The organism is Methylobacter sp. (genome assembly GCF_023227905.1).
Classification (GTDB): Bacteria; Pseudomonadota; Gammaproteobacteria; order Methylococcales; family Methylomonadaceae; genus Methylobacter_A.
The window spans coordinates 1-56,121 of record NZ_JALOCF010000024.1 but is presented as its reverse complement, the minus strand read 5'-3'; the positions used below and the strand labels follow the sequence as shown (position 1 = coordinate 56,121).

At 49.0% G+C, this 56,121-nt stretch carries 48 protein-coding genes; 34 read left to right on the top strand and 14 right to left on the bottom strand.

Translation table 11 applies throughout. The features are described 5' to 3' along the window. Positions 1-14: 14 nt before the first annotated feature. Positions 15-1,292: a dihydroorotase gene (locus M0R47_RS11255; RefSeq protein WP_292554559.1), complete on the top strand. Its 1,278-nt coding sequence runs from the start codon at positions 15-17 to the stop codon at positions 1,290-1,292. 140 nt (positions 1,293-1,432) lie between these two features. Further along, positions 1,433-2,320, top strand: coding sequence for an acetylglutamate kinase (gene argB, locus M0R47_RS11250; protein ID WP_292554549.1), 888 nt, complete (start codon positions 1,433-1,435; stop codon positions 2,318-2,320). 656 nt (positions 2,321-2,976) lie between these two features. Here argB and M0R47_RS11245 read toward each other — a convergent pair. From M0R47_RS11245 to proC, 4 genes are all read right to left on the bottom strand, one after another. Beyond that, positions 2,977-3,969, bottom strand: coding sequence for a DUF4124 domain-containing protein (locus M0R47_RS11245; RefSeq protein WP_292554546.1), 993 nt, complete (start codon positions 3,967-3,969; stop codon positions 2,977-2,979). 74 nt (positions 3,970-4,043) lie between these two features. Next, the gene (locus tag M0R47_RS11240) at positions 4,044-4,346 is read right to left on the bottom strand and encodes a DUF167 family protein (protein ID WP_292554543.1); all 303 of its coding nucleotides are present in this window, start codon (positions 4,344-4,346) and stop codon (positions 4,044-4,046) included. Further along, positions 4,343-4,918, bottom strand: a complete 576-nt coding sequence (locus M0R47_RS11235; RefSeq protein WP_292554540.1) for a YggT family protein — start codon at positions 4,916-4,918, stop codon at positions 4,343-4,345. The genes M0R47_RS11240 and M0R47_RS11235 overlap by 4 nt, the downstream gene beginning before the upstream one ends. Continuing rightward, entirely contained in the window at positions 4,918-5,745 is an 828-nt protein-coding gene (gene proC / locus M0R47_RS11230; protein ID WP_292554537.1) for a pyrroline-5-carboxylate reductase, read from the bottom strand. Before proC ends, M0R47_RS11235 begins: the two co-directional genes overlap by 1 nt. 268 nt (positions 5,746-6,013) lie before the next feature. Here proC and M0R47_RS11225 point away from each other — a divergent pair, with 268 nt between their 5' ends. Both M0R47_RS11225 and M0R47_RS11220 read left to right on the top strand, forming a co-directional pair. Beyond that, entirely contained in the window at positions 6,014-7,003 is a 990-nt protein-coding gene (locus tag M0R47_RS11225) for a spore photoproduct lyase family protein (RefSeq protein WP_292554534.1), read from the top strand. A 172-nt stretch (positions 7,004-7,175) separates the two neighbouring features. Continuing rightward, positions 7,176-7,892 (top strand): SDR family oxidoreductase, encoded by a 717-nt coding sequence (locus M0R47_RS11220; RefSeq protein ID WP_292554531.1) that lies wholly within the window; start codon positions 7,176-7,178, stop codon positions 7,890-7,892. A 94-nt stretch (positions 7,893-7,986) separates the two neighbouring features. Here the strand turns inward: M0R47_RS11220 and M0R47_RS11215 are convergent, their stop codons facing one another. Beyond that, entirely contained in the window at positions 7,987-9,483 is a 1,497-nt protein-coding gene (locus M0R47_RS11215; RefSeq protein ID WP_292554528.1) for an FAD-dependent oxidoreductase, read from the bottom strand. A 564-nt stretch (positions 9,484-10,047) separates the two neighbouring features. Between M0R47_RS11215 and M0R47_RS11210 the strand changes: the two genes are divergently transcribed. The 6 genes from M0R47_RS11210 to M0R47_RS11185 are packed head-to-tail and all read left to right on the top strand — an operon-like array spanning position 10,048 to position 20,109. Further along, on the top strand, positions 10,048-12,195 hold the full coding sequence (locus M0R47_RS11210; RefSeq protein ID WP_292554525.1) for an N-6 DNA methylase: 2,148 nt from the start codon (positions 10,048-10,050) through the stop codon (positions 12,193-12,195). A gap of 2 nt (positions 12,196-12,197) precedes the next feature. After that, positions 12,198-13,208, top strand: coding sequence for a PDDEXK nuclease domain-containing protein (locus tag M0R47_RS11205; RefSeq protein ID WP_292554522.1), 1,011 nt, complete (start codon positions 12,198-12,200; stop codon positions 13,206-13,208). After that, positions 13,205-14,215, top strand: coding sequence for a PDDEXK nuclease domain-containing protein (locus M0R47_RS11200; protein WP_292554519.1), 1,011 nt, complete (start codon positions 13,205-13,207; stop codon positions 14,213-14,215). Before M0R47_RS11205 ends, M0R47_RS11200 begins: the two co-directional genes overlap by 4 nt. Next, positions 14,212-15,543 carry a restriction endonuclease subunit S gene (locus tag M0R47_RS11195; protein WP_292554516.1) on the top strand — a complete coding sequence of 444 codons (1,332 nt, stop codon included), beginning with the start codon at positions 14,212-14,214 and terminating at the stop codon, positions 15,541-15,543. Before M0R47_RS11200 ends, M0R47_RS11195 begins: the two co-directional genes overlap by 4 nt. After that, positions 15,543-16,901 carry an RNA-binding domain-containing protein gene (locus M0R47_RS11190; protein WP_292554513.1) on the top strand — a complete coding sequence of 453 codons (1,359 nt, stop codon included), beginning with the start codon at positions 15,543-15,545 and terminating at the stop codon, positions 16,899-16,901. The genes M0R47_RS11195 and M0R47_RS11190 overlap by 1 nt, the downstream gene beginning before the upstream one ends. Further along, on the top strand, positions 16,894-20,109 hold the full coding sequence (locus tag M0R47_RS11185) for a DEAD/DEAH box helicase family protein (RefSeq protein WP_292554511.1): 3,216 nt from the start codon (positions 16,894-16,896) through the stop codon (positions 20,107-20,109). The genes M0R47_RS11190 and M0R47_RS11185 overlap by 8 nt, the downstream gene beginning before the upstream one ends. A gap of 242 nt (positions 20,110-20,351) precedes the next feature. On the opposite strand, the gene M0R47_RS11180 is transcribed toward M0R47_RS11185, so the two are convergent. Then, positions 20,352-20,723, bottom strand: coding sequence for a hypothetical protein (locus tag M0R47_RS11180; protein WP_292554508.1), 372 nt, complete (start codon positions 20,721-20,723; stop codon positions 20,352-20,354). 217 nt (positions 20,724-20,940) lie between these two features. Between M0R47_RS11180 and M0R47_RS11175 the strand changes: the two genes are divergently transcribed. The 11 genes from M0R47_RS11175 (at position 20,941) to M0R47_RS11125 (ending at position 34,570) form a co-directional block, all read left to right on the top strand. Beyond that, positions 20,941-21,669: a DUF1538 domain-containing protein gene (locus M0R47_RS11175; RefSeq protein WP_292554505.1), complete on the top strand. Its 729-nt coding sequence runs from the start codon at positions 20,941-20,943 to the stop codon at positions 21,667-21,669. Positions 21,670-21,740: 71 nt separating this feature from the next. Beyond that, entirely contained in the window at positions 21,741-22,520 is a 780-nt protein-coding gene (locus M0R47_RS11170) for a DUF1538 domain-containing protein (RefSeq protein ID WP_292554557.1), read from the top strand. Positions 22,521-22,528: 8 nt separating this feature from the next. Then, positions 22,529-22,879, top strand: coding sequence for a P-II family nitrogen regulator (locus M0R47_RS11165; protein WP_292554502.1), 351 nt, complete (start codon positions 22,529-22,531; stop codon positions 22,877-22,879). Beyond that, entirely contained in the window at positions 22,876-23,292 is a 417-nt protein-coding gene (locus M0R47_RS11160) for a CBS domain-containing protein (RefSeq protein WP_292554500.1), read from the top strand. The genes M0R47_RS11165 and M0R47_RS11160 overlap by 4 nt, the downstream gene beginning before the upstream one ends. Before the next feature lie 593 nt (positions 23,293-23,885). Next, on the top strand, positions 23,886-24,389 hold the full coding sequence (locus M0R47_RS11155) for a disulfide bond formation protein B (RefSeq protein ID WP_292554554.1): 504 nt from the start codon (positions 23,886-23,888) through the stop codon (positions 24,387-24,389). Between the two features lie 88 nt (positions 24,390-24,477). After that, positions 24,478-27,177 carry a PAS domain S-box protein gene (locus M0R47_RS11150; protein ID WP_292554498.1) on the top strand — a complete coding sequence of 900 codons (2,700 nt, stop codon included), beginning with the start codon at positions 24,478-24,480 and terminating at the stop codon, positions 27,175-27,177. A gap of 4 nt (positions 27,178-27,181) precedes the next feature. Next, positions 27,182-29,317 carry a CHASE domain-containing protein gene (locus tag M0R47_RS11145; RefSeq protein ID WP_292554495.1) on the top strand — a complete coding sequence of 712 codons (2,136 nt, stop codon included), beginning with the start codon at positions 27,182-27,184 and terminating at the stop codon, positions 29,315-29,317. 63 nt (positions 29,318-29,380) lie between these two features. Beyond that, positions 29,381-29,836 (top strand): response regulator, encoded by a 456-nt coding sequence (locus tag M0R47_RS11140; RefSeq protein WP_292554492.1) that lies wholly within the window; start codon positions 29,381-29,383, stop codon positions 29,834-29,836. Further along, on the top strand, positions 29,833-31,113 hold the full coding sequence (locus M0R47_RS11135; RefSeq protein WP_292554488.1) for a diguanylate cyclase: 1,281 nt from the start codon (positions 29,833-29,835) through the stop codon (positions 31,111-31,113). The genes M0R47_RS11140 and M0R47_RS11135 overlap by 4 nt, the downstream gene beginning before the upstream one ends. A gap of 101 nt (positions 31,114-31,214) precedes the next feature. Next, positions 31,215-32,021 (top strand): methyltransferase, encoded by an 807-nt coding sequence (locus M0R47_RS11130; protein ID WP_292554486.1) that lies wholly within the window; start codon positions 31,215-31,217, stop codon positions 32,019-32,021. A 320-nt stretch (positions 32,022-32,341) separates the two neighbouring features. Further along, complete coding sequence (locus M0R47_RS11125) at positions 32,342-34,570, top strand: primosomal protein N' (protein WP_292554483.1); 2,229 nt, start codon at positions 32,342-32,344, stop codon at positions 34,568-34,570. Positions 34,571-34,667: 97 nt separating this feature from the next. Here the strand turns inward: M0R47_RS11125 and M0R47_RS11120 are convergent, their stop codons facing one another. Next, positions 34,668-35,516, bottom strand: a complete 849-nt coding sequence (locus M0R47_RS11120; RefSeq protein ID WP_292554480.1) for an outer membrane protein assembly factor BamD — start codon at positions 35,514-35,516, stop codon at positions 34,668-34,670. A gap of 119 nt (positions 35,517-35,635) precedes the next feature. On the opposite strand from M0R47_RS11120, the gene rluD reads away from it, so the two are divergent. From rluD to M0R47_RS11105, 3 genes are read left to right on the top strand one after another with little or no spacing between them, the layout of a single operon-like run. Next, entirely contained in the window at positions 35,636-36,580 is a 945-nt protein-coding gene (gene rluD, locus M0R47_RS11115) for a 23S rRNA pseudouridine(1911/1915/1917) synthase RluD (protein WP_292554477.1), read from the top strand. 37 nt (positions 36,581-36,617) lie between these two features. Continuing rightward, positions 36,618-37,355: a peptidoglycan editing factor PgeF gene (gene pgeF, locus M0R47_RS11110; RefSeq protein ID WP_292554474.1), complete on the top strand. Its 738-nt coding sequence runs from the start codon at positions 36,618-36,620 to the stop codon at positions 37,353-37,355. A gap of 4 nt (positions 37,356-37,359) precedes the next feature. Then, positions 37,360-38,184 (top strand): ZIP family metal transporter, encoded by an 825-nt coding sequence (locus M0R47_RS11105; RefSeq protein ID WP_292554472.1) that lies wholly within the window; start codon positions 37,360-37,362, stop codon positions 38,182-38,184. 118 nt (positions 38,185-38,302) lie between these two features. On the opposite strand, the gene M0R47_RS11100 is transcribed toward M0R47_RS11105, so the two are convergent. Continuing rightward, entirely contained in the window at positions 38,303-39,937 is a 1,635-nt protein-coding gene (locus M0R47_RS11100; RefSeq protein ID WP_292554469.1) for an alpha-D-glucose phosphate-specific phosphoglucomutase, read from the bottom strand. A gap of 70 nt (positions 39,938-40,007) precedes the next feature. Between M0R47_RS11100 and M0R47_RS11095 the strand changes: the two genes are divergently transcribed. The 5 genes from M0R47_RS11095 to lspA all read left to right on the top strand — a co-directional run bounded on the left by M0R47_RS11095 (position 40,008) and on the right by lspA (position 45,402). Further along, on the top strand, positions 40,008-40,550 hold the full coding sequence (locus M0R47_RS11095) for a L,D-transpeptidase (RefSeq protein ID WP_292554468.1): 543 nt from the start codon (positions 40,008-40,010) through the stop codon (positions 40,548-40,550). A gap of 83 nt (positions 40,551-40,633) precedes the next feature. Continuing rightward, on the top strand, positions 40,634-40,912 hold the full coding sequence (locus tag M0R47_RS11090) for an Lpp/OprI family alanine-zipper lipoprotein (RefSeq protein ID WP_292554465.1): 279 nt from the start codon (positions 40,634-40,636) through the stop codon (positions 40,910-40,912). A gap of 140 nt (positions 40,913-41,052) precedes the next feature. Then, positions 41,053-42,030 (top strand): bifunctional riboflavin kinase/FAD synthetase, encoded by a 978-nt coding sequence (gene ribF, locus M0R47_RS11085; protein WP_292554462.1) that lies wholly within the window; start codon positions 41,053-41,055, stop codon positions 42,028-42,030. Positions 42,031-42,089: 59 nt separating this feature from the next. Next, complete coding sequence (ileS, locus tag M0R47_RS11080; RefSeq protein WP_292554459.1) at positions 42,090-44,921, top strand: isoleucine--tRNA ligase; 2,832 nt, start codon at positions 42,090-42,092, stop codon at positions 44,919-44,921. Positions 44,922-44,928: 7 nt separating this feature from the next. Continuing rightward, positions 44,929-45,402 (top strand): signal peptidase II, encoded by a 474-nt coding sequence (gene lspA, locus M0R47_RS11075; protein WP_292554552.1) that lies wholly within the window; start codon positions 44,929-44,931, stop codon positions 45,400-45,402. A gap of 85 nt (positions 45,403-45,487) precedes the next feature. Here lspA and ampD read toward each other — a convergent pair whose 3' ends face one another. Then, a complete protein-coding gene (gene ampD, locus M0R47_RS11070; protein WP_292554457.1) occupies positions 45,488-46,030 on the bottom strand; it encodes a 1,6-anhydro-N-acetylmuramyl-L-alanine amidase AmpD in 543 nt (180 codons plus the stop codon). 91 nt (positions 46,031-46,121) lie between these two features. On the opposite strand from ampD, the gene M0R47_RS11065 reads away from it, so the two are divergent. From M0R47_RS11065 to M0R47_RS11055, 3 genes are read left to right on the top strand one after another with little or no spacing between them, the layout of a single operon-like run. Beyond that, positions 46,122-48,230, top strand: coding sequence for a DUF1631 family protein (locus tag M0R47_RS11065; RefSeq protein ID WP_292554454.1), 2,109 nt, complete (start codon positions 46,122-46,124; stop codon positions 48,228-48,230). Beyond that, the gene (gene nadC, locus M0R47_RS11060) at positions 48,227-49,054 is read left to right on the top strand and encodes a carboxylating nicotinate-nucleotide diphosphorylase (RefSeq protein WP_292554451.1); all 828 of its coding nucleotides are present in this window, start codon (positions 48,227-48,229) and stop codon (positions 49,052-49,054) included. Before M0R47_RS11065 ends, nadC begins: the two co-directional genes overlap by 4 nt. A 1-nt stretch (position 49,055) precedes the next feature. Next, the gene (locus M0R47_RS11055; RefSeq protein WP_292554448.1) at positions 49,056-49,535 is read left to right on the top strand and encodes a flavin reductase family protein; all 480 of its coding nucleotides are present in this window, start codon (positions 49,056-49,058) and stop codon (positions 49,533-49,535) included. 70 nt (positions 49,536-49,605) lie between these two features. Here M0R47_RS11055 and M0R47_RS11050 read toward each other — a convergent pair whose 3' ends face one another. From M0R47_RS11050 to M0R47_RS11040, 3 genes are read right to left on the bottom strand one after another with little or no spacing between them, the layout of a single operon-like run. Then, on the bottom strand, positions 49,606-51,003 hold the full coding sequence (locus M0R47_RS11050) for an FAD-linked oxidase C-terminal domain-containing protein (protein WP_292554446.1): 1,398 nt from the start codon (positions 51,001-51,003) through the stop codon (positions 49,606-49,608). Then, the gene (locus M0R47_RS11045; RefSeq protein ID WP_292554444.1) at positions 50,996-51,568 is read right to left on the bottom strand and encodes a BON domain-containing protein; all 573 of its coding nucleotides are present in this window, start codon (positions 51,566-51,568) and stop codon (positions 50,996-50,998) included. Before M0R47_RS11045 ends, M0R47_RS11050 begins: the two co-directional genes overlap by 8 nt. A 3-nt stretch (positions 51,569-51,571) precedes the next feature. Continuing rightward, positions 51,572-52,159 carry an SIS domain-containing protein gene (locus M0R47_RS11040; RefSeq protein ID WP_292554442.1) on the bottom strand — a complete coding sequence of 196 codons (588 nt, stop codon included), beginning with the start codon at positions 52,157-52,159 and terminating at the stop codon, positions 51,572-51,574. A 459-nt stretch (positions 52,160-52,618) separates the two neighbouring features. Here M0R47_RS11040 and M0R47_RS21925 point away from each other — a divergent pair, with 459 nt between their 5' ends. Then, on the top strand, positions 52,619-52,711 hold the full coding sequence (locus M0R47_RS21925; RefSeq protein ID WP_366513201.1) for a hypothetical protein: 93 nt from the start codon (positions 52,619-52,621) through the stop codon (positions 52,709-52,711). Between the two features lie 104 nt (positions 52,712-52,815). Here M0R47_RS21925 and M0R47_RS11035 read toward each other — a convergent pair whose 3' ends face one another. Beyond that, positions 52,816-53,181: a YraN family protein gene (locus tag M0R47_RS11035; protein WP_292554439.1), complete on the bottom strand. Its 366-nt coding sequence runs from the start codon at positions 53,179-53,181 to the stop codon at positions 52,816-52,818. After that, positions 53,168-55,030, bottom strand: coding sequence for a penicillin-binding protein activator (locus M0R47_RS11030; RefSeq protein WP_292554437.1), 1,863 nt, complete (start codon positions 55,028-55,030; stop codon positions 53,168-53,170). The genes M0R47_RS11035 and M0R47_RS11030 overlap by 14 nt, the downstream gene beginning before the upstream one ends. Before the next feature lie 30 nt (positions 55,031-55,060). Here M0R47_RS11030 and rsmI point away from each other — a divergent pair, with 30 nt between their 5' ends. After that, entirely contained in the window at positions 55,061-55,921 is an 861-nt protein-coding gene (rsmI, locus tag M0R47_RS11025) for a 16S rRNA (cytidine(1402)-2'-O)-methyltransferase (protein WP_292554434.1), read from the top strand. The last annotated feature ends 200 nt before the right edge of the window (positions 55,922-56,121 follow it).

Sequence of the window (56,121 nt, the reverse complement as noted above, 5' to 3'; positions counted from 1 at the left end):
AAAGGAGCGATGCAATGAGCCGGATACGCATAGACCACGGCAGAGTCATTGACCCGGCCAACAACGTAGACCGAGTCGGTTCCGTTTATATCGAAGGCGGCAAGATCGTTTCAGTGACTGACGAACCGCCCGGATTCAAGCCGGATACCGTCATCAATGCCGAAAATCAAGTCGTCTGCCCCGGTTTTATCGATTTAAGCACCCGCTTGCGGGATATGGGGCACAGCCGCAAAGCAACATTTAAAAGCGAAGTAATTGCCGCTGCTGCCGCAGGTATCACTACCCTGTGCCTGCAACCGGATACCGCACCGGTTATCGATACGCCCGCCGTTGCCGAACTGATCAAGGATCTGGCGGAAAAAGCCGATTATCCGCAAATCTACGCGGTGGGTGCACTCACCCAGAAACTGGAAGGCATGGAACTGAGTTCCATGCTGTCGCTTAAACAGGCCGGATGCATCGCCGTCGGTAATGCCAATCAGCCGGTGAAAAATCTGTTGATATTAAGACGGGCTATGGAATATGCGGCCAGTCATGACTTATTGATGATGTTCCGCCCCAATGATTTCTGGCTGAGCAATAACGGTTGCGCTCATGAAGGCGTCGTCGCCACTCGCTACGGCTTGCCCAGCACGCCGGAAGCGGCCGAAACCATAGCCCTGGCGCAATGCCTGGAACTGGCCGAGCTGACCGGCTGCCGGGTGCATTTTGGCCAGTTAAGCTGCAAGCGTTCGGTGATTAAGATACATCAGGCCAAAAAATACGGCTTGAAGGTCAGCGCCGATGTCGCGATTCATCAGCTGCATTTGACTGAAGATGACATGACGCCTTTTGACAGTGCCTACCATGTCATGCCGCCGTTGCGCACCGAAGCCGATAAACAGTATTTAAGAAAAGGCTTGTCCGCCAGCACCCTGAACAGCATCTGTTCCGATCATCAGCCGCATGACCTGGATGCCAAATTGGGCGCGTTTCCTGAGACGGAACCAGGGATGTCATCGATGGAAACCCTGTTGCCGCTAATGCTCAGACTGGTCACGGAAGACGTCATCACATTGGAGCAGGGCATTGCTTGCTTAAGCGCAAATCCGGCGCGAGTTCTGCGTTTAAAGAGCGGCGCATTAACGACGGGCTTTTCAGCCGATATCTGTATTTTCGACCCGGAACTCGACTGGCAGGTGAATTCGGAAAACTGGAAAAGCCAGGGCGTTAACACGCCGTTTTGGGGACAAACCCTGAAAGGGCGGGTAACCCATACCTTGCAGGCTGGGAAAGTTATTCATCGGTTATAAAATTCAGCGCCACCTCTTATTACAACTAAGCGATAACAATCTTTTATTCACCACGAAGGCACGAAGGACACGAAGATATAACTTCGTGTCCTTCGTGGTGATAATCTTTTGATTTTTTAAAATAACGGAAAGACCGCAACATGATGCAAAAAAGAACAGCTCACCAGATCGCCGATGTGCTGATTGAGGCTCTGCCCTATATCCAGCGCTTTAAAGGCAAAACCATTGTGGTTAAATTCGGCGGCAACGCCATGGTCGATGAAGAGCTCAAACACAGTTTCGCACGGGACATCGTGTTGATGAAACTGGTCGGTTTGAATCCGATAGTGGTTCACGGCGGCGGCCCGCAAATCGGCCGGCTGCTGGAGAAGCTCGGCAAAACCACCGGCTTTATCGACGGCATGCGCATCACCGACAGCGAAACCATGGACGTGGTTGAGATGGTGCTGGGCGGACTGGTCAACAAGGAGATTGTCAATTTAATCAACATGCACGGCGGCAAAGCGGTCGGCTTGACCGGCAAGGACGGTAATTTCATCCGCGCCAAAAAACTCCATCTTCCTCCGCGCGACAATCTACCTTCAGAGATCATCGATCTGGGCCATGTCGGTGAAGTGGACAGCATAGACCCGTCGGTGCTCGATATGCTTGGCGGCAGCGATTTTATCCCGGTTATTGCGCCGATCGGAGTCGGCGAGGACGGGCATTCCTACAACATCAATGCCGATCTGGTCGCCGGAAAAATTGCCGAACAGTTGAAAGCCGAGAAGTTGATTTTGCTGACCAACATACCGGGCATACTGGACAAGCAGGGCGAGCTGCTGACCGGCTTATCGATCAAAAAGACCGAGGAGCTTATCGCTGACGGCACCATTTCCGGCGGCATGATCCCCAAAACCCGCTGCGCGACCGATGCGATCAAAGGCGGAGTCACCAGCGTGCATATTATCGACGGTCGTGTCGATCATGCAGTGCTGCTGGAACTGTTTACCGACCAGGGTGTAGGTACTTTGCTGCTTAAGGGGTAGTTGAAAGAGGTTTTCACCACGAAGGCACGAAGAGCACGAAGGAAAAAGCAAAAGTAAAACTTCGTGTTTTTAATGCCTCAGTGAAGCGCATCAATACCACGGTTTACCAGGCGAGCGATGCGCTTCGTTTCGCACCTTAGTGCATCTACGGCTCTGTTTAAATCTATGCGGCTTGGCTTTATTTTCCTGCACACAGAATACATTCACGATATTCGGCGTCTGATCTTTTTTTAAGTGCCCATGATCGAAGATCAGCTACGCTTCGGGCATATACTTTAATATACTGTCTTGTAAATCCTCCCGGCTGCGCGTTCCCTGAGAGTACTTTAATTTTGTCACATGTTGCACGATGAATAACGGTATGACGTGGAGTTAAACTCTTGTTAGATGTGAGGATATAACCTTCTGGATGTGTGTTTACCCAGGCGAGGTATATGTCATCGTCATCAAAAACTAAAGTTTCATCTCTTTCTGTACAAGTCTTAGTCATTTTTATCTCATATATTCATAGCCAATAAGTAAATAGATTACGCATTGCAGACCTTTATTGAGCTTTGGGCGATGTCTGGGAAGTGGTACTCGATGCGAACCCTACATAACTTCGTGCTCTTCGTGTCTTCGTGGTTAAAATTTATACGATGTGAGCCTAACGCTCGTTACTTACCCACCGCAGCCTCAATAAACGGCCTGAACGCCGACCTTATATCGCGCACTTTCTGGCTGTCGCAGAGTTCGGTGCCCAGCGAAGATTCCCGGCAGTGAATATCGAGGAAAAGCTGATGCTTTTTGTTTTCATCGTCCAGTTTTGAAACCGACAAACTCAGGTCGCTGTCGGTTGCGGGCGCGCGGCCCATGATCAGTTTGTCGGTATCGGTATCAATCGGCGTTGTGGCATTGGCTTTGATAAACTCATGTGCGCTTGCCCAAGCCTTGGCGCAAAGCGCATCGGTTTCGCAGGCGTACAGGCCGATCTCACCGGCGGCTTTGGCTTGTGCGGCCGGGTCGGACGCTTTTGATGGGTCTGCGTTTTGTTGAGTTAAAAACTTAAAGCGCTCAATGTTGGCTTCAAACTCGGATTTGGCGCGATTCTTTTTTTCGATCTGTTTATTTATTTCGGCATAAGCGACCTGGATCTGCGCTTCTGTTTGGTTGATTTCGTCCAGCAAGGGTTGCGGAACTTTTTTGCCGTTACGTTCGAGTTCTGCGGCCTTTTTTTGTTGGGATGCCAATTGATCTTCCACGCGCTTTAAATTGCCTTGGGCTACATTGCGCTGGGCATCGAGCGATTGCAAGGTTGCGTAAAGGCTCGCTTCCATGTCTTTGGCATTGCGGAAAGTGCTGAGCAGCACTTTGTCGTTAGCCGCTTGCTGGGCGATGATTTTTTCCTGGGCTTTTTTTAGTGCATTCAACTTGGCGTCAACAGCTTGCTGTTCTTTGGTTTTAGCTTCTTCGGTGACTTCAACAACCCGGCCTTTTTCGTTCAGCGATTCCCGGCGGTATTGGGAATGTTCCGGTGGCACTTGATCGGAAAAAATGGTTTCGCCATTCTCGTTGACCCACTTGTACATCTTTTTGGCTAATGCAGGCTGGCTGCTAAGGCAAAGTAAACAAACTAGAAGAAAACTGGCTGAAAAAGGTCGTGTTTGCATGGCGATATGTGATTCTTTCAAGAAAAATAAATTATAAAGATAGCAAAGATGAAATTTTTCGCCTTGCAACCCGATTACAAGACAATATCAAAATGCACTGCATCCGGCAGGGTCGGAAGCTTTTTGGGCGAACTGATGGCGATACGCTTTTCCCGTCCGGATTCGCCCGAGATGAGCTTGCAGGCCGACTTGCTGACCCCAAACTCATCGGCTATAAATGCAATCAAATGCTGATTGGCTTTGCCGTCGATCGGCGCGGCCTTGATTCGCAGCTTCAAGCGGTCGCCGTGCAATCCCGCCCATTCATCCTTGCTGGCCTTGGGTTGAACATGGAGATTCAGCGTCAAAACCCCACGTTCCCATTGGTACCAGCTCAACCGATCAAACTGGCTAATTGATGCAACGGCGGCAGTAGCACCATTTTTGCCAGTTGCAGCAGCATTAACGCGGCCAAGGGTGACAAGTCTATGCCGCCCAGGTCGGGAATGAATTTGCGGCAGGTGTCGAGCAAAGGCTCGGTCAGGCTGTGCAGGATAGACGATGCGGAATTAAACGTGCCGGGATTGATCCAGCTGAGTATGGCTCTGGCGAATACGGCGTAGATGAAAATATTGATCAGCAACGAAACCAGCTGGGTCAGCGATAAAATAGTCAATGCGCCGATGCTGATAGCGACGCCTTTGAGCAGCAGTATCGAAAAATCGGCCAGCATTTGCAGGGCGAGTACCAGCACCAGCGAAGAAGTATCGATCTTGCCGATAGACGGCACAAAGCGGCGCAGCAGTTTTAACGGCGGATGCGTCGCCTTGACCAGGAATTGGGAGATGGGGTTGTAAAAGTCGGCGCCGCACCATTGCAATAAAAAGCGCAGCATCACCGCCAGAATATACAGTGAAAACAGCGAGTCGATGATAAAAATAGCCGGGTCGGTCATGTAGCTGGAATCCATTATGAATTCTCCATTTGTTTAGACATTTCAATTGAGCGGTCTCGTGCCGCGTGTAAGGCTTTTGAAACCAGCTCGGTAAAACCGCCTTGCTCAAAAGTTTCTATAGCCTGTTGCGTGGTGCCGCCGGGCGAGGTCACGCGCTTGCGCAGCTGTTCCGGCGATTCGGCCGATTCCAGCGCTATCTTGGCAGCGCCCAACGCCGTTTGCTGCACCAGTAAACGCGCGGTTTCCCTGCCCAAGCCCAGTTCCAGGGCGGCTTTTTCCATGGCTTCCATCAGCAGGAAAAAATAGGCGGGGCCGCTGCCGGAAACCGCGGTCACCGCGTCCAGCTCGGCTTCATCGTCAACCCACAGTGCAATGCCGACCGCGCGTAAAATATTTTCCGCCAGATCGCATTGCTCAGCGGACACCTTGGCGTTGGCATGCAGAGCGGTAGCGCCGGTCAACACCAGCGCCGGGGTGTTGGGCATGCAGCGTACGATGGCGGTATCCGTGCCTAGCCAACGGCTTAAACTGTTTTGATTAATGCCGGCGGCGATCGATACCACCAGCGGTTTCTTTTGCTGAACCAGTGCGGCAATGCTTTGCGCCACAGTGTGTAGTGTCTGGGGCTTGACGGCCAAGACCACGACATCGGCGGCATTGACGACGTCCTCATTGCTTAAAGACGTGTTCACGTTGAGCTGTTTTTTCAGATCGGCCAACGTGTCCGGGTTAATATCCGACACCCAAATTTGCTCAGGAGCATGGCCGCTGGCAATCAATCCGCTGATCAGGCTGGACGCCATATTGCCGCCGCCGATAAAACCTATTTTATTTGTTTTCATGGTTGTTGAAGTATTTGTTGAGTTGAAAGTATTTTACCCTATATAGGGTCAGTGTGATAAATCACAAGCCTTTTGAGCGGGCAAGCTGTGCTACATTAGGCCCGCTAAACGATAACCAGACGGTACAAAAAGAAAACCACGAAGAACACAGAGAACACGAAGTTTTCATTGCATTGAACGACAAATATTGTTTTCTTCGTGACCTTCGTGTTCTCTGTGGTAAATAATCTTTACAACTTGATTTAGAATAATACTTTCACAATCTCTTATGATTGAAACCATTTATATAGAAGAAGCCATCCTGCAACACCCGCGTGTTTTGGACATCGTGGCGCGATTCCCGCAAGCCAGGAAAATAACCTGCGGCCGTTACGGCGAAGTGTTTAACCCCAAAGCGCAAAACTTTCGCCTGCAAAAGCAACAGCCCGCCCTGATACTGGCCGAAAAATATAAAAACTTTGCGCTGCCTGCGCCTGCGGGTTACGGCATCGGTGCGGCAAGAAACTACTATTTCTCGCACATGCTTAACTGCCTGTACGATTGCCGGTACTGTTTTTTGCAGGGTATGTACCAGTCGGCCAATTATGTGCTGTTTGTCAATTACGAAGATTTTCAGCAAGACATCCGGCAACTGTGCGATGAGTCACCTGATGAAAACCTGCATTTTTTTTCCGGTTACGATTGCGACAGCCTGGCCTTGGAGCCGGTCACCGGTTTTGCCGAGCAGTTTCTGCCGTTTTTTGCAACGCTGCCCAATGCCTGGCTGGAGCTAAGAACCAAAAGCACCCAGGTCAGAAGTTTGCTAAACCGCGAACCGCTGCCTCGCTGCATCGTGGCGTTCAGCTTGTCGCCTGACCAAATAGCCGCCAAAGTCGAAGCCAAGGCACCGTCGGTCGAGCGGCGTCTGGATGCCTTGGTCAAATTGCAGCAACAGGGCTGGCAAATCGGCCTGCGCTTCGATCCGCTGATTTATCAATCCGGCTACCAACAGCAGTACCGGGAATTGTTTGAGCAGGTTTTTTCCCGTATCAACCTAAACCGGCTGCATTCGGTCAGCCTCGGCGTGTTCAGGTTGCCGGAGAGTTTTTTTAAAAAAGTCCATAAACTTTATCCGGACGAAAAACTCTTCGCCAGTCCCTTAGTCAGTCAGCAGGGCATGATGTCTTACCAGCAGGAACTCGAGCAGGAGATGATGCACTACTGCACCGAACAGCTCTTAACTTATATTCCAGCCGACAAATTTTTTCCATGCACGTAATTTCACTCGAAATGTTGGGAAATAGGCGATTAAAGCTTTTATTCACCACGAAGACACGAAGGACACGAAGTTTTATTTCTTCGTGTCTCGGCAACGCAGGAGCAGTTGCCGAGGAGCAAATATCTGTCTTTGCAGTCGTTCGTGGTGAATATTTTTTAATGAGAAGCAAATTATGAATGCTATTAGACGCACCGTTGTGGTGACCGGAGCCAGCTCAGGCATAGGCCGCGCCATCGCCAGAAACCTGTTGCAACAAGGCCATCATGTCATCGGCATGTCCCGTGATAGCGGCAAGTTTATCCGGCAACTGGATAACTTCAGTCCCGTGCAGCTGGATTTAAGCCGGCTAAGCGATATACCGCAAAAAATCCGCGAGCTGGAGCAAGCCTTTCCAAAAATCGATGCCGTGGTTTTTTGTGCAGGCATGGGCCAGTTTGGCTCGGTGGAAGAGTTTTCCTATGCGCAAATCGAAGACCTGATGACCCTGAACTTTACCAGTCAGGCCTTTTTGGTCAAGGCGCTGCTGCCTGCGTTAAAGCGTAAGAATCACGGTGATCTTATTTTTATCGGCTCCGAAGCGGCATTGAAAGGCAGTCGCAAAGGCGCGATATATTGTGCGGCCAAGTTTGCGGTGCGCGGCTTTACCCAGGCCCTGCGCGAAGAGTGCGGCAAAAGCAACGTGCGAGTTTGCCTGATTAATCCCGGCATGGTCAAAACGGCATTTTTTGAACAGTTGTCTTTTGAGCCGGGCGATGATGACAGCAATTTCATAGAACCGGAAGATGTCGCCGAGGCGGTGTCCTACGTGCTTAATTCACGGGCGCAGATAGTGATCGATGAAATCAACTTGAGCCCTTTGAACAAGGTGGTGAAGTTTAAAAAACCTTGATTGAAAAATGGGCTCAACGTGAAGATGTTACGCACGCACATGATAGAAAAAGCGTGGTCCACGAAAGGCAACATCGGCTATGGATGAATATTCGTTATGTGGTTATTACCGGCAGATCAGCTACTGCCGGGCCTTCGATGACTTGGCCATTGGTTTTAAATCGGCTGCCATGACAAGGGCAATCCCATGATTTTTCTGAAGGGTTCCAATTAACCGTACATTTCAAGTGCGTGCAAACCGCCGAACAAACATGATTGACTCCGTTCTCATCTTTATAGACCGCCAGCTTTTCTCCCTCTTTTTCAATGACCTTTCCTTCACCTGGCGGTACTTCTTCCATTGAATCGGCCTCCGCATCCGAAGGGGCGCCTTTCAAGTATTGGACGAGATTATCGGCGTTCTCTTTGAAGAACTCGGTAAAAGATTTTACAGGCGTGAACCGGCTTAACTTATAAATATCTTGCCATTTGTTTGCCTTGCCGATGATCATGTCACTAACAATCATCGATGCAAGCGTACCGTAAACAAGCCCATCACTAGCAAAGCCGGTCAGGAAATACATAAAGTCGCCATGCTTTCCAATATAAGGGAGATTATCTGCCGGACGGTATTGTTGTCCTGCCCAAACATGAGTAACCGGGCCAATGTTGAAGTGCGATGTTAAATAACTTTCGAGCCTTTGGATATATTCAGAGGTATCGTCTCCGTGCCCGGTCTTGTACTTATCGCCGATCACCAGCACATAGTCTTTGTCTCCGTCTTTAAAACACCTTACCGAACGTTTCGGTTGATTCAGGCTCCAGAAAATTCCCCTCGGCATTTCACCGGATAGCAACTCGGCTGCCACGCCATATTCTCTGTACGGGCCGAGAACAGTGTGCACCCCATAAACACCTTTGGGGGTGTGCGTAGCCATGATCACATGCGCGGCTTTTACCGATCCGTCCTTGGTTTTAACGATGCCTTCGTCTTCATCAAAGTCAATGACCTGGCTGTTCTCATGAATCTCGCAAGTATCTTTTACTATCTCTGCAAGCCCGCGTACGTATTTGAGCGGATGGAATTGTGCCTGCCCTTCAACGGTGAGTGATTTTGCAACTTCAAAAGGAAGCCCCGGATTGCCTCCTATGCTTACCGCGGCTCCCGCTTCTGTTAACGCTTGGAGTTCTTCTTCGATAAATTCTTCAATATCCTTATCAAGGTCTTCAGCAAAAAGATTAAACGAGGTCCTGTAAAAATCGCAGTCAAGATTGTACTTAGTGATGTTTGCCTCAATCAGGTTGATCGCTTCTTTCCGCGAGTGGGCCACGGCTTTCATAACCTCGGGGCCCCATTTATTTTTGATGACTGATAGATATTCGTCGACTGTTATATAAAGGTTCCCGGTTGAATTCCCGGTAGTGCCCAGGCCGATCTGCAACGCTTCCAGCACAATGACCTTTTTGCCCGCCTCGCTTAATAGCATTGCCGAGGTTAGTCCGGTAATGCCACCGCCGATGATCACTACGTCAGCCTCTTTGTGGCCTGTGAGAGAAGAAAATGTGCCGCCTTGTTTAGCGGTGCCTTCCCAAATAGAAATTGTCTTTTCCATATTTAATTCCTAAGGTGATTATTTGCTTTTCGGAAAATAATAACTTAGCACCAGTGGCGGCAAGTGATCCATAAGTAGCAATGCATAAGTATTTTATCCTTATGGCGTAGCGGCATTGGTCTCGCTGGATGCAGACTTTTAACCTGTTGATGAGAGCTCGCCGGATAGGGCAAAACGCTACATTTTTAACACTGAAATTGCGTGCCCCCAAACCGTTACCGCGGCTGTAGTACAGAAAAATAACCGCATTTTTGTTTACAAACATTCAGAGGAACTTGCTTCGGTGAAGAGCAACGCTAATATCGAGAAGAGTTTGTGCCGCATGAGATTCGTCTTACCCTATTGGGCGCTGTAAAATGCGCTGCGAGTTTCAGGAATACATTGTCTATAAAGTACGGTTATGGCATACGCACCAAGATCGATAGTCATGCCGTGCGATAATCTGTATAACTTCACCAAAAAATTATTCCTTTCCTACACCAGCCGGCAATAGGGAGATGGTGAGCGGCTGGTTGAGCATTAAAATTTCAGGAAAAATAGAACCAAGGACAGATAAACCCAATAATGAATAACAATATCCTTCAATACGAATCAAAAATCTGGGCAACTGCCGATCTACTACGTGGTTGCGGCATTAAAGAATCCGAATGGCCGTCATTCATGATGCCGTTCTTTGCTTTAGCAATGATTGAAAGCCGCCTGATCCGCATGTTCGATAAGCTCAAGGCCGACATTGGCGAACAAGCTTTTGCCAATATTGCCAAAGACGATCTTTACAACATGATTAAAGACGAAGGCCAAGGCTATAACATTTTCATTTTCGAAAAGAACCAGTCGTTAACCGACATCTGTAAAAACGACAAATCGTTCGAGATTGATTTTGATGCCTACCTCAAAGGCTTCGATGGCGAGACCAAAGACCTGCTCGGCGTGGATGCTTCCGACGGCGAAAAATTTCTCGACATTAAAGGCGTAATCAACAAGCTCAAAGCCAAAAAAGTCTTGTTGGGCTACACCAAATTATGGGCGGAGATTGACCTTAAACCGTTCAACAACTCCGAAATTACCACACTGGAAGAGCACATCAAACGCAAATGGGCGGACATCTCGGCTGAAACCGCCGGGGAGCAATACACGCCCGACGATGTGATCGCGCTGATTGCCGAAATCATCGCCTCCAAGATTGAAGAATCCGACACCCTGCTCAAAATCTACGATTGCAGCTGCGGCGGCGGCAACCTGTTGTTCGGAGTCGAAGATCGCATTAACCAAAAATTCAAACGCCTGACCCAAACCTTCGGCCAAGACTGGAACGACGCGCTCTACGCGCTCGCCAAAATTGAAAGCCGCTTTCGTCCCGATTCCAAAATCGAGCACGGTAATACCTTAGTAGAAGACAAGTTTTATAACGACGAATTTGATGTAGTCATCGCCAATCCGCCGTATGGCGTCAGCTGGAAAGGCTACGATAAAGACATCATCAACGATAAAACCGGGCGTTTTAAATTCATACCGTCGATTTCTGACGGACAACTGCTGTTTATGCAGCACCTTATTTCCAAGCTCGACAGCGTCGGCATGGGCGTCGTGGTACACAACGGCTCGACGCTGTTTAGCGGCGATGCAGGCTCGAGCGAGAGCAATATCCGCAAATGGATGCTGGACAGCGATGTGGTCGAAGCGGTGATACAACTGCCGACCGATGAATTTTTCAACACCGGCATTTACACCTATTTGTGGGTGTTGAATAAAAACAAGCAGCTGCACCACAAAGACAAAGTGATGCTGATTAACGCCAGCGACAAATTCAAACCCCTGAAAAAGAGCAAAGGCTCCAAGCGCAAGGAAGTCGATGAGGCCAACCGCCTTGAGATCGTCGCCACGCTCACAGCATTCCAGGATAACGATTACGCCAAAGTGTTTGATAAAGAGTTTTTCTACTTCAACAAACAAGCCATCTTGCTCACTAACGTCGATGAGCACGGCAACAGCTTTGCAGCGAAACTAAAAGAAGGCAAAACCAGCGAAAAACTGACGCCTTTAAGTCTGAGTAACGGTGAGCGTGAAATGACTGAATTTGTTATAACCCACGTCGAGAGCGATAACTATCGCAAGGTAGGCGAGCGGCACGGCTACATAAAGGTCTGCGAACAAAATGCCGAGTACGCAAGCCCTTTGATGTCCATCAACGCGGGCACTGCCAATCCTATGTCACTTACCGAATACTTTGAGCAAGACATCAAGCCCTTCATTGCCAGCCTGAATTACAAAGAACAACCGTTGGTTATAACTACCAGCCAAGGGCGATATTATTTTGATGTAAGCCAAGAAACCTTGATTAAGGAAAGCGCCGGAAAAAAAGAAGCCTTGGGTTGCGGCAAAATCGTCGTGAAATCCGCCCTGAAAAAAGCAAGCAAAACCCAAGCCGAGCGCATTGAAATCAGTGTTGAACTTACACCCGATTACCAAAAAGATTACGAGATCATTCCTTTCCATAAAGACCAAGCCATCAATCGAGCGGCCATCGAAGCCTTTATGGCGAAATACATCAGCAAGCCGTTTGAATATCTGGAAAGCGTCGTCGGCGTGGAAATCAACTTCAACAAGATTTTCTACAAGCCGGAAAAGCTGCGCGAAGTGGGCGAGATTCTGGACGAAATCGCCGCGCTGGATAATGAGTTAAAGGCGCTGGAAGCGGGGTTGGTGCTATGACGATGACAAACGCATCAACGGCATTGATTGAAGAAATAAAAACCATACTCACGGTTGCCAGGCAAAAGGCAGCAACGGCGATTAATTTCGCCATGGTTGAAGCTTATTGGCTTATCGGAAAACGTATTGTCGAAGAAGAGCAACACGGGAAAGGAAGAGCAGGTTACGGACAATTTTTATTAAAAGAATTGTCACAAAAATTGATTGTCGATGTAGGTAAAGGATTTGATGAAAGAGAACTACGACGGATTAGGCAGTTTTATCAATGTTTTCCAATATGGGACGCAGTGTGTCCCGAATTGTCTTGGTCACATTATCGGTTATTGATTAGGATTGAAAACATAGAAACAAGACGGTTTTATATGACCGAAACAATACAGCAGCACTGGAGTACACGAAAATTGGATAGAAACATTAGCACCCAATATTTTCAACGTATTTTAGCCAATCAATCGTCAAAAGAAATAGGCGCAGTGACAAACGCAAATTTAGATTTTATTAAAAATCCCTATGTGCTCGAGTTTTTAAATCTGCCTGCTAACTTTACCTATAAAGAAAAAGATTTAGAAGCAGCGATTATTAAGCATCTGCAACAATTTTTATTAGAGTTAGGTAAGGGATTTGCCTTTGTGGCACAGCAAAAACTTATTCGCACCGAAACCTCGGATTTTTTTATAGACCTTGTTTTTTATAATTATCTGCTCAAATGCTTTGTAGTCATTGATATAAAAGCAGGTAAATTAGCGCATAAAGATATTGGGCAATTGGATATGTATGTACGAATGTTTGACGACCTTGAAAAACAGGCGACCGACAATCCTACTATCGGCATTTTGCTGTGTGCTGATACAGACGATGTCGTGGCTAAATACTCTGTACTTAACGACAAAAACAATCTCTTTGCCTCAAAATACCAACTCTATTTACCAAGCGAAACCGAGTTAAAACAATTGCTGGAAAGTGACCGCATTGCGTTTGCATTAAATCAAGCGGATCAGGGAAATCAGCCATGAATAAAATTGCATATGCTCAAGATTTTGCCCGTGTATTAACGCATATCCAACAAGCGCGGCAAAAAGCCTACACCCAAGTCAACACCACACTGATTGAGTTGTATTGGCACATTGGCGGCATCATCAGTCAAAAGGTGGGCGAGCAAGCATGGGGCAAAAGTGTGGTGAGTGAGTTGGCTCAGTTTATTGCCAATAATGACCCGACCGCCAAGGGTTTTAGCGATAAAAACTTATGGCGCATGAAGCAGCTTTATGAAACGTATCAAGGTGATGAAAAACTCTCATCACTGGTGAGAGAATTGCCATGGACGCACAATACAATTATCTTTTCGCGCTGTAAAACCGCCGAAGCACGCGCGTTTTACTTACATTTAACCATCCAAGACAAGTATTCATCACGTGAGCTTGAAAGGCAAATTGACGCTTGCATGTTTGAGCGCACTACCATCGGCAATCAAAAACTCTCAGCAGTGCTGAGAGAATTGCACCCCCGCATAGATAGCACTTTTAAAGATAACTACGTTTTAGAATTCTTGGGGCTACCGCAAACACACAGCGAAACGCACTTGCAAGCCGCGCTCGTGCAAAACATGAAACAATTTATTTTAGAGCTTGGGCGCGATTTTATATTTATCGGCGAAGAATATCGTTTGCAAGTGGGCAACCAAGATTTTTATATTGATTTATTGTTCTTTCATCGCGGCTTATCGGCGTTAGTGGCGATTGAACTCAAAATTGGCAAATTTGAACCTGAGCATATCGGACAGCTTAACTTTTATTTAGAAGCATTAGACCGCGACGTAAAAAAACCGCACGAAAACCCCAGTATAGGCGTACTGCTGTGCAGTGATAAAGATGATGAAGTGGTGGAGTACGCGCTCAGTCGGACACTGTCCCCCACGCTGATTGCCCAATATCAAACCCAATTACCCGATAAAAAGCTGATACAAGCCAAGCTGCATGAGCTTTATGCCCTGAGCATAGAAGCACAGGAAATGCAGTCATGAAGTTGCAGAGTATAAATCGCTATGAGGCTTATAAAGACAGCGGGGTTGAGTGGATTAGCGCGACACCAAGTTGTTGGCCTAATTTGAGATTAAAAGATGTTATTGCGAAATTGGAATCAGGCGTCAGTGTAAATGCCTCTGATGAGCCAGTTGAAGGCGACAATATTGGTGTACTGAAGACTAGCTGCGTCGGTAAAGGCACATTTCTTCCCAATCAAAATAAAAGTGTCTGGCCTACAGAAATAGAGAGGGTATGTGTATCTGTTCGTGTTGGAAGAATTATTATCAGTAGAATGAATACACCACAGCTCGTTGGTGCAAGTGCATACATTCCCAAAGATTACCCGAATCTCTTTTTGCCAGATAGGCTGTGGCAGACTGTTTTCTTGACAAATGTAAAGCTGGATTCTAAATGGTTGAGCTTGCTAATAGGCTGTAGTGCATTCCGTTTTTTGCTCTCGACACTTGCTACGGGTACGAGTCCAAGCATGAAAAATCTTGGTCAAGAAAAGCTGTTGAGCATAAGCTTTCCATTTCCTTCACTATCCGAGCAACAAACCATTGCAGCCTACCTCGACACCAAAACCGCGCAGATTGACCGCCAAATAGACCTGCTCAGCCAAAAGGCGGAACAGTACGGCAAGCTCAAACAATCCCTGATCAACGAAACCGTCATCCGTGGGCTGGATAAAACCGTGCCGATGAAAGACAGCGGGGTTGAGTGGATAGGTGAAGTACCAGCACATTGGGAGGTGAAGCGACTGAAGGATTACTCTGCACAGAGCAAGGAAAAAAATGGCCTTAATCCTGTAGGAGAAATGCTTTCCGTATCAGGCTACCGTGGTATCGAAGTTAAGGTTTATGAGAATGAAATACAGATGCGAACAAAAGAAGAGTTGGCAGATTATCGTGTCGTTCACCCAGGTCAGCTTGTAGTAAATACCATGTGGCTCAATTACCGTGGTATTGGCGTTTCACAGCATAGAGGCTATGTAAGTCCAGCTTATCGTGCATACCATCTTAATCATACTATTGTTGGCCCCTTTCTTCATTACCTGATGCGGTCAGACCTTTATGTCTTTGGTTATTCAAAGTATCTCCAAGGTATTCGTCCAAATTCTCTTCAAATGAAGACAATTGATTTTGAATGCTTACCTATCGTAATGCCGGATAAAAAAGAGCAAAAAGCCATCGCCAATTACCTCGACGAAAAAACCGCCCACATCGACCGCATAATCTCTACCATCAACAGTCAAATCGACAAGCTCAAGGAACTGCGCCTTACCCTGATTAACGATGTGGTGACCGGGAAAATCAAGGTGGCCTGATGCAAAAAGAATGGCAAGAATCCAACCGCATCGAACTCAAACGCGAACTGACCGATACGCTCGAAAAAGAGGTGATTGCTTTTCTTAATTATCGCGACGGCGGCGTGATTTATATCGGCATTGACGACAAAATACAGAAAGTCATAGGCGTTACCGATGCCGATACTTTGCAACTGAAAATCAAGGATCGCATTAAAAATAACATCAGCCCTTCAACGATGGGCTTGTTTGACGTGATCGCCGAAACCCGCGATGAAAAAAAGATCGTCAAAATTACCGTAGCCGGCGGTTCCGAAAAACCGTATTACTTGTCCAAAATGGGCATGTCGGCCAAGGGTTGCTATATCCGGATCGGCAGCGCCTCGGAACCTATGCCGGTCAGGATGATCGAGGATTTGTTTGCAGGCAGGATTCGCAATTCCATCGGCACCATAAAATCGCGCAAGCAAGCGCTGAGCTTCGAACAGCTGAAAATTTATTACAGCGAAACGCCGTTAAAACTGAATGACCGGTTCGCGCGTAATCTGGAACTGCTGACCGAAGATGGCGCTTACAACTATGCCGCTTACTTGCTTTCGGACGTTAACGGCTTGTCGATTAAGGTTGCCAAGTACGCAGGTACTGATAGGGTGAATCTGATCGAAAATGAAGAGTACGGCTATTGCTCGTTGGTGAAGGCTACCAAAGCGGTGCTGGAAAAGCTCAAGGTCGAGAATAAAACCTTTGCCCGCATTACGCCGAACCTGCGTGAAGAACGCAAGTTATTGAATCCCGTCGCACTGCGCGAGGCGGTTATCAACGCGATCATCCACAATAATTACAGCAATGAAGTGCCGCCCAAATTCGAGCTTTTTGCGGATCGTTTGGAGATTACTTCTGCCGGAGGCCTGCCTTCCGGATTCGATGAAGAAGAGTTTTTTATGGGTTATTCGGTGCCGCAAAATAAAGAGCTGATGCGGGTTTTTCGGGACTTGGACATGGTCGAGCAGCTGGGCTCCGGCGTGCCGCGCATTCTTGAGTATTATCCCCGTAGCGTTTACCGTTTTACCGCCAATTTTATTCGGCTGGTGTTGCCTTATGCCGAAGGTTTCGAACAAGCTACCGGACAGGCTACCGGACAGGTTACCGGACAGGTTACCGATCAAGCTGACGAGCTGTTACAGTTTTGCGCAGTTCCCCGTTCAACGAAAGAAATGATGCAGCATCTCGGCTTAAGCCATCGTGAGCATTTTCGCGATACCTTTTTACTGCCCCTTATTGCCTCCGGCAAACTGGTACCAACCATTCCCGACAAGCCTTCCAGCCCCAATCAACGTTACATTACCGTCAAGCCAGAGGTCAGTAAGCCTAATGAATGAACTCCATCTGCAAGATAAGTTTTTAATCCCATTCTTTCGGGAGGGCTTGGGCTATAAGGAAGTCAAAGCCAATACCGTCACTCAAGCGCTGATTATTGAAGAGGATTTGCAGGCGTTTATTTCCGGCACCGAGTTGAACAAAAAGCCCTATGAAACCCTGCTGAAAAAATACCGGGGCAATGAAAAGCTATTGCTGCAAGAGTTGATTGTACTGATCCAGGAGCGTATCGCCAGCAGCCGAAATATGGCTTTGTTTATCAATGCCAATAAGTCCATCAGCTTGCAGGGCATCAAGCTGCATCTGTTTTACACCGGCGACAGCGTGATTCACGACAATGCGCTGTTCGATGAGAACATTTTTTCCGTGGTGCAGGAACTGCCCTATAAATACAGCTACCAGGGCAAGCAGGTGTTCTCTTTCCGCCCGGATATTGTGTTGTTTGTGAACGGCATTTATTTGGCTTACAGCGAATTAAAAAACAACTACACCAACCAGAACGCCACTAAAAATGGCCGTGGTAAGGTGATTAAAGATTACTTCGACGCGATAAAAGTTTATCACCAGCATATCGACAGCAATACGATGTTGAGCGATTATGAAAAGCAGGTTGAGCGCAAAGACTTCCTGAAGATTTTTGAAAAAGCCATTCACATCACCACCACTGACGTTGGCGAGACCTTTGCCATCCGCACGATTGCGGATTATTTTGACGAAATTTTAGCGACCTGCCGCGAAGGAAAATATGATCGCGAAGAGCTTGAGAAAAAAGCCCGCGGAGTATTTAAGCCTTATCCGCTGCTGAGGCCGGACGCCGAGAAGAAAGACAAGTTGAAAGAGTTGTTTACCGCGCTGTATGGCAAATTCTTTATCGAGAAAGAAATCTTGTATTACAACTTTATTGAGCGCGATGTGTACGTTAACAAGGGCGTGAAAGAAGTTAAAAACGAAACGGGGCATTTAATTTCGCCACGGCCCAAGCAGAAATTCGGCACCGATAAAATCATGGCCAAGATTGATGAGTTTTTGGCGCACGAGCAAGAGCCCGATTATTTTGAAAAACTGCTGGAAAAACAGTTGGCGGGCGTAGGCGAAGCCAAGAAAAAAGAGCTGCTGGAAAAGCGCAAAGCCTATTCGAATAACAAAAACGTGTATTCCTTGCTGATGCAATACGCGGCAGGGTTCGGCAAATCCAATATCATCGGCTGGTCTGCATTGCAGCTGAAAGATTTGCGCCGGGATGGCGAATACGTCTACGACAAAATTATGATCGTGGTGGACAGGCTGCAACTGCGTAGCCAGATTGATTCGCTGATGTTGAATATGAACATCGATAATCGCATGTACGTGGAAGCTACCAATAAAAAAACCTTTCAACAGGCGCTGGCATCGGATACCCGCCTGGTGATTGTGAATTTGCAAAAATTCGGTTCGGTGCGCGAGATGCTGGATGCCGATGTACTGCAAAAACTTGCCACGCTGCGTATTGTGTTTTTGATTGACGAGATTCACCGCTCCAACAGCGGCGACCAGCATGAAGAAATGGTCAGTATTTTCGACGAACTGCAAAGGCCGTTCGATAATGCCGCGTATGCCGAGGTCAGTACCAAAAAGAACCTGATTATCGGCTTTACCGCCACTCCCGATGACCATACGCTGGCGCGATTCGGCGAATTCAGCGGTTATGCCGAAAGCGAAAAACTTTGGCGTCCTTTCGATAGTTACACGATGAAAGAGGCGATTGAGGATGGTTTTATCCTGAATCCGCTGAAAAACATTGTGCCGGTGGCGTCCAAAATGTTGTTCGATTTGCCAGGCAATCTGCTGGAAGGTTTCACCGAAAAAGAATACAAAGACGCTCAGAAAAAACAGGTCTATGAAAACCGTGAACGCATCGATGCCATCGCCAAGTATGTGGCGGACTTATTGGTGAAAGATGTGTATCGCCAAATTCGCGGCACGGGCAAGGCTATGCTGGCGGTGCATTCCATTAAAGCAGCGATTGCTTATCAGCAGGCAGTGACCAGGTATTTTAAGGAGTTGGTGAAACGCCCTAAATATGCAAAGTATGCTGATGCTCCGATTCATGTGGTGTATTCGAATAATCAGGACGAGCAAAGCGCTACCGGGCTGAATGGCGGCTTATCCGAAGAAAAGGTTTTGGAAAGCTTTGCGCTGAATAAAAACGGATTGGTGATTGTGGTGGCAAAACTGCAAACCGGCTTTGATGAGAAAAGATTACATACCTTGTTTCTGGATAAAGAGATTAAAGGCATCAGCGCCATTCAAACCATTTCCCGCGTCAATCGCACCGCTAAATATAAGAACGATTGCAAGATTGTCGATTTCTCCTACAACAATGTAAATGTGCAAAACATCAAAGACGCGTTCGAACATTTTTCCGATGTGGTGGTGAGCGATTTTGACCCGTTTGGCGACAAGAAGGTATTGGATATTCTGCTGATAGAGCTGAAAAAATCGGATACCTTTACTAAGTTTTTTACAGTATTTATGGCGATTTACAAAGACCAAGCCAAGCGTGAAGCCCCGGAAAGCTACCTGGACTTTGAAAGCGGCTTGAAAGAATACATCGACGCTAACCCTCAACACACTGCGGACATCAAAGCCAAGGCGGCGCAGTATTTCACTATTCTCAATCGCATTGAATATGTGATCGAGCTTGAGGCCAAATATAGCGAGCCGGGCTTTTTGTTTTTCTGGCGCAAGTTTAATACGCTCTATAACATGATGCACCGGTCTGACGATGTGAAAGACCCGATTGAAGTGTATTTTGACAATCAGATTGGGATTATCGAAGTCGTCACTTATGAGCCGACAGAAAAGAAAAAGAAGCCGCTGAAGGTGGCTGAGGGGGCCGAGTATGGCGGTGGTTCTCAGTTTGATATTCTAAAGATCATTGCCGCACGCAATGAGCAAGAGGCTTTGGTTGGGTCGATGATTCTGGATTTTGACTCAAAGATTAAAGATTTTTTTGGCTATGTCCAGACCGCCAATGAGGGCGAGCGATTAATCGTCAAAATTAAGTCGCAAGCATCGGAAGCGGAAATCTACGATGACTTTGCCAAGCTATATCGTCGCTACAGAGCGCTAAACCGCCAGAAAGTGGGAGATTATTTTTTCAAGGAAATGGATGACTTGGTTGATAAGCTGTGTGACGATTTTGAGGCGACAATATGTTTAGACAACTGATTGTTAAGTACGCCAAGGTATTATCGACGGAATGCTTTGCCGATTGCTGCGATTATCGTCGGCTTTCAGTTGCTGGTTATTCGCAGACTGTTAGCGCATCTCAAAAGAAATGCTGATCGGTATTGCATGCTTTCCAAAAAGCCTGGAAATGGCGTTGTTCCCGTTGGGTCGGCTGATTAAGCCAGAGTTTTTAGATATAAATCCCGGTCAGATTCAAATTGAAAAGGCGCGCACGGCGCTCCCTACCAGCCGCTTTCCCTGATCAATATCGCCATCGCCGAACGCACCAGGCGCCCGGCCAGACTTTCCGGCGGCGTGCTCAACGCCAGTCGGCCGCGCACGGTAATGGGCTGCGCGGATACGGTATTTGCGGCTTGCAACAGCAGGCGGTAAACGCCTTGTTCAGGAATCAACCGGTGCTGCTCATCTTCGCGGACCGCGATGGCTCCCCCATAACGGGAGGCGAGTTCCACCAGCGTCAGTTGCCGGGCGCCGGCCCGGTCAATGCTGAGCACCCGCACCGGGAATGCCGGCAGGTCAGCCCCGTCCGGGTAAAACAGGCCTTCCGCGCCCGGCTGCAAGCGGCTCAAGTCGGCTTCTTCGGCATAAGCCACGGCCAGATTGGCGGCGCCGACAACACTGAGCAGGGCATTGGTTTTGTATTTACCGCGGAATGTCGGGTACAGTAAGAATTGAATTACCGGAAAATATGATTAAATAAGCGCCTGAGTATAAGTTTCCGGTTCGGAGCTTGCATTTCAAAGCGCCTGAAAATTGTTGCGATACCGGATTTGCAGCAAAAACCCTTAAAAAACCAGATAAAGAGATTGAATGTCTAACAACCCATTTATTAAGCAACTGTTCAGCGGTTTTTTAGACCTGGCGCCTATTCTTGCGGTTGTCTTGGTATTCCAGGTGTTGATTATCCGGCAACCTATTCCCGACGTCGGCAGTTTAATCGGTGGCGCTCTGTTCGTTATTCTTGGTCTTACTCTGTTTATTCAAGGGCTTGAGCAAAGCTTATTCCCGCTCGGAGAGTCGATGGCTTATGCGTTTGCCCGCAAAGGCAGTTTATTTTGGCTGTTGACCTTCGCTTTCTGCCTGGGATTTGGCGCTGCAATCGCCGAACCGGCGCTGATCGCGGTTGCCGAAAAAGCCGCAACCATCGCCAGTAATGGCAAGCTGATAGAACAAACCGATACGGCAAAGGCCGGTTATGCGCTAGGGCTGCGCATAACCGTTGCGTTGTCTATCGGTCTGGCTATTCTGGTCGGCGTTTTGAGAATTATCCGGGGCTGGCCGGTGTATTACCCGGTTTTCTTCGCTTATGTTTGTATTGCCGTCATGACGCCTTTCGCACCTGTCGAGATCATCGGCATTGCCTATGATTCCGGCGGCATCGCTACGTCGAGCATTACCGTTCCTCTGGTGACTGCGCTGGGCGTCGGTTTGGCGACCTCAATCAAAGGCCGCAACCCGATAACCGACGGTTTCGGTCTTGTGGTCTTGGCGTCTTTGATGCCGGCGATTTTTGTGATGGCTTACGGAATGGCGATATGATCGACTGGCTAACGCATTTTGCACTGGAGCTGTTGGCAATCGGTCGCGATGTTTTTCCGGTTGTCGTCATTATGTTCGACTGGTTAATGCATTTTGCGCTGAAGTTGTTGGAAACCTGTCGAGATATTTTACCGATCGTCGGCACTATCATTGGATTCCAGCTGTTGGTAATCCGCAAGCCTTTACCTCACCCCAGAAAAACTATTATCGGTTTCTTCTATGTCTTGCTGGGTATTGTTTTCTTTCTGGAAGGGCTGGATTTAGCATTGTTTCCGCTGGGAAGTCTGATGGCATCGCAGTTGACCACGCCTGATTTTTTGGGTATCGATCCTGTTGCACAGGCGGTCGCCTGGCAATCGTATTGCTGGGTCTATATTTTTGCCGCCAGCATTGGCTTTGCAACCGCGTTGGCCGAACCCTCCCTGCTTGCTGTCGCCCTTAAAGCCGAACAAATTTCAGCCGGCACGATCCGGGCTTGGGGCTTAAGAATTTCTGTTGCGATCGGCGTGGGTTTCGGTCTCGCTCTCGGCACCTTTCGGATCGTTACCGGTTCGGAACTTTATTTATATATTATCGGAGGCTATATCATCGTCATGATACAAACCCGGTTCGCGCCTAAACTGATTATCGGTCTGGCCTATGATTCGGGCGCGGTAACGACATCGATGGTTACCGTGCCGCTGGTTACCGCATTGGGCTTGGGGCTGGCCGCTGCCGTGCCCGGCCGCAACCCGTTACTGGATGGCTTCGGTTTGATCGCCTTTGCCAGTTTATTTCCCGTCATTGCCGTTTTGGGCTACGCGCAAATTGCACAATGGCGTAACAAAGACAGTCTTCCACCCAAAACCTGAGGAACACCATGCATTTCAAATTAATTATCGTATTTGTCGAGGATGACAAGACTGACCTGGTGCTGGAGACTGCCCGGGAGAACGGCGCTAAAGGCGCAACCGTAGTCAATAATGCCCGTGGCGAAGGCATGAAACAATCGAAGACTTTTTTCGGCTTGACCTTGGAAGTTCAGCGCGATGTGTTGTTGTTGCTGGTCGAAGAACATCTCAGCCGGCATATTCTGGAAGCTATCGCCAAGGTCGCGCAATTCGATGACAAGCCCGGTACCGGCATTGCGATTCAGATTGATGTTGAGGATGCCGTTGGCGTTATGCATCAGGTTGAAAAATTAACCCAGGAAATTGAGGATAAAATATGATTGAACCACGCATTTTAATTCGGGTCAGGGATGTGATGAAAAGCGACTTCGCTACTATCGACGGCATTGCAACCGTAGAAGATGCCCTGAAAAAGATGAAATCGTTTAAAACATCGGTGCTTATCGTCAATAAGCGCCATGACGACGACGAATACGGCATGATTAATTCCGGCGATATTGCGCGGCATGTATTGGCGAAAGATCGTGCGCCGGATCGGATTAACGTTTATGAAATTATGAATAAACCGGTGATTTCGGTGCATCCGGACATGGACATCCGCTATTGTTCGCGCTTGTTTGCCGACTATAATCTGGTCAGGGCGCCGGTGATTGAGAATAATAAGATTATCGGGGTGGTCAGCCCTAATTCGCTGGTGCTGGATGGGATGTACAGGCTTGTCAATAATCGGTAGATAGAATAATAGCTTTTATAAAGGCAGTGTACGCGAGTCCCCAAGCTCCTGTTTGGGGGCCAGGTAGAAGCCGGGGTGACTGTGAAAGTATTATCCAAATCAAGCTGAGAGAATTATTTAGCACAGAGAACACGAACGACTGCAAGGGCAGATATTTTGCTCCATGCAAAATCTGCATTCCCCACATCCCTGTGGGTTATGCAGGAGGTAGAGCAATGCAGGGAGCAATTGCCGAGAGCACCGAAAGTAGGCGCTTTTAGGCGCAGCTTCCGCTCCTGCTCACGCTGAGTACCTACATCCCTGTAGGCAACGCAGGAGCAGTTGCCGAGGACACGGAGGAAATAATTCTATTAATTCAATATATTCAAAACTCCGTGCTCTCTGTATCCTTCGTGGTAAGTCTCTTAAACCGAATACTTTCACAGCCTCAGACGCTTGGGAACTACAAGCTTATATGGATTGGTTTTGAAGAATACGGATAAACAGGCTTTCGTCTGTTGCCTTTCAGTCTTCGCCTCGAACCAGCCGTGTTCTATTAATTTAGTTCAATAGATACAATAAATTTTTTATAAAGGCAGTCAATCATGTTGGAATTGTTAAAATTTAATTCGCGAATCTGGTTTTTCCTGGGCTTTCTCGGTTGCGTGTTTTTGTTGTCGATGGGTGCTTATTTTCAATTCGTTCAAGGTCTTGATCCTTGTCCCTTATGCATTTCCCAGCGCATCGCCATTCTGCTGACGGGTCTGGTTTTTTTAAGCGCGGTCCTCCACAATCCGGGGCCGGCCGGCACCAAGGCTTATGCCGTTTTAGGCGCAGTAACGGCTTTGTGCGGCGCGGCAATTTCAACCCGGCATGTCTGGATACAGCATTTGCCTGCCGATAAGGTGCCGGAATGCGGTCCCGGCCTGGACTATGTGATGCAAAACTTCCCCTTGTCTGAAACAGTCAAGTTAATGCTCAGCGGTACCGGCGATTGCGCCAAGGTGGATTGGACTCTGCTGGGTTTCAGCATGCCCGCCTGGACATTGCTGGCCTTTTTGATGCTGGCAACGCTAAGCCTGCTGCAAATCTGGAATTATAAAGAGACGGATCGCTAAGGCATTGGTGTTGGGATACCCCATTATTTACCAAAGCATACGGGCGTTAAGGCCATCCGGAAAATCCACTTCATCCCATACCTGATACATGCAATCACTGATCGACCTTTTGGGCCTTAAAGGCCTGATTCCGCATGGCTATTGCCTGTCGTGGAGTCCCGTATTACTTTGGTTAAACGTCATCACAGACCTGCTGATGACGCTTTCTTTTTATTCCATTCCAATGATGCTGGTTTATTTTATACGGCAGCGTAAAGATGTGCCTTATTCATGGTTGATTGCCATGATTGCCGGCTTTATTGTTGCCTGCGGCACCATGCATTTGCTGGCGGTTATCATGATCTGGGTACCGCTATATTGGCTGGATGGTTGGTTTAAAGGGTTTACGGCGATTTTTTCGGTTGCCACCGCGGTGTCGATGTGGAGGATTATTCCCCGCGCCTTATCATTACCCAGTGCTGCACAGCTGCAAGCGGAGATACAACAAAGAAAAACGGCCGAGGAAGCATTGCGCGCCGCTAATGTTGCGTTACAAGAAAATGTCGAGCGTACGCAGATGCTGGTGGATTCAGCGCTGGATGGAATGATTGGCATGGACCGAAACGGCAACATAACAGCCTGGAATAGTCGAGCCGAGCATATTTTCGGGTATTCCGCCGAGCAGGCACTAGGACGCGAATTGGCAGGTTTAATCATTCCTTCGGCTTATCGGGAACAACATCGGCGAGGTTTATCGCGATTTATGGCGACCGGTACAGCGAACATTATCGGCACGCGTTTGGAGACCATGGCCTTGCATGCCAACGCTTTGGAACTCCCGATAGAGCTGACTGTCAATGCATTGGAACGGCAGGGGGAATATTCTTTTAGCGCTTATGTTCGCGACATTACCGAGCGCAAGCAGATGGAAGAAAAACTTCGCAACAGCGATGCCTTTAACGCCAGCATACTTAATTCGTTGAGTTCGCATATCGCCGTGCTGGATGCGCAAGGCGTCATCGTTGCCGTCAACGACGCATGGTGCCAGTTTGCCAGAGAAAATGGCTTGTCGGAGTCCGGTTACGATATGGTAGGGTGTAATTATCTGGACGTCTGCATGTGTCAATCCTGCGGCGCTGAGGCAAATGACTCTTTAGCCGGCGTAATGGAAGTGCTTGGGGGGGAACGGGAGATATTCCATCTGGAGTACCCGTGCCACTCGCTCATGGAGAAACGTTGGTTCCAGATGACGGCATTGCCGTTACAAGGCTCGCAACCGGGCGTGGTAATCAGTCATAAAAACATCACCGAGCGCAAAAAAGCGGAAGAAACTGCCCAAGCCGCCTCTCAATACGCTCGCAGCCTGATTGAAGCGAGCTTGGATCCGTTGATGACGGTCAGTGCAACCGGCAAGATCACCGATGCCAACACCGCCGCCGAGCAGGTGACGGGCATTAGCCGGGACAGCATGGTCGGCAGCGATTTTGCAGCTTATTTCACCGATCCTGAAAAAGCGCGCGCCGGCTATCAGCAAGTGTTTTCGCAAGGGTTTGTGACTGATTATCCGCTGGCTATTCGCCATGTGTCCGGCAAAGTCACCGACGTGCTCTATAACGCCAGCGTCTACCGTGACGACAATGGCAATGTACTTGGCATGTTCGCCGCCGCCCGCGACATCACCGAGCACAAGGCCATGGAAGATGAGCTAAAAAACAGCGAGGCGAAATTTCGTCTGATTATCGATGTTTCACCGGTGCCGATGGCATTGAATGATGGGCAGTTCAACATTACCTTCCTGAATCAAGAGTTTGTGCAAACCTTTGGCTACACCGTAGATGATATTCCAACGCTGGCAGACTGGTGGGCGAAAGCCTGCCCGGCCCCGGATTACCGGCATTGGGCCGAGTCTAATTGGCAAAAGACGCTGGCAAAAGCCAAGCAGTTACAGGCTGGCTCCCCGCCTATGGAAGTGGCTATTCGTTGTAAGGACAATAGCATTAAAACCGTGCTGTTGGCTGCAGCGGTGATTAATCATAATGGTGAAAGATTATATTTGGCCGTGCTGTACGATATTACCCTGCGCAAACAAATCGAGGCCGAACTCACCCGATCCAACGCAGAGCTGGAGCAATTCGCTTATGCGGTATCCCATGACATGCGCCAGCCGTTACGCATGGTCACCAGCTATTTATCGCTGATCGAAAACGCATTGATCGGGCAGTTGGATGAAGAAACGCAGCAGTTTCTTGATTTCGCGGTTAGCGGTGCAAAACGCATGGACGCGATGATTTTATCGTTGCTGGATTATTCTCGGGTTGGGCGAAAATTTGAAGCTAAAACACTGCTGAGCAGTAGAGACGCTTTAGACGAAGCACTGGCTTTTCTTAATCCTGAGCTCAATGCCTGCGGCGGGGACATCCAAGTGACGGGCGATTGGCCCGAATTGTTTGCCAGCGGTGACGAATTAACGCGCCTGTTGCAAAACCTGATCGGCAATGCGCTTAAATATCATGAAGATCATCAACCGCCCAAGGTCCAGGTTCATGGAACGGTCTGCGCCGGATTATTACGGGTTGAAGTGCGCGATCACGGCATCGGTATCGAGCCGAGCCAAATGAATCGGCTGTTCAAGGTATTTTCGCGTTTGCAGGCGCGCAGCCGCTTTGAAGGCACCGGCGTCGGTTTGGCTTTGTGCCGCAAGATTGTCGAGCATCATGGCGGCACTATCGGCGTGGAATCGGCGGGCGAAGGGCAGGGCTGTCTGTTCTGGTTTGAATTGCCCGCTGTGAATGCGGTAAATACGGCATAGAAATATGGTCAATCCTATGGAATTAGTCGCCAAACACTATGCGCGAATCATACTGCCCTGGGCGGTGTTGTTAATCAGTCTGCTCGGAACGGGGGTGGCTGGCTATTGGATAAAGCTCGACATAGAGCGGGATGAATATCGCAAGTTTACTTTTTATTGTGATGAAGCCCAGCTAAAAATAGCGGCGCGGCTGGATGCGCATAAGCAAACATTGTTGGGCGCCGCAGCGCTGTTCGATTCATCAGAAGACGTAACGCGCAGCGAGTGGCGTAATTATGTCCGGCGCCTAAGCAGCGATGAACATTTTAACGGCATTCAGGGCTTGGGTTTTTCAGCCTGGATTCCGGCCAAGACATTGTCCGCACACCAAGCGCAACTACGCGCCGAAGGTTTTCCTGAGTACGCGGTGCGCCCGGAAGGTAAGCGCGACGCTTACACCTCTATCATCTATCTGGAACCGTTTACCGGGCTTAATTTACGCGCTTTTGGCTTTGACATGTATTCCGAACCGGTGCGCCGTGCGGCAATGGAACAGGCGCGGGACGAAAATCGGGTCAGTTTGTCGGGGAAAGTGACCCTGGTTCAGGAAATGACTGAGAATGTGCAGGCGGGAACCTTGATGTATGTGCCTGTTTATCAAAAAAACCGGCCTGTCGATACTGTTGAGCAGCGTCGGGCTGCATTGCTGGGTTGGGTGTACAGCCCTTTTCGCATGGGCGATTTGCTCGACAAGCTGGTGCCGGATTTTGACGGCAAGACACAAACGCATGCGCATTTCCGCGTTTATGACGGACCCACTGTGCAAGCGGACAAGTTGCTTTATAGCAATACTGAACAGTCTTATGTTGAGACCGCCAAGCCCTCGTCCATCAGGGAAATAACAACCGACTTTAATGGTACGGTGTGGACATTGCAGTTCGAGCAGATTACCGGCACGCAGGGCAGTACTGATTACAGCAAGACGTGGATCATTCTGAGTGCCGGAGTCTTTAGCAGTTTGCTGCTGTTTTTGCTGTTGCGCTCCTATCTCAACATGCGTGTCAACGCTGCTAAAATGGCTGAAGACCTGACTGCGCGCGTGCGTGAGAGCGAACAACGCTTCCGTAAGCTGGCGGACTCTGCGCCGGTGCTGATCTGGCAGTCGGGCACCGATAAGCTCTGTTATTACTTCAATAAGGTTTGGCTGGAATTTACCGGCCACACTCTGGAGCAGGAGCAAGGCAGCGGTTGGGCTGAATACGTACATCCTGATGATCATCAGTATTGTCTTGATGTGTATGAAACGGCCTTCGACCGGCGGGCAAGCTTTTCGATGGAATACCGTTTGCGCCGCTATGACGGCGAATACCGCTGGTTGTTCGATACCGGCGTTCCCTGCTTTGCCGATGATAAGAACTTTCTCGGCTATATAGGCTCGTGTGTGGACATCACAGAGCGCAAGCAAATAGAAAATAAGCTGGCGCGTGCCCATGAAGAATTGCATCAATTTACGCATATTGCCGCACACCATCTGCAAGAACCCGCGCGGCGGCTGATGAGTTTTGTGCAAAGCTTGCAAGCGCAGATACCAACAGAACAGTTAAGCGAAGAGGCCATAGCTTCATTGCACTTCATTCAACAAGGCGCGGGGCGGCAGAGCGCGCTGGTACGCGACATTCAACTGTATCTTGCCGCCGATCAGCCGCGCAGCCCCACCATAAAAATTGCTGTATCGGAGGTTATTGCCAATCTGCTGAAGCAACGGGCATCGCTAATGCGTGAAACGGGGGCGCAGGTGGATTACAATGGCATACCTCCGGTTTGTATTGACCGTCCCCGCCTGAAAGATATTTTCAATATTTTGTTGGATAATGCCTTGAGCTATCGTCATCCTGAGCTTGCACCGCATGTACGGATCAGCGGAAAATTGAAAGCGGGGCGGGTGATCTATCGCGTTGCGGATAACGGTATCGGTATTCCGGAAGAATATCGGGAGCGTGTTTTTGGGGTATTTGAGCGCTTGCAGGTGCATGAAGATCAAAATTCCACCGGCATCGGCCTGGCTATTGTTCGACGTATTGTTGAAAGTTGCGGCGGTTCGGTGACATTGCACGAAACGCCGGGCGGCGGCACTACCGTTTTATTTGATTTGCCTGGATAAATGCCGGGTTATGCGATCGTTCTGTGCATGCAGCCGTGAACCAATTTACAAGAGATGTTTCTAATGAACGACCCTGTTAATGCTCATTCCGCTGAGATTTTGCTGTTGGAAGATGAGCCCTCGGATGCCTATTTGGTCAGGATGGCATTAAAAGAAGGTAAGGTGCCGGCGAATCTGCATCATGTCGTTGACGGGCGCGAGGGACTGGATTTTTTAAACAGGACAGCAAAATATGCCGATGCGCCGCGCCCTGATTTGATTTTTCTCGACCTGAATATGCCGCGCATGAACGGCAGCGAATTTTTGGCTGTTATCAAGGCCGATGAACGCTATAAAAGCATTCCTGTCGTGGTGCTGACGACATCCAATGTTGAAAAAGACGTAGCCTGTTCTTATCAGCTCGGCGCGGCCAGTTATGTTACCAAGCCGGTGGATATGCCGCAGTATTTTAAAGCTATCCGGCAGATTGGCGAGTATTGGTTTGGTCTGGTGCGATTGCCGCAGGATTGCAAGCCATGAACCGCGCTGAAGGGATTCGGGTGCTGCTGGTCGAAGACGAGGCCGGCGATGCGCATCTGGTAAAAATGAAATTGAAACAAGCGCAGTGCGCGCGTTTTGATGTGACTTGGGCTCAATCACTGATTGAAGCGCAGCAATGTTTGGCTACCTTGCCTTTTGATGTGATGCTGCTGGATCTGTCATTACCTGATTCAGAGGGCTTGGCGACCGTTCATAGCGCGCGAGTCATGGCGAGAGGCGTTCCTATCGTGGTGCTTAGCGGGCGCGGAGATACCGATTTTGCGCTGAGCGCGCTGGAGGCGGGAGCCTTGGATTACATGGTCAAGGGTGATTTTGGCTATGATGGCTTAGGGCGAGTGGTTCGTTATGCGCTGCTCAGAACCGAAATGGAGGCGCGTAACAATTTGCTGATAGCCGCATTGGAAGCCGCGGCCAATGGTATTGTTATTACCGATAGGGAGACAACCGTTATCTGGGCTAATTCCGCTTTTGGCAGGTTAACCGGTTACAGCCCGCAAGAAGCGGTAGGCAGCAAACCGAATGAATTAATCAAATCCGGCTTACAAGATAAACCCTTCTATGAAGACATGTGGGCAAATCTTATGGCCGGCCGGCATTGGCGCGGAGAACTGATTAATAAGCGCAAGGATGGCAGTTTGTATCATGAGGAACTGAGCATTGCATCGGTAAAAAACGGCGCAGGCGAAATCACTCATTTTATCGGCATTAAAGAAGATATTACCGAGCGCAAGGCGATGGAAGCGCAGTTACAAAAGCTCGCCAGTACCGATCCATTAACAGGATTATTCAACCGTCGCGTGTTTTTGGAGCGGCTGGAGCAAGAAAGGGCGAAGGTGGCGCGATTACCTCATTATGTAGCCGTGGTGTTAATGCTGGACCTGGATTTTTTCAAGCGAGTTAATGACAGTTACGGTCACGCCACCGGCGATGAGGTATTAAAGACCTTCGCCAACATTGTGCGTAATAACTCACGGGCCATTGATGTTCCGGCACGACTGGGCGGAGAAGAGTTTGCTATCTTGTTGACAGGGGCGGACAAGAACGACGCCATGACCATGGCGGAACGCCTGCGTCAGCAAGTTGCTGCGATCCTTATCGACCATAAAGCAGGACAGGTGAAGATTACGGTCAGCATTGGCGCCGCCGCGCTATCGGCCGGGGACATTAATGCGGAAATGGTGTTGCATCGCGCTGACGCCGCTTTGTATGAAGCTAAGGACAGAGGGCGCAATCAGACGTATTGGGCTTCTTTTTAGCCGCAAGGGCAAGTTGCATCCGCCCGGATAATAACCGCTAAGCGTCGTCATCGGCGCGAATTGTCTCCCCTACAAAAAGTTACCTAATTGGAACAAATAACATGAACAAGATTTTATTGGCATTTTTGATGGTCAGCAGTTTTTCCTTGTCGTACGCTGCCGAAAAGCCAAACGCCTTATCTCGGGCAATCGACGGAAAGCAGCGTTCTGCCGAGCATAAGAACAGGGATAAATATCGGCATCCTCAGCAAACGCTGGAGTTTTTTGACGTCAAGGACAACATGACGGTGATCGAAATTTGGCCGGGCGAAGGGTGGTACATGGAAATTTTAGCGCCTTATCTGAAAGCTCACGGCAAACTGTATGCGGCGCATTTTTCAGCCGATGCCGATGAGCCGTATTTTAGAAAGAACCTGCATGAGTTTGTTAACAAGTTGAAAATGCAGCCGAAAGTGTACGGCAAAGTTGAGTTAAGCGTATTGCAGCCGCCAAAATTTATGCAAATAGCGCCGGATGGTTCGGTTGACCGGGTTTTAACATTTCGGAACGTGCATAATTGGATGAAAGACGATCAAGCCGCAGCCGTATTTAATGCGATGTATAAGGCATTAAAGCCCGGCGGGATTTTGGGCGTCGTGGAGCATAGAAACTCAACGTTAAAACCGCAGGATACCAAGGCCTTATCCGGTTATGTCAGCGAGGATTATGTGATTGCGCTGGCCAGAAATGCGGGCTTTGAGTTCCTTGATAAATCTGAAATCAATGCCAACAGCAAAGATAGCAAGGATTATCCCGAAGGCGTCTGGACGTTGCCCCCTGCTTTAAAACTCAAGGATAAAGACAGGAAAAAATATCAGGCTATCGGCGAAAGCGACAGGATGACCATTAAATTCATTAAGCCTCGGTGAATTTAATTCGTCTTTGTGAGGTTGTGCACCCAAATTTTCAATTTAAATCCACATATTGGATTGGCATTAAGTCAAGACAAAATTTAAATAGCAGGACAGCTGATATTTACTGTGCCACGCAATACTAAGTATTTGAAATACAAGTAATAATTATTCGTGCGTAAAAAATGTTCAAGTTAAAAAAACTTTAATAAAAACCGGTAGTAAGGACGGCTGAAAACTATTTTTACACAGAGTTATCCACAGCTTCTGTGGGTAACTCGAATAGTCGAATACGTATAAATACTTAGGCGTAAAACCTCATAAATTATTCAAACATTATGGCTAAGTGGCAAAACGAGAATGAGCTTATTTTCAGGGTTGCAATTGCGGTACCTGTCTATCGATTATTTGATTATCTAGCTCCGGAACAGCTTGAGTCAATCCATATCAAACCGGGCACTCGCCTGGAAGTGCCTTTTGGAAAAGCCAAAAAAATCGCTTTTTTGATCGAGTGCGTCCAGCATAGCGATATAGACATCGGTAAATTAAAACGCATCGAACGGATACTGGACGAAAAGCCGCTGTTGTCGGCAAAAGACCTGGCGCTGCTGCATTGGGCCAGCCGTTATTACCATCACCCGTTAGGGGAAGTTTTCAGCGCCGCTTTTCCGGTGGCGCTACGGCAGGGCAAATCGGCCGTTATTCAGACGGAAAAACGTTATGTGCTGACAGAACTGGGCAAGGCTGCCGATAGTGGGCAGCTCAAGCGCTCGCCCAAGCAAAAAAGCGTACTGGAGAAGTTTCAGGCGCATCAAAACAGTTTGTCCGAAGCGGAGCTGTCCGCATGGAATGCGAATTGGCGCGCTTCGGTAAAGCAACTGGTAGAGAAGCAATTGCTACAGCTTGCGGCATCGGAACTCGGGATAAAGAGCAATGAACCGATAATCAAGAATAATGCCCTGCTGTGTAATCCCCAACAGCAAGCAGCGATAACGGCCGTATGCGACAGCCTGGGGCAGTTTGATGTTTTTTTGCTGGAGGGCGTGACCGGCAGCGGCAAAACCGAAGTGTATATGCAGATTATTCGGACTGTGCTGGAACGGGGGCAGCAGGTTTTGGTGTTGTTGCCGGAAATTACCCTGACGCCCCAGCTCGAAGACCGTTTCCGGCAGCGGTTTAACGCCAGTATCGCCATTTCCCATTCCAAGCTGACCGACCGGCAACGGGCTTGCGCCTGGATTGCCATGCAGCGGGGCGAATGTTCGATTTTGTTGGGCACGCGGTCTGCGCTGTTCACGCCGTTGAAAAATCCGGGCTTGATTATTCTCGATGAGGAACACGATGCCTCATTCAAGCAACAGGAAGGTTTCCGTTTTTCCGCCCGCGATGTCGCTGTGGTGCGCGGCAAGCTGTTGAATATTCCGGTATTGCTGGGTTCTGCGACGCCTGCGCTGGAAAGTCTGCAAAATGTCGAGAACAAGCGTTACCGTTTGCTGCATTTACCGGAAAGGGCAGGAAATGCCATAGCGCCGGCGTTGCAGCTGTTGGATATCAGGAACAAGCGCATGCAGGAGGGGTTGTCCGAAGCGCTGATTACGGAGATGCGCCTTACCTTGGCAAAAAACGAGCAGGTGTTATTGTTCCTGAACCGGCGCGGTTTTGCGCCGACCCTGATCTGTCATGGCTGCGGCTGGGTTGCGCGCTGCCGGCGTTGCGACGCCAATCTGGTGATTCATTATGACGAAGGCATATTACGGTGTCATCATTGCGGACAGGAGCGGCGCCTGATTAAACAATGTCCAGCCTGCAAAACCGGGGAACTGACGCCGTTGGGATTGGGCACCGAACGCGTGGAAAAAGTGTTGACGGAATTATTTGCCGACAAAGTGATTGTGCGCCTGGACCGGGATTCCACTCAGCGCAAAGGTTCATTGGAAGATTATTTGCAGCAAATCAATCAGGGCGCAGTGGATATTATTTTAGGTACGCAAATGCTGGCGAAAGGCCACCATTTCCCGAATGTGACGCTGGTGGCGATACTGGATGTGGATAGCGGCCTGTTCAGCATTGATTTTCATGCCCCGGAAAAGCTGGCGCAAATGATCGTGCAGGTTTCAGGCCGCGCCGGGCGTGCGGAAAAAACCGGCCGGGTCATTATGCAAACACGGCAGCCGGAGCATCCCTTATTAACAACGTTGATCAGACAAGGGTACAACAGCTTTGCCAAAACCGCGCTGGCGGAGCGCAAAGAAGCATCCTTACCGCCGTTCAGCTACCAGGCGTTATTAAGAGTGCAGGCTACCGATGCCGAAATGCCGCAGCTGTTTTTGCAAGCGGTGGTGGAGTTAGCGCAGGGACATAGCAATGGCCATGTCCAGATTTTAGGGCCGGTTGCGGCCCCGATGGCTCGGCGGGCAGGACTTTACCGTTACCAATTGCTGCTCCAGAGCAATAAGCGTCCGGAACTGCATGCGTTGCTCAATCTATTGATGCCGCTTATTGAAAAGCTCAAGCTGGCGAAGAAAGTGCGTTGGTCGCTGGATGTCGATCCGGTGGATTTGTATTGAGGCTTAAAAAGCTCCACCACGAAGGCACGAAGAACACGAAAGAAAAAATATAAAACTTCGTGCTCTTCGTGCCTTCGTGGTGCTTAAAAAATCTAGCCTATTTTTCCAGACCGATAAAATCCCAAACCTTGTGCGAAAACGTCGAATCTTTATGTTCGGGTACCGGCGGACCGTTCGGATAGTTTAACTCGTAGACTCGGGCGGTATCTTTGGCAAGATCCGGCAGTTCAAGTTTAGTATAGGCTTCCTGCATGATTTGCAGCGCATAAGGAACTGCTGGAGTGCGTTGGTATTTGTCAACGACGGTAGACGCGCGGTTGACGGCGGCAACATAGGCTTTGCGTTTCATGTAAAAACGGGCAACGTGGACTTCATACATCGCCAGATTGTTTTTGAGCGCAATCATGCGTTGTTGGGCGTCGGCGACATATTTGCTGTTCGGGAACCTGCGGATCAGTTCGGCAAAATTATCATAGGCGTCGCGCGCAGTGCCGGGATCGCGCTGCGACGTGTCGGTCGGCAGGAAGCGGTCGATAAAGCCTATGCCCCGATTGTAATTAACCAGGCCTTTTAGATAGTAGGCATAATCGACGCTGGAGCTGCGCGGGTTGATTTTGATAAAGCGGTCGGCGGCGGCAAGTGCGGCCTCAGGATCACCGTTTTTATAATAAGCGTAAGCAACATCCAGCTGCGTTTGAGCGGATTCGTCGCCGAAAGGATAACGTGATTCAAGCGCTTCATAGAGCTTGATGGCTTTGTCATAATTGCCGCTGTCCAGCGCCGTTTTGGCTTGATCGCGAAACTTTCCGGCGTTCCAGTCGGCATACTCGTCTTCGGTGTCCGAATCGTCGCCGGAGCCGAGGCCAAGGCTTTGAAGCGTCTCGCAGCCTTGAAGAGACAGGCCTAAACAACAGATAAATAAGAATTTAATTAAAATTAATCGCATAGTGTTAACGACACGCTGTAATATAAGGGGTTTTCTCGCTGGATTTAACTGCGATACTTGAGATGGCTTGAGAATCCCGCGAGTATAACTTATCAATGGGTTAATCAGAAGAACTTGTTATGACAAGATTGACGGCGGAAGTGCCATTTGAAATGGCCGGCATGCGATTAGATCAAGTGTTGGCGGAGCTGTTTGCAGATTATTCACGCAGTAAGCTGCAAACGTGGGTTAAGGCCGGTCGGGTGCTGGTCAACGGTTTGGCGCTAAAGCCAAAGGACAAGCTGGACGGCGGTGAAGTAATAACACTGGATGCCGAGCCTGAAGTCGTGGTGACATCTGAGGCCGAAGAAATCCCGCTGGATGTTATTTTTGAAGATGAAAGCATCTTGATCGTGAACAAACCGGCAGGCTTGGTTGTGCATCCGGCGGTAGGGAACTGGAACGGTACGCTGCTGAATGCGCTGCTAAATCATGATCCCAATCTGGAAACATTACCCAGAGCCGGCATTGTGCACAGGATCGATAAGGAAACCAGCGGACTGCTGATGATTGCAAAAACCTTGCAAGCCCATAACAGCCTAACCGAGCAGTTGCAGGAGAGGGCGATTACCCGCGAATATCTGGCGATTACCCGTAGCCGTATGACCGCGGGCGGTACCGTCGATGAGCCTATCGGCAGGCATCCTACCGACCGTAAGCGTTATACAGTCAGGGAGAACGGCAAGCATGCCGTGACGCATTACCGGGTTGCTCAGCGCTTTACCCGCCATACTCTGGTTCAGGTTAAGCTGGAAACCGGTCGTACCCACCAGATCCGGGTGCATATGGCGCATATTCGTTTTCCGCTGCTGGGCGACCAGGTTTATGGCGGGCGTTTCCAAATGCCGCCGGATTGCAGTGAGCGTCTGGAAAAAGAATTGCGCAGTTTCAAACGGCAAGCCTTGCATGCGGCTAAATTGGGTTTAAAGCATCCTGTTACCGATGAATATCTTGAGTGGGAACAACCCTTGCCTGAGGATATGGTCCGGCTGTTGGAAGCCTTGGCGGAAAATGAGCGGGATTAAAGCTGAGTTGAGCAGCTTGCCTGCTCGTACGAAACTTATGCCCTCTGGGTATAAACACTGGCTGACACCGAGCTGGCCTGCGCCGGCCAATGTTCACGCGGCGACTACATTGCGTACCGGCGGGGTCAGTTGCGGGGCTTATGCCAGTCTGAATCCGGCCATGCATGTAGGCGATGACGCTGATCTGGTTAAGCAAAATCGGCGGACTATTAAGGAATTGCTGGGTTTGCCTGGCGACCCGGTTTGGCTGGAGCAAATCCACAGCAATCGTGCAGTGCAGGCGATAGCAACCGAACCCTTGCAGCAAGCCGATGCCAGCTATGCGACTGAGTCCGGAGTTGTCTGTGCGGTGCTAACGGCGGACTGTTTGCCACTGCTGGTTTGCGCGACCGACGGAAGTGAGGTGGCCGCTATTCATGCAGGCTGGCGAGGCTTGCTGGCAGGGGTGATCGGCAATACGCTGACGGCAATGCAAAACAGCGATTTTCTGGTTTGGCTGGGGCCTGCAATCGGCCCGGACTGTTTTGAAGTCGGCGCTGAAGTGCGTAATGCTTTTCTGGAAAAATCGGCTGCATTCCTGACGGCCTTTAAACAAAAGAGCAACGGTAAGTGGCTGGCGGACATTTATCAGTTGGCTCGAACCGATCTGGCTATGCGGGGTATCGATAAGGTTTACGGTGGCGGTTTTTGTACAGTCACCGAACAGGAGCGCTTTTATTCCTATCGTCGGGATAAGCAAACAGGGCGTATGGCTACGCTAATTTGGAGAGAATAAAGTAGTGGATTTACTGGTATTAATTATCATCTTTACAGCGGTTGGCGGCGTGCTAAGCGTTATGGCTGCCGCAGTTTTTCTATTGCTGTCTGAACAGCGCAGGGCCGCGGTATTGCCGCACGGGATCAGTTTTGCGATTGGCGCATTATTGGCGGTTGCCTTTTGGGGTTTGATCCCCGAAGCCTTCTCAGAAGTCAAACCTGAGCAGTTTCAATCATTATCCGGGACAATTTTGGCGGGTGTGCTCGGTTTTTTCGTGCTGGAAAAGTTGTTGATTTGGCGCCATTGTCATTCCGGCAACTGCGAGGCGCATGGCGATGAAGAGGATCACGGACATGCTCACGGGCATAGCCACAGCCACGGTATAGCCAAGTCGGCCGGCGCATTGATTGTTCTTGGAGACGGCATCCATAATTTTGTTGATGGGGTTTTAATCGCTGCCGCGTTTTTGACCGATGCGCATTTGGGCATAGTGACCAGTTTGGCTGTTGCCGCGCATGAAATTCCCCAGGAAGTCGGCGATTTTGCGATCTTGCTGCACAGCGGCTACTCCAAAAGCAAAGCGCTTTTCTACAACGTGCTTGCCAGCTTAGCCACGGTTTTGGGCGGTGTGCTGGCGTATTTCGGTTTGGCGGATTTGCATGACAGCTTGCCGTATTTTCTGGCGTTGGCGGCCTCAAGCTTTATCTATATCGCTGTAGCCGATTTGATCCCGTCATTGCACAAAAAGACCGACATGAAGACGTCATTGCAGCAGATTGCGCTGATTGCTATGGGGGTGTTGTTGATCTGTTCATTGCACGGCATTGCTCATAATATTGAGGTTTAGCCGAAAGGTTTTTTGCTCAATACTAAGCAGGTTAATTCACCACGAAGATGCGAAGAAAAAGTTTAGATAAAAACTTCGTGTCCTTCGTGTCTTCGTGGTGAATATTCATATCAGATCATTAAGTGGTCACGTTAGGCTCAATCCTGCCCGTACGTTTTTTAACTTCACAAAACTGTTCGGCAAGGTCGATCAACTCAGCTAAGGCTGCTTGGGCATCCTGATCATGTTTGGAGGCATCCGCCTCAAAGCGCTCCAGGTAAATCCTTAAGGTTGCTCCGACGGTTCCGGTTCCGGATAAACGGAAAATTATGCGAGAACCGTTCTCAAAGCCGATGCGTATGCCTTGGTTGCTGCTGACGCTGCCGTCGACTGAGTCTTCGTAACTGAATTCATCGGCATATTTAACCGTATATTCGCCGAAAGTTTGCCCCTGCAATGTTGGTAACAGGCTACGCAGGTGCTCGACAATACCGTTGGCAATATCCATATCCACGGCTTCGTAGTCATGCCGGCAATATATATCCCGGCCGAATTTTTGCCAGTGTTCATGCACAATATCCGCAACAGACTGGCGTTTTCTGGCGATTAAGTTCAGCCAAAACAGCACCGCCCATAAACCGTCTTTTTCGCGGACATGATCCGAGCCGGTACCGAAACTTTCTTCCCCGCATAAGGTGATTTTGCCAGCATCGAGAAGATTGCCGAAAAATTTCCAGCCGGTCGGCGTTTCGTAGCAGGGAATGTTGTAGCGAACTGCAACCCGGTCAACCGCCTGGCTGGTGGGCATGGAACGAGCCACGCCGCGTAAGCCTTGGGCATAAGCCGGAATTAAATGCGCGTTGGCTGCCATAATGGCCAGGCTGTCGCTAGGCGTTACGAAAAAGTTGCTGCCGGTGATCATGTTGCGGTCGCCGTCGCCGTCGGATGCTGCGCCAAAAACCGGGGCTGCCGGGCTGAACATGCGTTCGGCAAGTTCCTGGGCATGTGCTAAATTGGGGTCGGGGTGATGGCCGCCGAAATCTTCCAACGGTTCGGCATTGATGATCGAATCCGGCGTAGCGCCCAACATATCTACCAATATTCTTTTTGCATAAGGGCCGGTAATGGCATGCATCGCATCGAAAAGCAGCGAGATGTAACCAGAGCTGATGCTTTGCTTGAGTAAGTTGAAGTCGAAAATCGACTGCATCAGCTCCGCATAATCAGTGACCGGATCGATGATAGTGATGGTGAGGCCGTCTATTTGTTGAGTGCCGATGCGATCCAGGTCTATATCTTCGATTTGGGCTATTTTGTAACTGTCGATGGTAAGGCTGCGCTGATAAAACGCGTTGGTGTACTTTTCTGGGGCAGGTCCGCCATTGCCGACATTGTATTTAATACCGAAATCTTCGTCAGGCCCGCCGGGATTGTGGCTGGCGGAAAGGATCAGGCCGCCGAAGGCATTATTTTTTCTTATGATATGTGATGCCGCCGGGGTAGACAACAGCCCACCTTGACCTATAATAAGTTCACCGAAACCGTTGGCTGCGGCCATTTTGATAATGGTTTGTATGGCCGGTCTATTAAAATACCGGCCGTCCCCGCCCAGTACCAGCGTTTTTCCGGTAAAGTCATGCAAAGAATCGAAAATTGACTGAACAAAATTTTCCAAATAACCGGATTGTTGAAATACTTTAACTTTTTTTCTGAGCCCTGATGTGCCCGGGTTTTGGTCGTGGTATGGATGCGTTGTGATGGTTTCTATTTGCATGCGGGATCCTTTCAATAATTAACTTAATAACTAACGTACACCAAAATTCTTAATCTATTGTAGATCATTTATGCCGCGAATATATTTATTGCTGTGTTGTAGTTTGTTTTCTCTTTCCGTAGCCGCGGATGATGATGTTTGGCTTTTAGTTGACACGAAAGCGCTCACCATTGAAGTAAAAAAAGGCCAGCAGACGCTTGAGACCATAAATGATATTGCTATTGGTCGGGGCGGTGCCGGATTTAAAAGCCATCAGGGTGATAACGTTACGCCTTATGGAGATTACAGGATAGGTTGGGTCGGCCAGAGCAGTTCTTTTCGAAAATTTTTCGGTTTAACTTATCCCTCCGCAGAGGATGCCCAAAAGGCTTTGCAAGAAGGCGTTATTAATCAGGTAGCCTATAACAGCATTATAAATGCTCATCGCTTCCATCAAGTGCCGCCGCAAAATACACCTTTAGGGGGGCGAATCGGCATTCATGGCCTAGGAAGAGCGGATGAAAAAATTCATAAATCGATGAACTGGACACATGGCTGTATCGCGCTAACTAACGGCCAGATTGATCATTTAAGTCATTGGCTGGATAAAGGGATGGTAGTAAGAATAAAATAAAACTGGAAAATAATTTAAAAACAGTGCAGAATTAAAGCTAGTAAGCGTTTTTTGTTGTAATCACTTTAAGAAGGAAAAATAATATGAAAAAAGTAATGAAATTATCAATGGTTGCTCTGGTTGCTAGCTTGGTTGTTGGTTGTGCAAGCACTTCAGATGTTGAAAACTTACAATCACAAGTTGACGGCTTGAAAACTTCTGTAGCACAAGCATCTGCTGACGCTGCTAGTGCAAAAAGCGCTGCTGATTCTGCTTCTTCACAAGCTGCTTCTGCTGAAGCTGCTGCTAACCGTGCAGCTCAATACGCTCAAGACACAAACAGCAAATTGGACAGCATGTTCAAAAAATCAATGATGAAATAAATCATCTCTGATTTGAGAATAAAAAGCCCGGTGGGATTTCCACCGGGCTTTTTTTTTGAGTGTAGTATTCAGTGATCATGATTTGGAACCAAGTCATGCGTGCACATGGTAGAATAAAGGTTTTTTAATTCATCACATTCATGCGTCTAATTAGGGGATTATCTCACTTAGAACCGTTAGTCGACGGTTGTGTATTGACGATTGGAAATTTTGACGGCTTGCATTTAGGGCATAAAGCGGTGATAGAAAAGCTGGCTGAGCGAGGCAAGGCACTAACGATACCTGTTGTTGCCATGACTTTTGAGCCTCAGCCGCTGGAGTATTTTCTGGGAGAAAATGCGCCGTCACGGCTGATGCGCCTGCGCGAAAAAGTGCTCCGGTTTTGTAGATTGCCCGTTGATGATTTATTGATAGTGCGATTTAATCAATACCTTGCCGACTATGATGCTGAGCAGTTTATTGAGGATGTTTTAGTAAAGAAATTAAATATAAAGCATCTGGTAGTTGGTGATGATTTTCATTTTGGTAAGGCTAGGCGCGGCAATTTTGCGATGCTCAAGGACAAGGGCAAGCTATTCGGTTTTGATGTTGAAGACACCGGGTCTTACCAAATAGACGGGCTTCGGGTCAGCAGCACCTTGATCAGGGATGCATTGGGCAGCGGTGATTTGGCTCTGGCTGAAAAAATGCTGGGTTGCTGCTATTCTGTTTGCGGACGTGTGGCGCATGGCGATAAACGCGGAAGAACCATCGGCTATCCCACCGCCAATATACAGATGTTTAGAAGAAATACCCCGGTTAATGGCGTGTTTGCTGTGACTATGACCGGTATTGACGGTCGCGAGATTGAAGGCGTTGCGAATGTAGGCACCCGGCCTACAGTTGATGGTAGTTCAAAGGTTATATTGGAAGCGCACTTATTTGATTTTGATAAAGAAATTTACGGGCGTTATGTGGAAGTACATTTCAAACAAAAGATCAGGGATGAAATGCGTTTTCAGTCATTAGATGAGCTTAAAGCTCAGATTGTAAAAGATGTGGCTGAGGCCAAAGCTGCGCTTTGCTCCCGGCACGATTGCAACACATACCTTCCTGGTGATCGCCGCGCAGGTTCCTGACTGGCTAGCGGTATATGCGCCATCCCTGGTGATAGAGATTTTTGCCGAGTTTAATTGTTATGACGATGGATTATAAAAAAACACTGAATTTACCCAACACTGCATTTCCAATGAAGGGCAATCTGGCTCAGCGTGAGCCGGAGCGATTGAAAAAATGGAACGAAGCGGACCTGTATAAGAAAATCAGGCAGGAATTCGCTGGAAGGCCCAAGTTTATCCTGCACGACGGCCCTCCGTATGCCAATGGCGAAATTCATATCGGCCATGCGGTTAATAAGGTGTTAAAAGACTTTATCATTAAATCCAAATCGTTAAGCGGTTTCGATGCGCCTTATGTGCCGGGCTGGGATTGTCACGGCTTGCCGATTGAATTACAGGTAGAGAAGAAAATCGGTAAAGCCGGGGTTAAAGTTTCCCCCGCCGTTTTTCGCAAAGCTTGCCGCGAATATGCCGGAAAACAAGTCAATATACAAAAAGAGGCCTTTATTCGGCTGGGCATTTTAGGCGACTGGGAGCATCCGTACTTAACGATGGATTTTGCGTTTGAAGCAGACATCGTGCGTTCATTGGGTAAAATCAACCAGAATGGCCATATAGCAAAAGGCGCCAAGCCCGTGCATTGGTGCACTGATTGCGGCTCGGCGCTGGCTGAAGCGGAAGTTGAGTATGAAGATAAGCACTCGCCTGCGGTCGATGTGCGTTTTCAGGTCGTTGATGAAGCCGGATTTTTGAGCCATTGCCATCATGTGCCTGAGCATGATGGTTCCGGGCCGTTGTCGGTCGTCATCTGGACGACCACGCCGTGGACTTTGCCGGCAAACCAAGGCGTTGCATTAAATCCCGATCTTGAATACGCCGTAGTGCAATGCGAAAAAGACGGCAACAAAGAGCGTCTGGTCGTTGCGGAAGCCCTGCTTAAAGATGCGATGTTGCGTTACGACATTGAGAACTATCATGTGATTGCCTACTGCAAAGGCGCGGCGCTGGAGCGTCAGTTGTTGCAACACCCTTTTTATGATCGGCAAGTGCCGATCATTTTGGGCGACCATGTTACCACCGAGGCCGGTACCGGTGCGGTGCATACGGCGCCGGGACATGGCCAGGACGATTATGTGGTCGGCCTGAAATACGGCTTGCCGGTTGATAATCCGGTCGGCAATGACGGCGTTTTTCTGCCGAACACAGAAATCTTTGCCGGTGAACATGTGTTCAGCGCCAATGACCATGTATTGGAAGTGCTTGAGCAGCAAGGCAAACTACTGCATCACGTCGCAATACTGCACAGCTATCCGCATTGCTGGCGGCATAAAACCCCGATTATTTTCCGGGCCACGCCGCAGTGGTTCATCTCGATGGATAAAAATAAACTGCGCGAGCAGGCGCTGAGTGAAGTCAAGCGTGTCGCCTGGATTCCCGAATGGGGCCAAGCGCGCATCGAAAGCATGATGGAAGGCCGACCTGATTGGTGCATCTCCCGTCAGCGCACTTGGGGCGTACCGATCACGTTCTTTGTCCACAAAGAAACCGGCGAATTGCATCCGCACACGGCCGAATTGGTCGAGCAAGTGGCCCAGCGCATCGAACAACAAGGCATAGAAGCCTGGTTTGAGCTGGACGCAGCTGAATTATTAGGCGATGAAGCCGAGCATTACGAAAAAATGACCGATACCCTGGATGTCTGGTTCGATTCCGGCGTGACCCATGCCTGCGTCTTGGAAAAGCGCGAACAGCTGCATTTTCCGGCCGATTTGTATCTGGAAGGCTCCGACCAGCATCGCGGCTGGTTCCAGTCATCATTGCTGGCCTCGGTTGCAATGAATGAAGTTGCGCCTTACAAGGCGGTGTTGACGCACGGGTTTACCGTCGATGCCGACGGCAAAAAAATGTCCAAGTCAAAAGGCAATGTGGTTGCCCCGCAATCGGTCATGAAGGACCTGGGCGCGGATGTGTTGCGCTTATGGGTTGCGTCGACGGATTATCGCGGCGAAATGTCTGTGTCGGATGAAATTTTAAGGCGTACTTCGGATGGCTACAGGCGTCTTAGAAATACCGCGCGATTTTTATTGTCCAACCTGGATGATTTCGACCCTGCGCAACATGCGGTTGAAACTAAAGATTTGCTCGCTCTGGATCGCTGGGTTATGGACAGGGCATTCACGTTGCAGGAAGAAGTCAAAACCGCTTACGAAACGTATCAGTTCCAGCATATCTACCAGAAAGTGCATCATTTTTGCGTGATCGATTTGGGCGGATTTTATCTGGATATCATCAAGGATCGTCAATACACTGCAAAGGCCGACGGCTTGGCGCGGCGTTCGGCGCAAACAGCTATGTATCATGTGCTGGAAGCGCTGACACGTTGGCTGGCACCGATCATCAGCTATACTGCTGATGAAATCTGGCAATACATGCCGGGTCAACGTAGCGAATCGGTGTTTTTGGAAACCTGGTATCAGGGGCTGGTCAAGCTGGATGACAATGCGGCATTGAATCGCGAGTTCTGGCAAAAAGTCATGACTGTCCGCGCTGCTGTCGGCAAAGAACTGGAAAAAAGCCGAGCCAAGGGCGATATCGGTTCCTCGCTGAATGCGGAACTTGAACTGTTCTGTAATGCCGAGTTTTTTGGTGCCTTAAGCCAGTTGTCGGATGAATTACGATTTATATTCATTACCTCCAACGCCACGGTCATGGCTGAACAAAATGCTCCTGAGCAAGCGATTCAGGCGGAAGTTGAAGGCGTTAAATTAAACGTCGTCGTTTCAGAGCACGGTAAATGTGTGCGTTGCTGGCACCAGCGGCCCGATGTGGGGCAACAGGCGGAGCATCCCGAACTGTGCGGCCGTTGCGTCGAGAACGTAGCGGGCGAAGGCGAACACAGACACTATGCGTAGTTTTGTTATGTTGAAATGGTTATGGCTGTCGTTGCTGGCGGTAATTCTGGATCAAGCCAGCAAGCTTGCGATAGCGGGCAGTATGCAGCTTTACGAATCCATTGAGATCATGCCGTTTTTTAAGCTGACTTATGTGCACAATACCGGCGCGGCTTTCAGCTTCTTAAGCGAAGCCGGTGGTTGGCAGCGCTGGCTTTTTGCCGGATTGGCGGTGGCGATCAGTACGGCCATTGCGGTTTGGCTGACTCGATTGAAAAAGCATGAGACTTTGTTGGCGGTGGCCTTGGCGTTGATTCTGGGCGGTGCTGTCGGCAATTTGATCGATCGGCTGGCTTACGGCTATGTGATCGACTTTCTGGATGTTTATTATGCGTCCTGGCACTGGCCCGCTTTTAATATCGCGGACTCCGCTATTACCTTGGGTGTGGTTTTAATGCTGCTGGAGTCATTTGGTCTGGGGCATTCGAAAGAGCCTATTTAACAAAACTTAAAAGATTCTCACCACGAAGGACACGAAGAAATAAACTTCGTGTCCTTCGTGGTGAAAAAGTCATTTGTGGATAAGGCTATTTCAACAGTTCTCCAAGCCTCTGCCAGTCAAAAGATGCGCCTGGGTCGGTTTTTCGTCCAGGCGCAATATCACTATGCCCTGTAATGCGTTTCGTCGACAGCTTGGGGTAAGTTTCAAGCAAGGCACGAGTAATCGTAGCCAGTTGTTGGTATTGCCTGTCGGTATAGTCGATCGATTCGGTGCCCTCAAGTTCTATGCCAATAGAAAAATCATTACACTGTTCCCGGTCTTCATAGGTTGACTTCCCCGCATGCCACGCGCGTTTGTCGAACGGCACATATTGAACACATTCCCCATCGCGCTTAATCAGTAAATGTGCGGATACGGTAAGTTGATGAATCTCTTGAAAATAAGGATGATCAGCAGGATTGAGCTGATTGCAAAACAACCGGTCTATATGATGATTATCAAATTCGCCGGGCGGAAGGCTGATGCAGTGAATAACCAATAATGAGATATCCGCAGGATCGGGCCTGTCATCAAAGTTAGGTGAAGGAGTTCGGGTAATATCGGTTAACCAGTGCTGGTTTATTTTCATGGTCTAGTTAAAAAGTAAAAGCGGAAACAAAGCACAGTATTCAAAATAAATAGTTCTATTATTAGTCAAAACACTATAGGGATACTAGGCTATGACTAATTTATCTTTTAATAACAGTAGATATACCGCAATGAATAACCGGCAGCAAACAAATTCAGGCTTGGATGAGTCCAATAGAGATGAGCTTTTAGGTAAACTTAAGACGGTTTTTTTTCAGCATTTTAAACAATCGGTCGATGACTGCTGCAGGCGGATTGATGTTGAATTCGGCTTACAGTTGGGCAAAAACCGGGAGAAAATAACTAAAGAACACTACATAAAATCGCTGGAATATCTTCGTGCAGTTCGGGATGATATTGAACACAATTATTTATCCAAAGTTAACCAGAGTTTTGACGGCGATTATCAGAACGCAGTAAATAGTCAGAAAGAGCAATTAGATTTTACTAAAGTCGCACTAGTTAGTGATGATGCGGTAAAAGAAAACTATGCAATTACAGCGATTATTCGCCTGTGCGAGCAAGCATTTCAACAAGAACTGGGCGGCTTGAACAAATATCTTGCAACCCAGCAAGGCAAACAAGTTATTGCTAACAGTCAGAATCCGATGTCTCCGGAAAGATTGGTTCGTGCCTTGGTTGAAGTCGTTAAACCGCTGAGATTGAATGCAAATGGCCGGATTGCGCTGTATAAAGCCTTTGCCGCCCATGTCTTTAACCAGCTCGGATTGATTTATCGTGAGCTGATCAAGGAATGCGAAATCGCCAATTCCAAGCAATTGTATGTAGTGGAAGATATCAAGGAAAGGGTTGAGCCGGCTTATACAAACGCTGAGCAGCCAAGTGCGGCGTTCGAGTTGTTGCAGAAAAAGCTGGAGTTGTGGCGGCTGGCTCATTTTCCTTCTATTTACGATTCAATTTCAGCTACCGGAAGTAGCTTCTACGAGCATTTTGAAATACAAAATGCCTTGCAAGTTCTTCAGTTGGACGGTAATGATTCGGGATCGGGAGAAAAAAAGCAGTCGTTAAAATGGCAGGTGCTCACGAAATTGGAAAAACTGAGTTTTAGCGTGGACGTCAAAAGCTTGGCCAAACATGATGAAGACCTGCTGGATTTGGTCGCGTTAATTTTTGACGAAATAAAGCGGGATAAAGCGCTTGATGACGCGATAAAAGAAACTGTTTTACGGTTGGAAATTCCGATGGCATCGGCCTCTTTGGGGAAATACAGTGTTTTTACAGGCGAAAACAATCCTGTTAGGCAGTTGCTTGACGACTTGTTTGCAGCCGGCATGTTTTTAAATGCCGATGAGCATGATGACCGGTTAATTCAGGAGCGTATCGAAAGCGCAGTTAAAAAGCTGACCAAGAGCAGTGGATTCGAATTTTCCGGCTGGGTGGTAGAAGCGGGTGAGTTTTCGGATTATCTGAACAAGCAAAAACAGCGCACTCAGGATGTCGAAAAAAACTCCAGGCAGTTTATGATCAATAAACAAGCATTGGAGTCGAGCAGGAAAATAGTCCTAATAACGATTGAAAACAGCATAATGGGTAAAGCGCTGCCGGCCACGATAACCGATTTTTTACGTAATGTTTGGGCGAATGTCTTGCAGGCGGCTTATGCAGACAAAGATGAGCAGCCGGAACAGTGGCAAAAATCAGTGCAGGCTATGGATGACCTGATTATAAGCGTCATGCCGCCGGCAGATGACAAAGAAAGAAAGCAGATATTAAAACTGTTGCCGGGATTGATTACAGAATTAAGAAATGGCTTGAAACAGATTTCGTTCGACAAGTCTGCACAGTCGCGTTTTTTTAAGGATCTTGCCATATGGCATATTATTTTGATGGATAAAAAAGAAGCAAAAAAGACGGCTGGCGATATTGTCGCAGATGGTGCTCTATCAGCTAAGGGCGGGCAAACAGATGCCGAAGCAATAGCGGATGTCTTTACGGAGCAGGCTGAACGCCTTGCCGAGGGAAGCTGGGTGGCACTCAGTACGGAATCAGGAAAGAAATGGGGCAAGCTGCTTTGGAAAGGGACGGAAGCGATGCTGTTTGTCAGTAAAAACGGAATAAAAATAGTTGAAATGCAAGCGGCCGATTTTGCAAAAAAGCTGCGCAAAGGGCAGGCCGCTATTGTTAAAATTGATCAAAAAACAGTCACCGAACGAGTGCTTTCAGAATTAATGAGTTTATGACACAACAATCAAGAACGGCAGAAATAAAACCCTTCCTCGAAGAAGACATCGGTTCCGGCGATATAACCGCAGCCATCATTCCTGAATCCATGACCGCTGAAGCCGAGGTTGTTACGCGGGAAAACATGGTGCTTTGCGGCCAACCCTGGTTTGATGCGGTCTTTAAATCCCTGGATGCAAACGTTAATATCAACTGGCTGGCGGCGGAAGGTAAGGCAGTCGGCAAAAATACGCTGTTATGCAAGCTCAGCGGTTCGGCCAGAGGCTTGCTGACCGGCGAACGTACCGCGCTGAATCTGCTGCAAACCTTGTCGGCTACGGCAACCGTTGCCAGGCAATATGCCGATGCGGTTTCCGGTACTCGCTGTAAAGTGTTGGATACCCGCAAAACCATCCCGGGCCTTAGAAACGCGCAAAAATATGCGGTAGCCTGCGGCGGCTGTTATAACCATCGAATCGGTTTATATGACGGAGTCTTGATCAAGGAAAACCATATCACTGCGGCAGGTTCCATAGCTCAGGCTATCCGGGCCGCGCGAGAGTTAACTTCGGTTCCTGTAGAAGTGGAGGTCGAATCGATGCAGGAGTTTCTGGAGGCTGTCGCGGCAAGGCCAGACCGGATCATGCTCGACAATTTCAGCTATGAAGACATGGTCGCGGCGGTCAAATTGAATACCGGCATAGAGCTGGAAGCGTCCGGCAATATCGGCCTGGACAATATCAGGGTAGTTGCCGAAACCGGCGTCGATTACATCTCGATAGGTGCGCTGACCAAGAATGTCCGCGCTGTCGATTTATCGATGCGCATCAAGCTGGTTCACTAACATGATTGAGAATGCGGAAACACTGGTCAAACAGATCAGCCACGGCGTTTATGTAATCGGCGTCGGCAAAGCCGAGCGCCAAAATGCTTTCACTGCGGCCTGGGTGATGCAGGTGTCTTTCGACCCATTATTGCTGGCGATCAGCATTAATCCCAAGCATTATTCCTATCAATTGTTGCAGGAAAGCGGCGTGTGTACGATTAATGTTTTGGGGCAGGGGCAATACGCGGTAGCGGAGCATTTTGGCCGGTCCACTCCAGATAAAATGGCAGGGTTTCAATGGCAGCAAGCCGAAACCGGCGCGCCCATCCTATCCGAAAGTTTGGCTTATTTTGATTGTCAGGTGAGTCATTATGCCGATGCCGGCGATCACAAAATCGCCGTTTGCAAAGTGCTTGCTGTGGCGACGCTTAATCAGGGGCGGCCATTGCTGTACAGCCAGACCGGCGACATGGATGGCAGTAGCGAGCTGTACGGATGATGATTTCACCACAGAGCGGAGCACACAGAGTTTTATTTCTTCGTGTCCTCTGTGTTCTCGGTGGTGAAGTTTAAACCAAAGGAAACATTTTATCCGGGTTTAAGATGCCGTTCGGATCGAATTGGCGCTTGATGTTGCGCATCAGTTCCAAAGAATTCGCATCCAGTTCCCGGTCGACAAAATCCCTTTTTTCCAGGCCCACGCCATGCTCGCCGGACAGTGTGCCGTTCAGCATTAACACCAACGAAAAGATTTCATCCAGACAAGCGTGGGCTTTTTTGCCTTGCTCCGGTTCGTCAGGATCAAGTAGCAAATTCACATGGATATTGCCGTTGCCCGCATGACCGAAGTTGATAATCGGCAAATCGTATTTTTTTGACAGCTCGCCCAGTCCTCCAATTAACGCCGGTATTTCGGTAACCGGCACCACCACATCTTCATTGATTTTTTTCGGCGCCACTTTGCGCAGCGCCGGAGACAGCGCTTTTCGGGTTTGCCAGAGCGCTTTAACTTCAGCGTCGGTTTGAGCCAATCTAATATCCAAAAGGCCATCATTTTTGGCAGCGGCGGCCACTTTTTCAGCGGCTCTGTCCAGGCCTTCCAGTTGACCGTCGACTTCGATCATGAGCATGGCGCCCGCATGTTCGGGCAGATCGGATTCCGAATATTGCCGGATCATGTTGATCGCATTGCCGTCGATGAATTCCAGCGCACAGGGAATGACCGGCTGCGACATGATCGCGGATACCGCTTTGGCGGCATCAAAAACGGAATTGTAGATTGCCCTGAGCGTTTTGGTGGCTTCGGGCAATGGCGTCAGTTTTAATGTCGCCTGGGTAATGATCGCCAGTGTACCTTCCGAGCCGAGTATCAGCCGGGTCAGGTCATAGCCGACCACGCCTTTGCTGGTATGAACGCCGACGCGGATTTCCTTGCCCGCGCCTGTCACCGCGCGCAGACCCAGCGTGTTTTCGCGGGGCGTGCCGTATTTTACTGCCCTGGGTCCTGCGGAGTTATAGGCCAGATTGCCGCCGACGCTACAGAAGGCGGCACTGGTCGGGTCGGGCGGCCAGAAAAAGCCTTTCTCTTTGACGATGTCCTGCACCTGCTGGTTGGTCATGCCCGGTTCGACAATGATGTAGCGATTGTCGGGAGAAAATTCGACCAGCTTGTTCATGCGTTCCAGCGATACGATCAGGCCGCCTTTAAGCGGCGTGGTCGCGCCGGTGGTGCCGGTGCCACGACCCCTGACGGTCAGTGCAACTTGGAAGCGGTTGCAGGTGTTAACGACGTCGACGACTTGTTCATGCGCGGTCGGAAAAACCACGGCTTGAGGCAGTACATGGCGGCGGCTGTTGTCATAGCCGTAAGTCCAGCAGTCTTCAGGCGCGGTTAAAATGGTGTCGCGAGAGAAAATCTCAGTCAGCAAGTTTAGGAAATCGGCAGGTAAGGGGGCAATATTAGTCAAGGTATTCAAAAACCGTAGTGATTTGTTTGATATCGGATTGTTGTCTGGCGGCTTCAATGGCAGCCGCGCCTTCGTTTCTATATACCAGCCCCATCAGGTAAACCGTCCTTTGTTCAGTAATGACTTTTACCCAGGAAGCGTCGAACTCCGGTATTTGGGTAAGCGCTGTTTTTACTTTGCCGGTAATCAGTGCGTCATTGGCACGGAAATTAAAAGGGCTGGGCGAGGCGATAACCAGCTTATTGTGCACCAGTTTTACATTGGGGATAACGCGAACAATGCCGATAATCCGGTCGCGGTATTCTTCCTTGGGCGTCTCGCCGGTGACCAGCACCGCGCCGTTGTAGGCGGTGATATTGAAATGGCATTTGTCACGCAAGTCGTAATAGGCATTCAGCTTGGCGCTGGCATTAGTTTCGATAGCTTCGTCTGCCAAAATAGCATCACGAGTGCGGCGGTCATTTAATAATGAAAGTCCGGTTATTTCCGCTCCGCCCGTCGCAAGCGTCGAACAGCCTGAAATAAGAAGGCTGTGCACCAGCAGCAGTAATAAAAATTTCTTCATGAATCAGCCGCCAAATAATTGATGGTCGATCAAATCGCACAAGCAATGGGTGACTAATGTGTGCACTTCCTGAATGTGAGCGCTGGCATCCGACGGTACCCGGATTTCTATATCGATCTCATTGAGCAGCGGCGCAATCATGCCGCCATTATTGCCGGTCAGGGCGATCACAGTGATGTCTTTGTCGTGTGCCGTGGCAATGGCTTTGGCGATATTGGCCGAATTATGGCCATCGGTGTAAGCGACCAATATGTCGCCGCTTTGTCCCAGGGCCCTGAGCTGCTTGGCGAAGATATCTTCAAAATGATAGTCATTGGCTATCGCGGTGATGGTGGTTGTGTCGGTGGTTAAAGCAATGGCGGGTAAGGAAGGTCGGTCGCGCTCGTACTGGTTAAGCATTGCCGATGACAGGAACTGGGCAATGGCGGCCGAGCGGCCGTTGCCGCAGGTGATTATTTTCTTGTCATTAAGCAGGGTTGCGACCAATCGTTGCGAGGCAAACTCAATGAGTTCGCCGAGGCTGTTCATCGTATCCTGCTGGGTTTGGATGCTGCTATTGAAGTGGTTAATTATGCGATTTTGTAGGCTCATAGCGAAAGATTATAAAGGCTATCATCCGAGCCTGCGAAACTTTTTGACGGATGTTGCGCGCTGTCCACGAAAAGCCCTAAAGGCGCGAGAAAGCTTTATAGCACAATCCGCTCGACTGTTGCGAGACAGGAGTCGAGTAGTCCCCAGAAGCGATAGCACATGTGTTTTCACAAAGCGCTTTTTGCGCAGTGAAAATGCAGGCTTTCCGGCATCGCGTCGAGTCATTGCGAGAATGATGTTGGATACCCCTTGCAGGGTGTTCAACGAAAGAAGCAGGACGGCTGGGGCAGCCGCAGGCATTAGCGGTCGCGTAGTTTTTGCCGCTTGTTGGGCAGGGATGCCCATAAAAACTTTCGCAAAAATAGCGACTCCCCGTCCGAACCTGTAGCCGCGGATGTCAAAACCTTTGCGGTTTGGCGAAACCGTAAGCTGATTTTTCGCAATACGCTGTTGTCGGAAGTGGTTAAGGAACTGGAGCGTTATCATCCCGTGCAGGTGCGTCTTGTCGATCCGTCTCTGAACAGTTTGACGCTTGGAGGGGGTTTTCGATAGCAATGATCTTGAGCGTTTCCTGGCTGCTTTAAAAGCGGTTTTGCCGGTTGAAATTAAGCGCGACAAAAACGGCGATGTGTTGGTCGAACGTCGCCGGTCATGATTTAAAATGCATTTTGTATCCAGTCCATGCGGCCGTTGCCGGACATGGCGATCACGTCAAAGCGAATGGGTCTGTCGGTTTTTTGAGAAGCAAGGTAAACATGCGTTGCCGCTATGATGCGGGATTGTTTGGCGCGGGTGATGCTCTCAACGGCGCTGCCGTATTTGTCGGTTTTTCGAAACCGAACTTCGATAATAACCAGCGTTTGCCGGTCGATCATTATTAAGTCCAGCTCACCCTGTTTGCAGCGAAAATTCCGGCATACCGGTTTGAGTCCCTTGCCGATCAGGAAGTTGTGAGCTTGTTCTTCGGCGCTTTCGCCGCGAATCAAATGGGCCGCTTTGGTCTTGAGCTTAGTAAACAGCATGGTTGGGTGAATTTTCAGTCGCAAAATCGCTTACTTCAGGGTGTCCGTCGATGAATTTGGCGCATATCAGTTTGCGTTTGATGCGTTGGTCGTCGGTCAGCGATAGATTTCCGGTAGCGCCGGGATAAGAGTCTATTTCCAGATTGCTCAGGCGTGTGGCCAGATTGTAGGCGTCAATACCCATCGCAATCAGGCGCAGATAAGCGTTGGGGAATTGCTTCCAGGTTTCTTGCAGCGCATCCATATTAAGTTCACCCTGATAGGCATTGTTGAATAGCCAGGGGGTATCGCAAAAAGTTATTTTATTAAGGTCGGCATCCTGCGACAGGTTGACTTGTCCCGTATAAACGGTAGGCATTGCGTAAACGGGAAGGTCGCCCGCTTGGTAAAACTGGAGCTGGGGATTGATGGCGCGCGCTTCTGAGCTATAGGCGCTTAGCAATATGGCGTCAGCGTCCTGCCGTCTTCGCGGCGTATATTTTACGCCTGGCACCAGGGTAAGGATTTTATTGTAACGTTGTTCGCTTTCATCCAGATTGAGCAGCTTTTGAATGGGGGATGAAAAGTCGGTGCCTTTCGGGTTATAGGTCTGCGTTTCAAGAATAGTGCCCTCCTGGTTTTGCCAGTCTTCCGTCAAGTAATTGGCAATGCGTTTACCCGGCGCATTTTCAGGAATCAATAGCAGCGCTTTTTGGTGGCCGTCCGACCGGGCTTTATGGGTGATTTGTTCGGCATCATCGAGCGGACTAAGGCTAAACTGGTAGAGCTGGTTTTTTTGCAGTCCTGGAATATGATTTAACGCCAACACGGGTATATTAAAGGTGACAGTATCGGCCAAGCTTTGGATCTGCTCCTTAGCTAGCGGGCCGATGACCAACTGGGCGCCTTCTGTGACAGCCTGATTGTATAAGGCTGCTGGGGCCGATTGTGCGCTGTCGTAAAAATGAATGGTGGGCTTGGAATTACTGTCTGCATGATTGTAGGCTGCCATAAACCCTGCACGGATAGCTTTACCGGCTTGAGCGAAAGTTCCTGAGTCGGGCAGCAGCAGTGCGATTGATTTGAGTTGCGAGAGTGCACTTTCCGGCACGCCCTGAGGGTTATCCAAGAAACTCAAGTTGGCAGGATGCGTCGGAAAGGCTGCATGCCATTGGCTTAGCTGAGTATTAAAATCAGGCTGGTTTATATTTCTTAACATGTTGCTTAAGGACATCCAGCCCGCTAAGGTGTCCGTTTGATTGGTCTGTAAGGCGGCGTGAGGCAGCAGGCTTAATGTTTCAAGGATGGCGGCCTGATTTCTTTCTAGGTCGCTGGGAGACGTTAGTAACTGGTGCAGTTCGATCCTGGATTTGACGCTATCTAGCAGGTTGCCTGTTAATGAGTAGGCGAAGGCTTGCGATTGGAAGTACTTGATCTTGTTGTCCGGGCTGAGCTGCTGCGGCTGAATCAGCGCCATGCTTTCGATGGCCTGTTCCGCCTCGCCAAAGCTGAGCAGGAGTTGGGCATAAAGAAGGTTTAGCCAGGGGCGCTGCTCGGGTGATAGCTCGGCAGGGCTAATGGCGTCGGCATCCTGTTTGGCGGTATTGCCATCGCCAGCCAGAATTAAGGATTCGATGGCCTCTAAGCGTTGCCGGTTTTGTTCTTCAGACGATGAGGTTGTGGGATGCTGGTATAATTCAACCATTCGCCCCGGCTGGTCGTTCCTAATTAGGGGTTGCGTTACCAGTGCTTCCTGCTCCTGTGTTGCCCTATCTCCAGTATCTGTAGCGACTGTAGTTGCGCAACCGGAAAAAAGCAATAGGCCGGGAAGCAGGGCATATAATAATGGCGGCTTATATTTGGGTTGCATTTTTTTAGAGGTTTCAAGTGAGTTTATCGAATGTCAAGTGAATGCGGCAAATTATACGTTGTTGCTACTCCGATAGGTAATTTAGCAGATATTACGTTCAGGGCGATTGAAATATTAAAACAGGTCGATCTGATTGCTGCCGAAGATACCCGGCATGTGAAAATGCTGCTACAGCATTACGGCATTAGCAATAAGCTGATCTCGTTGCATCAACATAATGAAGATAAAGCCTCGGCAGGGTTGCTGGAAAAGCTTCGCGAGGGCTTGTCCATTGCGCTGGTTTCCGATGCAGGAACGCCTCTGTTAAGTGATCCGGGCATGCCGCTAGTGAAAATGTTGAAAGACGCCGGGGTCGATGTTGTGCCGGTGCCGGGTGCATGCGCGCTGATCGCCGCATTGTCCGCGTCGGGGTTGCCGATCACGCAGTTTGTATTTGAAGGTTTTTCGCCGAGAACGTCATCGGCGCGCTTAGCCTTTTTTAGCGAAAGATTAATGCGCCCAATAACCTGGGCATTTTATGAGTCCAGTCATCGGGTTCAGGCTTCATTGCAGGATATGGCGGAGGTCTTGCCATTGGACCGGCAGATCGTTATTGCCAGGGAATTGACCAAGTTGCATGAAACTATTGTGAAAACCACTTTGGGCGAAGCGCTTAAGTTGGTTGAGCAAGACGCCAATATGAGAAAAGGCGAGTTTGTGGTTATTGTCGATGGCGCCACTATCGATAAAAAAGAGCCGATTATTACGCCGGAACAAGAAAAAGTATTGAGTGTTTTATTGACTGAGTGCTCTATTAAAACGGCGGTTGCCCTGGCTGTAGAAATTACCGGAGTCAGGAAGAAACTGTTATACCAGGCAGCCTTAGAGCTGGAAAAAGCAAAAGATGCTTAGTTTTTTCGTTAATGCTAATTGGGGTATAATTTTGGTCTGAATTTTGCTTATTAATATAGTCGCCGGATGTCGCATTGCTGCGGATATGTGATACACTACACGCTGAAAGAGTCGGCTGAGCAGTCGCTGTTTTATCGCAAGATAAGATGGAGGAAAGTCCGGGCTCCATTGGGCAGGGTGCCAGGTAACGCCTGGGAGGC

Coding starts and splice junctions, on each gene's coding strand:
- M0R47_RS11255 (WP_292554559.1), top strand. CDS start 15: ATGAGCCGGATACGCATAGACCACGGCAGAGTCATTGACCCGGCCAAC.
- argB (WP_292554549.1), top strand. CDS start 1,433: ATGATGCAAAAAAGAACAGCTCACCAGATCGCCGATGTGCTGATTGAG.
- M0R47_RS11245 (WP_292554546.1), bottom strand. CDS start 3,969: ATGCAAACACGACCTTTTTCAGCCAGTTTTCTTCTAGTTTGTTTACTT.
- M0R47_RS11235 (WP_292554540.1), bottom strand. CDS start 4,918: ATGGATTCCAGCTACATGACCGACCCGGCTATTTTTATCATCGACTCG.
- proC (WP_292554537.1), bottom strand. CDS start 5,745: ATGAAAACAAATAAAATAGGTTTTATCGGCGGCGGCAATATGGCGTCC.
- M0R47_RS11225 (WP_292554534.1), top strand. CDS start 6,014: ATGATTGAAACCATTTATATAGAAGAAGCCATCCTGCAACACCCGCGT.
- M0R47_RS11220 (WP_292554531.1), top strand. CDS start 7,176: ATGAATGCTATTAGACGCACCGTTGTGGTGACCGGAGCCAGCTCAGGC.
- M0R47_RS11215 (WP_292554528.1), bottom strand. CDS start 9,483: ATGGAAAAGACAATTTCTATTTGGGAAGGCACCGCTAAACAAGGCGGC.
- M0R47_RS11210 (WP_292554525.1), top strand. CDS start 10,048: ATGAATAACAATATCCTTCAATACGAATCAAAAATCTGGGCAACTGCC.
- M0R47_RS11205 (WP_292554522.1), top strand. CDS start 12,198: ATGACAAACGCATCAACGGCATTGATTGAAGAAATAAAAACCATACTC.
- M0R47_RS11200 (WP_292554519.1), top strand. CDS start 13,205: ATGAATAAAATTGCATATGCTCAAGATTTTGCCCGTGTATTAACGCAT.
- M0R47_RS11195 (WP_292554516.1), top strand. CDS start 14,212: ATGAAGTTGCAGAGTATAAATCGCTATGAGGCTTATAAAGACAGCGGG.
- M0R47_RS11190 (WP_292554513.1), top strand. CDS start 15,543: ATGCAAAAAGAATGGCAAGAATCCAACCGCATCGAACTCAAACGCGAA.
- M0R47_RS11185 (WP_292554511.1), top strand. CDS start 16,894: ATGAATGAACTCCATCTGCAAGATAAGTTTTTAATCCCATTCTTTCGG.
- M0R47_RS11175 (WP_292554505.1), top strand. CDS start 20,941: ATGTCTAACAACCCATTTATTAAGCAACTGTTCAGCGGTTTTTTAGAC.
- M0R47_RS11170 (WP_292554557.1), top strand. CDS start 21,741: ATGTTCGACTGGTTAATGCATTTTGCGCTGAAGTTGTTGGAAACCTGT.
- M0R47_RS11165 (WP_292554502.1), top strand. CDS start 22,529: ATGCATTTCAAATTAATTATCGTATTTGTCGAGGATGACAAGACTGAC.
- M0R47_RS11160 (WP_292554500.1), top strand. CDS start 22,876: ATGATTGAACCACGCATTTTAATTCGGGTCAGGGATGTGATGAAAAGC.
- M0R47_RS11150 (WP_292554498.1), top strand. CDS start 24,478: ATGCAATCACTGATCGACCTTTTGGGCCTTAAAGGCCTGATTCCGCAT.
- M0R47_RS11145 (WP_292554495.1), top strand. CDS start 27,182: ATGGTCAATCCTATGGAATTAGTCGCCAAACACTATGCGCGAATCATA.
- M0R47_RS11140 (WP_292554492.1), top strand. CDS start 29,381: ATGAACGACCCTGTTAATGCTCATTCCGCTGAGATTTTGCTGTTGGAA.
- M0R47_RS11135 (WP_292554488.1), top strand. CDS start 29,833: ATGAACCGCGCTGAAGGGATTCGGGTGCTGCTGGTCGAAGACGAGGCC.
- M0R47_RS11130 (WP_292554486.1), top strand. CDS start 31,215: ATGAACAAGATTTTATTGGCATTTTTGATGGTCAGCAGTTTTTCCTTG.
- M0R47_RS11125 (WP_292554483.1), top strand. CDS start 32,342: ATGGCTAAGTGGCAAAACGAGAATGAGCTTATTTTCAGGGTTGCAATT.
- M0R47_RS11120 (WP_292554480.1), bottom strand. CDS start 35,516: ATGCGATTAATTTTAATTAAATTCTTATTTATCTGTTGTTTAGGCCTG.
- rluD (WP_292554477.1), top strand. CDS start 35,636: ATGACAAGATTGACGGCGGAAGTGCCATTTGAAATGGCCGGCATGCGA.
- pgeF (WP_292554474.1), top strand. CDS start 36,618: ATGCCCTCTGGGTATAAACACTGGCTGACACCGAGCTGGCCTGCGCCG.
- M0R47_RS11100 (WP_292554469.1), bottom strand. CDS start 39,937: ATGCAAATAGAAACCATCACAACGCATCCATACCACGACCAAAACCCG.
- M0R47_RS11095 (WP_292554468.1), top strand. CDS start 40,008: ATGCCGCGAATATATTTATTGCTGTGTTGTAGTTTGTTTTCTCTTTCC.
- M0R47_RS11090 (WP_292554465.1), top strand. CDS start 40,634: ATGAAAAAAGTAATGAAATTATCAATGGTTGCTCTGGTTGCTAGCTTG.
- ribF (WP_292554462.1), top strand. CDS start 41,053: ATGCGTCTAATTAGGGGATTATCTCACTTAGAACCGTTAGTCGACGGT.
- ileS (WP_292554459.1), top strand. CDS start 42,090: ATGACGATGGATTATAAAAAAACACTGAATTTACCCAACACTGCATTT.
- lspA (WP_292554552.1), top strand. CDS start 44,929: ATGTTGAAATGGTTATGGCTGTCGTTGCTGGCGGTAATTCTGGATCAA.
- ampD (WP_292554457.1), bottom strand. CDS start 46,030: ATGAAAATAAACCAGCACTGGTTAACCGATATTACCCGAACTCCTTCA.
- M0R47_RS11065 (WP_292554454.1), top strand. CDS start 46,122: ATGACTAATTTATCTTTTAATAACAGTAGATATACCGCAATGAATAAC.
- nadC (WP_292554451.1), top strand. CDS start 48,227: ATGACACAACAATCAAGAACGGCAGAAATAAAACCCTTCCTCGAAGAA.
- M0R47_RS11055 (WP_292554448.1), top strand. CDS start 49,056: ATGATTGAGAATGCGGAAACACTGGTCAAACAGATCAGCCACGGCGTT.
- M0R47_RS11045 (WP_292554444.1), bottom strand. CDS start 51,568: ATGAAGAAATTTTTATTACTGCTGCTGGTGCACAGCCTTCTTATTTCA.
- M0R47_RS11040 (WP_292554442.1), bottom strand. CDS start 52,159: ATGAGCCTACAAAATCGCATAATTAACCACTTCAATAGCAGCATCCAA.
- M0R47_RS11035 (WP_292554439.1), bottom strand. CDS start 53,181: ATGCTGTTTACTAAGCTCAAGACCAAAGCGGCCCATTTGATTCGCGGC.
- M0R47_RS11030 (WP_292554437.1), bottom strand. CDS start 55,030: ATGCAACCCAAATATAAGCCGCCATTATTATATGCCCTGCTTCCCGGC.
- rsmI (WP_292554434.1), top strand. CDS start 55,061: ATGTCAAGTGAATGCGGCAAATTATACGTTGTTGCTACTCCGATAGGT.